Here is a 43,625-nt window from a genome sequence, read left to right as displayed (position 1 = left end):
GGCCTGCGCGGTGCGCTGTTGCTGATCGCGGCGTTGTTGCCATTGCTGGCGCTGCTGGTCGCTGCTGCGCTGTTGCCGTTGCGCCTGACGCGGTTGGTCCGAGCCGCGCTGACGGGTTTCGCTGCGCTGACGGGTTTCGCTGCGCTGCTCGCGCTGGACCTGCCGCTGTTCGCCGCGCTGGCGCTGTGGGCGGGCCTCGCCGCCGCCATTGCCGCCGCGGCGCGCTTCGGGACCGCGCGGGCCCCGGTCACCACGATCGCCGCGTTGCGCGACCTGGAACCGCTCGCCCGATGCCTGTGCTGCTGCGGGGGCGATGGGGGTCAGGATCGTCGCGGCGATCAGCAACCCTCCGAACATCTTTTTCATCTCGCCATTCTCCAACTCATGTCCCGTTTGCTGGAGACGCCAGCCGGGATGATGAGGTGATTCTTACGCTCCGCAAGATGATCGGTCGCTGACCGCGTTGTTGCCTGCGGTTCAGCTAGATGAACAAGGCCGTCAACTGCCCGGCGGCAGGCGGAGTGCGGGGACCGCGCGCGCCGCATCGTCGGGGCGGATACCGGGCGGCGGGGCGGCGGCGATCCGCTCCTCGCCGCGCAGCACGCGGCCGGCGAGGCGGATCGCGCTGCGGATGCGCGGATAGGTGCCGCAGCGGCAGATATTCGTCATCGCGGCGTCGATTTCGGCATCGCTGGGGTTGCTGTTGGTGCGCAGCAGCGCCGCCGCTGCCATGATCATCCCCGACTGGCAGAATCCGCATTGCGGCACCTGCTGCGCGACCCACGCCTGTTGCACCGCATGGCTGCGGTCGCGCGACAGGCCCTCGATCGTCGTGACGAAACGGCCTTCGCACTCGGCGATCGTGACCATGCAGCTGCGGATCGCCTCGCCGTCGATATCGACGGTGCAGGCGCCGCACTCGCCGGTGCCGCAGCCATATTTGGTTCCCGTCAGGTTCGATGCGTCGCGCAGCGCCCAGAGCAACGGCGTGTCGGGCTCCATGCGATATTCGACCGGGCGGTCGTTGACCGAGAATCGCGTCATGCCGCCCCTGTTAGCGCAGTCGCCGGATTAGTCACGCCAGCTCGTGTCGATCTTGTCGACCTTGCGCACCATTGCGTCGAATTCGGCCTTGCCCGCTTGGCCGGGGATCGAGGCCATGAACAGGTCGCGCTGGTGGACCGCGATCACTTCGTCGGGGACGGTGATCGGCTTGCCCATGCTCATCGTCGCGAGCTGGATTTCGCACGCGCGCTGGAGCGCCCAATATTTGATGAAGGCTTCGGTCAGCGATTTGCCCATCACGACGGGGCCATGGTTGCGCAGCATCAGGATGCGTTTGTCGCCGAGATTCTTTACGAGGCGCTCGCCTTCCTCCTCGCGAACCGTCACGCCCTCGAAATCATGATAGCCGAGCTGGCCCATGAAGTTGCAGGCGTAGAAATTGACCGGCTGTAACCCGCCTTCGAGCGCGCAGACCGCGGTGGTCGCGGTGGTATGGGTGTGGATGATCGCGTGCGCGTCGGGCAGGACGCGGTGGAACAGGCTGTGCTGGACGAACCCGGCCTTGTTCACGTGCCAGGGATTATCCTCGTCGACCTTGTTGCCGTCGATGTCGATCTTGATCAGGTTCGACGCGGTGACTTCGCTGAAGTGCAGGCCATAGGGGTTGATCAGGAAGGCGCCGTCCTCGTCGGGGACTTTCACGGTGATGTGGTTGAAGATCATTTCGTCCCAGCCCATCATCGCGAAGATGCGGTAGCAGGCGGCAAGCTCCTGCCGCGCCGTCCATTCGGCTTCGCTATATTTGCTGTTGCGCTTGAGCTGGGTCGCCATGGCCTGTCCCTTGTCTGTTGATTGGTTTCGTCCTGCTACCTATGCCACAAGGGGCGGGGCGGGCACAATCCCGCGAGCGGGCCAAGGAGCATGGGACGACGCTCGCGGCGTGGCCGGCGCGCTTCGCCGCCTTTGGACTTGCATTTCGGCGCGAATCCTTTTAGTTGGCCTCCACATCGGAACGTCGCGCTTTCGCGGCGCTCTTTTTATTGCCCGAATATCGGCGATTTACGGCAATCCGGCTTTCCCGGTGGCCCAGATCGTTTTGACGAACAGGAGACGACACGGCGTATGCAGATCATCGTTCGCGACAATAATGTCGACCAGGCCCTTCGCGCGCTCAAGAAGAAGCTGCAGCGTGAGGGCGTGTATCGCGAAATGAAGCTGCGCCGTCACTACGAGAAGCCCAGCGAAAAGCGCGCCCGCGAGCGTGCCGCCGCTGTCCGTCGCGCCCGCAAGATGGAGCGCAAGCGGATGGAGCGCGACGGTATCAAGTAGGACCGTCTCCCGTTCGGGATCCTGATCGTGAAAAGGGCGCCGCGGCAACGCGGCGCCCTTTTTCGTTCCTGCGCTGTGGGGAGGACGGCTTTCGACCCGAAGTGGACATTGTTTCTTCGTCATCCCGGACTTGATCCGGGATCCATCGCGGCGTCGAGGTCATGGACCCCGGATCAAGTCCGGGGTGACGAGGGTGGGGAGGAACGTCGGCTCACCACCTCAAAGCAGACGTTCGCGCATATTGCCTCTGGACCGGTCCGCGCCGCACCGCCTATAGGCCTCGCCAGCATTTTCGCCCCGGCGGGGCAGCGGAAGGATCATCCAAGATGAGCGTAACGACGGTTCCATTGCGTCCGGTGAGCAAAGGCGGCCTATGGCTGATGTGGTTTGGCGTTGCGGCGCTGATCGTTGCCGGCGCGGCGCTCGCCTGGCACATGACCCCGCGCATCGGGTTCGAAGTCGTCAAGGAAGGCACCGGCAACAGCCCGGGTAAGACCGACGTCGTGCTGGTGAAATATGAAGGCAAGCTCGACGACGGGACGGTGTTCGACGCCAACGAACAGGCGCCGATGGAAGTCGCCCGCGTCGTCCCCGGCTTTTCGGAAGCGCTGACCCGCATGAAGAAGGGCGGCGAATACAAGATCACGATCCCGCCGCAGCTTGGCTATGGCGACCGCGACAACGGACCGATCCCGGCGAACAGCACGCTGCATTTCACCGTGACGCTGATCGATTTCCGTACCGAGGCCGAAGTCCGCGCGATGCAGCAGCAGATGCAGATGATGCAGCAACAGCAACAGATGATGCAGCAGCAGGGCGCACCGGGCGGCGCTCCTGGTGGTCCGGCCGGCCCGCCGCCGGGGGCGGCGCCGCAGCCGTAACATCGGCAAGCGGATGAATTGCGAAGCGGCGGCGGGCTAGGTTGAGCTTGCCGCCGTTTTCGTTTGGGCGCCGCCGGCGTTGCGTTCGGCCTCGCGTTCGAGCGCGACCTTGATCATCGCGACGATCGGATCGGCGAGGAAGAGCCCCATCAGCCCGAGCAGCGCGCCGAACAGGATCTGCGCGCCGAGCACCAATGCCGGGGCGAGGTCGACGGTTTTTTTGGCGACCATCGGGACGATCAGATAACCGTCGACCGTCTGGACGATGAAATAGATGGCGATCGCCCAGAGGCCGGTGTCGGTCCCCGCCGAAAAACCGACGAGGACGAGCAGCACGCCCGACACGATCGCGCCGATATTGGGGATGAACGCGAGCAGGCCGGTGAGCAGGCCCATCAAGGCCGCCATCGGGATGCCGACGGCGAGGCAGGCGAGCCAGGTCCCGATTCCTTCGACCAGCATGCCGAGCAGGCGCCCCGCCATCAGGCGCCGCAGCGTGAAGCCCATGCGCGCAGTGGTGATGTAGAAATTCTCCCGCGCCTTCATCGGCAGCATCCACGCGACGCCGCGTTCGTAGAGGCGCGGTTCGATCGCGATGAAGATACCGAGGACGACGATCATGACGAGGCTGGTCAGCCCGCCGAGGACGGTGCCGACCGCCGCGGTGACGCGGCCGACGGTCCCGGCGATATTGTCGGTGATCGTCTTGGTATCGAGCTGGAAATTGCCCATGCCGTGATCGGCGGCCCACGCGGCGATGCGCTCGATCTGCGCCATGACCACGGTTTGCAACGTCGCGGCCTGATCGGCGATCTGCGAGCCCGCGAACATCACCGTCCAGACGAGGAAGGCGACGAGCGACAGGCAGACGATGAGCAGGCGCCAGCCGCGCGCGATCGGCAGCACGCGGCCAAGGAGGCGCGTGCCGCCGTCGAGCATCGACGCCATGACGATTCCGGCGAAGATCAGCAGGATCGGCTGGATCAGCACGATGCACACGCCGACGAGCAGCGCGAGGCCTATCCAGACCCCGGCCTTGAGCAGTTCGGTGCGGACGAGCTGGCTGCGGATTTCGGTCGGGCCGGGCGCTTCGCGGTGCGCCTCGGCCTTGGCGGCGGCGCTGGCGGCCGTGCGCGTCGCCGCCGGTTTTCGTGTCGCCGCCATGGTTTTTCCCCTTGTCCTACTGATCCTGACGGTCGGGTCGCAGGTCGGTTCCCGCGCGTCCCGACCGGAGCGCGCCTAACCAGCTCAATGGGTTGTACCACTGGGCGGTTCCATCGGTCGAAAAACTGACGATCTCGGCGCGGCCCGCGATCGCGTCGAACGGGACCGGGCCGCCGAGGCCCTTCTGGCTGGTATCGACGCGGCTGTCGGCGCTGCCGTCGCGGTTGTCGCCCATCAGGAACAGATGGTTCGCGGGCACGGTGATCGGGCCGTAATTGTCGGTCGTATAGCCGGGGCCCATGTCGATCGTGTCGAAGGTGGCGCCGCCGGGCAGCGTTTCGCGGACGATGGGAAGTTCGAGCACCTCCTTGCCGTCGGCGCCGCGGACGATGTAGGGGTCCAGGCTGCTGTCGGGGCCAGGCAGGTTGGGATCGACCGGGATCGAGAGCATCGGCTGGACCGCGCGCTTCACGGGCTTGCCGTTGATGCTGAGTTCGCCGTTGGTGAGCTGGATCGTGTCGCCGGGCAGGCCGATCACGCGCTTGATATAGTCGATGCGCGTGACCGGATGTTCGAGGACGACGATATCGCCGCGCTCGGGCAGTTTGCCGAACAGGCGGCCCTCGACCTTGGGCGCGAGGTGGAAGCTGACCGACGAATAGGACCAGCCATAAGGATATTTGCTGACGATCAGCCGGTCGCCGTTGCGCAGCACCGGCATCATCGAATCGGACGGGATATAGAAAGGCTTGGCGACGCAGCTGTGGATGCCGAGCACGAGGAGCAGGATGACCACGATATCGCGGATCAGCTTGCCCCAGCTGCCGTCGTCCTTCGTCTTGTCCTTCGCCATGAAAATGTCAGTCCTTGATTGCTTCGATGATGACGAAGGCCTGTGCCCACGGATGGTCGTCGGTCAGCGTCAGGTGGATATGCGCGCTATGGCCTGCGGGGATCATCTGCGCCAGCCGTTCGGCTGCGCCGCCGGTCAGCGCGAGCGTCGGCGCGCCCGACGGCGCGTTGACGACGCCGATGTCCTTCATGAACACCCCGCGTTTAAAGCCGGTGCCGACAGCTTTCGAGAAGGCCTCTTTGGCGGCGAAGCGTTTGGCATAGGTGCCGGCGCGGGTGAAGGGCCGCCGCGCAGCCTTCGCCTTTTCGACTTCGGTGAACACGCGATTTTCGAACCGCTCGCCGAAGCGGTCGAGCGAGTTCTGGATCCGCTCGATATTGCAAAGGTCGGAGCCGAGGCCGATGATCACAATGCGCCTCGCGCCTCGTCCATCAGCGCACGCATCCGGCGCACCGCATCTTCGAGCCCGGTAAAGATCGCCTCGCCGATCAGATAGTGGCCAATGTTGAGTTCGGCGAGCTGCGGGATCGCCGCGACGGGGACGACATTTTCGTAGGTCAGGCCATGGCCCGCATGCGGCTCGATGCCATTTTTCCACGCGAGCGCGGCGGCATCAGCGAGGCGGCGGAGTTCGGCGGCGCGCTCTTCCCCCTCGACATGCGCATAGCGGCCGGTGTGGAATTCGACCACCGGCGCGCGGAGGCGCATCGCGGCCTCGATCTGGCGCGGGTCGGGTTCGATGAACAGGCTGACGCGGATGCCCGCGTCGCTGAGGCGCGACACGATCGGGGCGAGATGATTGTGCTGGCCCGCCGCATCGAGCCCGCCCTCGGTCGTGCGCTCCTCGCGCTTTTCAGGAACGATACAGGCGGCGTGCGGTTTGTGGCGCAGCGCGATTTCGAGCATCTCGTCGGTCGCCGCCATTTCGAGATTGAGCGGCAGGTCGGTCGCGGCCTGGATGCGCGCGAGGTCGTCGTCGCGAATATGGCGGCGGTCTTCGCGCAGGTGCGCAGTGATGCCGTCGCCGCCGACCGCCGCGACGATCTCGGCCGCGCGCACCGGGTCGGGATGCTCGCCCCCGCGCGCGTTGCGGATCGTCGCGACATGGTCGATGTTGACCCCGAGCCGCAGGCGCGAGGAGGAGGGGCCGGTCAAGCCGCCTTGCTCCGGCTGCCGGGCTTTACCGCTTCGGTCTCCGCGAGTTCGGGGGGAAGCTCGCCCTCGGCATAGGTCGGGAAATTGATCGCGACGAGCGGATAGAAGGGGACCCCGAGATCGACGCTGCCCGCCGAGCGATCGACGAGCGCGGCCTCGGCGATCACTTCGCCGCCGGCGGCGCGCACCGCCTCCATGGCTTCGCGCGAGGAGAGGCCGGTGGTGACGACATCTTCGACCATCAGCACCTTCGCGCCCGCATCGATCGCGAAGCCGCGGCGCAGTTCGAAGGTACCGGTCGGGCGTTCGACGAAGATCGCGGGTTTGCCGAGCGCGCGGCCCATTTCATGACCGATGATGACGCCGCCCATCGCGGGCGAGACGACGATGTCGATCGCTTGCCGGAGGTCGCGCGGCAGCTTTGCCGCGAGCGCGGCGGCGAGCCGCCCGGCGCGCGTCGTGTCCATCAGCACGCGCGCGCATTGCAGATAATATTCGCTGTGGCGACCGGAAGAGAGCAGGAAGTGGCCCTGGAGCAGGGCCTCGGCGGCGCGGAATTCGGCTAGGATTTCATCATCGGTCATGGGAGATTTATTCTTTTGTCCAGTGCGTCGCCCCCGACGGGCGACCGGGTTTTGGCGGCGCAGATAATCCAGCCGCAAAATAGTGTTAGAGATGCTTGAGGCAAGCGGCAAGCGGGTCTATAGCGCCCGCGAGATTCAGCCTGTCCGATGGCTGCGCGGGCGCATGTCCGGCAGAGGGGAAAGTCAGGCTGGGGTATCGATAAGAACAACAGGCAACGGGCGGCACTATCCTTATGAAGAGCTTGAAAACCCTTGTAATTGCGGCGGCTTTGTCGCTTGGCGCGGTGGGCGCCGGCCATGCGCAGGCACCGGCTGCGGCGCCCGCCGAAGCCCCCGCCGCAACGGCTCCGGCGAATCCGGCTCCGGCCGCTGCCGATGCGGCGGCTCCGGCAGCGACCACCGCTGCGGCGCCGGCTGGCGATGCGACCTATGTGCCGATGAAGCCGACCCCTGGGGTCGGTCAGCCGGTCGACGCGGGCATCGACTTCCAGCCGCAGGTCAGCCCGGTCGGCGAACAGGCCTATTGGTTCAACCATGTGATCCTGTTGCCCGTCATCACGGTGATCACGCTGATCGTTCTCGGCCTCCTGCTCTGGGTGATGTTCCGTTTCCGCGCCAAGGCGAACCCGGTGCCGTCGAAAACGACGCACAACACCTTCATCGAAATCATCTGGACCGCGATCCCGGTGCTGATCCTCGCGGTGATCGCGGTGCCGTCGATCCGGCTTCTGGCCCAGCAATATGAGCCGCCGAAGAAGGACGCGCTGACGATCAAGGTCACGGGTTACCAATGGTATTGGGGCTATGCTTATCCTGACCAGGGCATCGGCGAATATGTCTCGAAGATCCTGCCGAAGGACAAGGCCGAAGCGGCGGGCGAACCCTATCACCTTGCGGTCGACAACCGCATGGTCGTTCCCGTCGGTCGCCAGGTGAAGCTGATCATCACCGGTGCCGACGTGATCCACAGCTTCGCGGTTCCCGCCTTCTGGACCAAGATGGACGCGGTCCCCGGCCGCGCCAACGAAACGACCTTCACCGCGAACAAGGTTGGCGTCTATTACGGCCAATGTTCGGAACTGTGCGGCGTCGATCATGGCTATATGCCGATCGCCGTCGAAGTCCTCCCTGTCGACAAGTGGGAAGCCTGGGTCCGCTCGAAGGGCGGCAACCCGGCTGGTCCGGCGGCTGAACCCGCCGAGGCCGCGCCGGCACCCGCTGCCGCGACGCCCGCCGCCACGACCGAAGCTGTGCCCGCAGCGGCTCCCGCCGCCGCGCCGGCCGCCAAGAATTAACAAGGGGTCCGACAGATGACCGATATCGCAGCAACTGCACCCGCGCACGGCCAAGGCCATGCGCACGATCATGACCATGATCACGATACGCCAAGCTTTTTCGTCCGCTGGTTCATGTCCACGAACCACAAGGACATCGGCACGCTCTACCTGATCTTCGCGATCATCGCCGGCATCGTCGGCGGGGCGCTTTCGGGCATGATGCGCCTTGAACTCGCCGAACCGGGCGTTCAGTATCTTTCGGGCTGGGCGCATATGCTGGGCGGCGCGGGCGACGAGGTTGCCGGCAAGCATTTCTGGAACGTGATGATCACCGCGCACGGCCTGATCATGGTGTTCTTCATGGTCATGCCCGCGATGATTGGCGGCTTCGGCAACTGGTTCGTGCCGCTGATGATCGGCGCGCCCGATATGGCCTTCCCGCGCATGAACAATGTCTCCTTCTGGCTGACCGCGGTCGCGTTCGTCATGCTCGTCGGGTCGATGTTCGTCCCGGGCGGCAGCGGCCATGGTGCCGGCACCGGCTGGACGGTCTATGCTCCGCTGTCGACCAGCGGTTCGGTCGGCCCTGCGGTCGATATGGCGATCTTCTCGCTCCACCTTGCGGGCGCGGCGTCGATCCTCGGCGCGATCAACTTCATCACGACCATCTTCAATATGCGCGCGCCGGGCATGACCCTGCACAAGATGCCGCTGTTCGTGTGGTCGGTGCTCGTCACCGCCTTCCTGCTGCTGCTCGCGCTGCCGGTCCTCGCCGCGGCAATCACGATGCTGCTGACCGACCGCAACTTTGGTACCACCTTCTATGATGCGGCCGGCGGCGGCGATCCCGTCCTCTACCAACATCTCTTCTGGTTCTTCGGCCACCCCGAAGTCTATATCATGATCCTGCCGGGCTTCGGCATCGTCAGCCAGATCATCTCGACCTTCAGCCGCAAGCCGGTGTTCGGTTATCTCGGCATGGCTTACGCCATGGTCGCGATCGGCGTCGTCGGCTTCATCGTGTGGGCGCACCACATGTTCACGGTCGGCATGAGCGTGAACCTCAAGATGTACTTCACCGCCGCGACGATGGTGATCGCGGTGCCGACGGGCATCAAGATCTTCAGCTGGATTGCGACCATGTGGGGCGGTTCGATGAGCTTCAAGACCCCGATGGTCTGGTCCTTGGGCTTCATCTTCATGTTCACCGTCGGCGGTGTGACCGGCGTCGTGCTCGCCAATGGCGGTGTCGACACCAACCTGCACGACACCTATTATGTCGTCGCGCACTTCCACTATGTGCTGTCGCTGGGCGCGGTCTTCTCGCTCTTTGCCGGCTTCTATTACTGGTTCCCGAAAATGTCGGGCCGGATGTACAGCGAGGTCTTGGGCCAGCTGCATTTCTGGGTCTTCTTCATCGGCGTGAACGTGATGTTCTTCCCCCAGCACTTCCTGGGCCAGCAGGGCATGCCGCGCCGTTATCCTGACTATGCGGAAGCCTATGCCTATTGGCATTATGTCTCGTCGTTCGGCTATGTGATCATGGCCGCCGGCATGGCGTTCTTCTTCGTGAACATCCTCTACTCGCTGTTCGCGGGCAAGAAGGCGGCCGACAATCCGTGGGGCGAAGGCGCGACGACGCTCGAATGGACGTTGTCGAGCCCGCCGCCGTTCCACCAGTTCAACGAACTGCCGCGTATCGCCTGACACGGTTCGCCCTCTGCTGACAATCGGCAGGGGGCGTTTCCCTGACGGCCGGAGTAAAGATGGCGCAGAGCCTGACCCATGGCGAAACGGCGCTTCCCGCCGACTGGCGCGACCTGTTTGCGCTGACCAAGCCGCGCGTCATGTCGCTGGTGGTGTTCACCGCGCTGTGCGGGCTGCTCGCGGCGCCGGGCGCGGTGCATCCGGTGCTCGCTTTCTCATCGATCCTCGCGATTGCGCTGGGGGCGGGCGCTTCGGGCGCGCTCAACCAATGGTATGAGGCTGGCCTCGACGCCAAGATGAAGCGGACCGCGGGGCGGCCGCTGCCCGCCGGACGGCTCGACCGGCAGACCGCATTGCAATTCGGCGTCGGGCTTGCAGCCTTTTCGCTGTTCCTGATGCTGTTCGCGTCGAACTGGCAGGCGACCTTGCTGCTCGCCGCCTCGATCCTTTTCTATGTATTCGTCTACACGATGTGGCTGAAGCCGCGCACGCCGCAGAACATCGTCATCGGCGGGGCGGCAGGCGCCTTTCCGCCGCTGATCGGCTGGGTCGCCGCGACGGGCAGCATCGCGCCGCTGCCGGTGCTGCTGTTCCTGCTCATTTTCCTGTGGACACCGCCGCATTTCTGGGCGCTCGCGCTGTTCGTCCGCTCGGACTATGCCGCTGCGGGCATTCCGATGATGCCCGTCGTCGCGGGCGAAAAGTCGACGCGGCGGCAGATCCTCGTTTACGCTGTCGTCATGGCGATCGGCGCAATCGCGCCCTGGGCGCTCGGGCTGACCGGCCCGCTTTACGGCTGGACCGCGGTGATCCTGTCGGCGCTGTTCGTGCTGCTGTCGATCCAGGTCGGCACGCGCACGACGGGCGAAGGCGATTTGATGCAGCCCGAAAAGCGGCTGTTCGCTTATTCGATCGCCTATCTTTTCATTCTCTTCGGCGCTGTCGTCGCCGACCATTGGTGGCCGCTATGACCGAAGAACCCCAGCCTGAGCCTTTCGACGAAGCCGAATATCGGCGCCGCCAGCGCAGCCGCGCCAATCTGATGGCGTGGATGCTGGGTGGTTTGGCGATCCTCTTTTTCTTCATCACCATCGCCAAGATGCAGATTTTCGCATGATTGCCCGCATGTCCCCCAACGCGAAGACCGCCAGCCTTGCCGCGCTGCTCGCGCTCGCGATGGTGGGCCTCGGCTTCGCGGCGGTGCCGCTCTATAATCTTTTCTGCCGCGTGACCGGCTTCGGCGGCACGACGCAGCGGTACGATCCCGTCGCTGCGGCGGAGGAACCGAAGATCCTGTCGGACACGATCTCGGTGCGCTTCGACGCCAATGTCTCGCCGAACCTGCCGTGGAAATTCTATCCCGAACATCCGACCGACACCGTCAGCATCGGCGCACGCGACATGGCGATCTTCATCGCCGAAAATAATTCGTCGCGCCCTGTCGTCGGGACCGCGAGCTTCAACGTGACGCCCGACCAGGCGGGCAAATATTTCACCAAGATTCAGTGCTTCTGCTTCACCCAGCAACGACTGGAGCCGGGGCAACAGATGCGTATGCCCGTGCTGTTCTTCGTCGATCCCAAAATCAAGGACGACCCCGACGCGCGCGATGTGCAGGAAATCACCTTGAGCTACACCTTCCACCCTTCAGATGCGGTAGACGAGGGTAAAAAGGCGAGCTAAGGCCGCGAACAAGAGTCTAACAAGGGCCGGCAGATGATGGGGAATCGTCGTGTCGGGGCTGCAAAAAACGGGAAACACGCCATGTCCGGTGCCAAACATCATGACTATCACCTCGTAAATCCCAGCGTCTGGCCGCTCATCGGCTCGGTCGCTGCGCTCGTGATGTTCTTCGGGCTGGTGATGGCGATGCACGCCGATCATTTCGGCGGCGTCGGCAAATGGGTCCTCGGCCTCGGTTTCATGGGTGTGATCGCCACCTTCTTCAGCTGGTGGTCCGACGTGATCAACGAAGCGCATGCCGGCGACCATACCCCGGTTGTCCAGCTGCACCTGCGTTACGGCATGATCCTGTTCATTGCGTCGGAAGTGATGTTCTTCGTCGGCTGGTTCTGGGCCTGGTTCGACTTTTCGCTCTTCCCGGTGCCGATCGAATATGCCGATGGCGCGGTCACCTCGCTGTTCGGTCAAGATGGCGCCGCCGCGATTACGATGTGGCCGCCGAAGGGCATTGAAGTCATCGATCCCTTTTCGCTGCCGTTGCTCAACACGCTGATCCTGCTGTGCTCGGGCACGACGATCACCTGGGCGCACCACGCGCTGATTCACGGCGACCGCGAGGGGCTGAAGAAGGGCTTGTGGCTGACGATCATCCTCGGTGTCGTCTTCTCGACGATCCAGGCCTATGAATATGCCCATGCGCCGTGGGGTTTCGGCCAGAGCAACTATAGCTCGGCTTTCTACATGGCGACCGGCTTCCACGGTTTCCACGTTCTCGTCGGGACGATCTTCCTGATCGTCTGCCTCGTGCGTACCTATAAGGGCCATTTCACCCCGCAGCAGCATTTCGGTTTCGAAGCCGCTGCCTGGTACTGGCACTTCGTCGACGTCGTGTGGCTGTTCCTCTTCATCATTGTCTATGTCTGGGGCGGCTGGGGCGCGCCGATCGCCGCGCACTAAATTGCCGACCGGCGATAATATTCAAAAGGGGCAGCCGCCGGTCTGGCGTGCTGCCCTTTTTGGCCTTTGCCCCGAATGCGGCGCGCCGACCCTGTTCGACGGGCCGGTGAAGTTCCGCGAAAAATGCGGCAGCTGCGGGCTCGACTATGGCCGCTACAATGTCGGCGACGGACCCGCAGCCTTCCTGACGCTGATCATCGGCGCGCTGCTCATCGCGATCGCGCTGACGCTCGATGCCCTCGTGCGCCCGCCTTTGTGGGTGCATGTCGTCCTGTGGGTGCCGCTGACCGCCGCCGCCGTCGTCTATGGCCTGCGCGTCGGCAAAGGCGCGCTGCTGGCGAGCGAGCACCAGCGTCAGGCGGCCGAAGGCCGGCAGGTGGATGGCGAAGATGACTGAACCGACCGAACCCCGGCGGCGCTGGCCGCTGATCCCGACGCTGCTGGTGCTCGCCGCGATCGCAGTGATGATCGGGCTGGGGGTCTGGCAGCTCCAGCGCAAAAGCGAGAAGGAGGCGCTGATCGTTTTGTACCAGCGCAACATGGCCATGTCGTCGCTGGTAACCTATCCCGTGCTGCCGCCGGTCGAGGACCGATTCCTTTACCGCAAGAGCAGCGTCGTCTGCCTGGAGCCCGTGCGCTGGGATCAGCGCAGCGGTACCGACCGCCAGGGCAAGTCGGGCATCCGCATGATCGCCGACTGCCGCACCGGGGCCGAGGGGCCGGGGGTGCTGGTTGATGTCGGTATCGGCGACGATTTCGATCCGCCCGAATGGACCGGCGGGACGGTGCAGGGAACGATCGTTCCCGGACCCGAGCAGCCGACGGTGATGGAGCGCGCGATGGGTAAGGCGGTGCCCGCGCGGGCTATGCTGATCGCCGATCGGCCGATCGAGGGGCTTCGTGCCAGCGCAGTGCCCTCCGCCGACGATACGCCGAACAATCACCTGGCTTATGCGGTGCAATGGTTCCTCTTCGCCGCCGCGGCGCTCGTCATCTATATTTTGGCCGTCCGCCGCCGCGCGCGGCCTTGAGCCGCCCGCAAAGTTTTTCGGCGATTTCCGAGCCGCGAAATGTTCCATTTCGCGCGAAATCGCTCTAGGCGCATCTCCGTCATGGACTATATCAGCACCCGCGGCTCTGCGCCGACCCTCGATTTTCGTGCCGCGACGCTCGCGGGGCTTGCCAGCGACGGCGGCCTCTATGTGCCCACGAAATGGCCGCGGCTGAGCCCTGACGAGATCCGCGGCCTCGCTGGGCTCGATTATGTCGAAACGGCGGTGCGCGTGATGGCGCCGTTCGTCGCGGGGGCGCTGAGCGAGGATGAACTCCGCGAGCTGTGCAAGGCGGCCTACGGCCGCTTCAGCCACGATGCAGTGACCCCGCTGGTCCAGCTCGACCATCGTCACTGGCTGCTCGAACTCTTTCACGGCCCGACGCTGGCGTTCAAGGACGTCGCGCTGCAATTGCTCGGCCAGCTGTTCGAAAAATTCCTGAGCGGAGGCAACACCGACATCACGATCGTCGGCGCGACCTCGGGCGATACCGGCTCAGCGGCGATCGAAGCGGTCGCGGGGCGCGAACATATCCGCATCTTCATGCTCCACCCCGAAGGCCGCGTCAGCGACGTCCAGCGCCGCCAGATGACGACGGTGCTGGCGCCCAACGTTCACAATATCGCGATCGACGGCAGCTTCGACGATGCGCAGGCGATGGTGAAGCGGCTATTCGGCGACGAAGAGGCGCGGGGCCAGGTCACGCTGTCGGCGGTGAACAGCATCAACTGGGCGCGACTGATGGCGCAGATCGTCTATTATTTCTACGCTGCGGTCCGGCTCGGCGGTCCCGACCGCGCGGTTGCCTTCTCAGTGCCGACGGGCAATTTCGGCGATGTGTTCGCGGGCTATGTCGCGGCGCAAATGGGGCTGCCCGTCGCGAAGCTTGTCGTCGCGACGAACGTCAACGACATCCTCCACCGCGCGCTGACCAGCGGCGATTACAGCGCGGGCACGGTGACGCCGACCGCGACGCCGAGCATGGACATCCAGGTCAGCAGCAATTTCGAACGGCTGCTCTTCGACCTCGCAGGCCGCGACGGCGCCGCGATCACCGCGATGATGGCCGAGTTCGATACGAACCGCGCAATGTCGATCCCCGCCGACATGCTGGCCGGCGCGCGCGACCTGTTTTCGAGCGCGAGCATCGATGGCGACAGGATGGCGCTGGCGCTGCGCTGGGCGCAGGAGCGTGGCGGGCAGATCATCGACCCGCACAGCGCGGTCGGCCTTGCCGCGGCCCGCGCGCTCGATATCGATGTCGACATTCCGGTCGTTACGCTTGCGACCGCGCATCCCGCCAAGTTCCGCGAGGCGGTCGAACGTGCGACCGGCGTGCGGCCGTCGCTGCCCGCGCGGCTCGGCAATCTGTTCGATCGCGAGGAGCGCTATACCAAGCTTCCCGGCGATTATGACGCCGTAAAGGCGTTCATCCTGGCGGAAGCTGCGCGTGGCTGATCTGTTGCCCCTCGTCACGCTCGTCGGCGAGGCGTGGGACGATTATGGGCTGGTCGACAGCGGGAACGGGCGCAAGCTCGAACGCTATGGCCGCTACCGCTTCATCCGACCCGAGCCGCAGGCGATGTGGGCGCCCGCGCTCCCGGCGAGCGAATGGGAGGCCGCCGACGGCGAGTTCGTCCCGGCATCGGACGACGACGGCGGCGGCCGTTGGTATTACAGCAAGCCCGTGCCGCAGGAGGGCTGGCCGCTCGGCTGGCGCGAGACGCGCTTCACCGCGAGTTGCACGCCTTTCCGTCACCTGGGTTTCTTTCCCGATATGGCCCCGGTGTGGGACTGGCTGCGCGGACAGGTTGCGGGCAAGCCCGACCCCGCCTTCCTCAACCTCTTCGGCTACACCGGCGTCGGCAGCCAGGCGCTCGCCGCCGCGGGGGCGTCGGTGACGCATGTCGACGCGTCGAAGAAATCGGTGTCGCAGGCGCGCGAAAATGCCGCGCTCGCGGGTATGGCCGACAAGCCGATCCGCTGGATCGTCGACGACGCGGGCAAGTTCACCGCGCGCGAGGTGCGGCGCGGGAAGCGCTACGACGCGATCCTGCTCGACCCGCCCAAATTCGGCCGTGGTCCGAACCAGGAGCGCTGGCAGCTCGAGGAAGGCCTTGCCCCGCTGCTCGCCGACTGCCGCCAGCTGCTCGACGCCGACAGTCGCGCACTGTTCCTGACCGTCTATGCCGTGCGCATGTCGGCGCTGGCGATCGGCGAACTTCTGAGCCAGCTGTTCGCCGACCTGCCCGGAAAGGTCGAGTGCGGCGAACTGGCGGTGCGCGAGGAGGCGAGGGGGCTGCTGCTGCCGACCGCCATCTTCGCACGCTGGAGCCGCTGACCGCGCGCTGCGCGCGAGCGGGCTCTGCTTTGCGATGAATCGAGCAACTCCGGCGTGCGGGCCTCGTTGCTTGAACAGGGGGGCTTTAACGGGGCGCGGCACGGCCGGATCCTCCGATCGATGTTTCGCCCCCCGCGCCAAAGGAGAATTTCCCATGGCCGACACACTCGAACGCACCGAGACTCATCGCCTGATTTCGTCCGACAAGGTCGAAGGGACCAAGGTCTATAATCCGCAAAATGAAAAGCTCGGCACGATCGCCAATGTGATGATCGACAAGAAGTCCGGCAAGAGCGAATATGCCGTCATGGAATTCGGCGGCCTGTTCGGTCTCGGCAGCGACCATTATCCGATTCCCTGGGACATGCTGACCTATGACACCGACAAGGGCGGCTATGTGGTCGATATCCCCAAGGACAAGCTGACGGGTGCCCCGCGTTATGCGCGCGACGCAACGCCGGATTACACCGACGAATATGGCCGCAGCGTCTTTGGATATTACGGTCTGCGCTATCCGATGCTGTAACCTCGACGTCCGAAAACGAAAGGAGCGGCCGGGCGAACGCGTCCGGCCCGCCCTCCCTGGATCCGGCCGAGGCGGCGTCGGGAAGGCTTTTGCTGCATACGTTTGCTGCGCGAAATTCCGCAACATTGTGACCCAAATGCCACGCCCGACGCGTTGACAATGAGAACGTTCCCATTTAGATAACGTTCACATAACGGGAATGCCGCCACCAAAAGAGAGCGGCTGTTTTGGGAGGAATGGGATGCGGGCGTCTCAAAAGCATTGGCTTGCAAAATTTCTGGTCGGCACGTCGGCGCTGTCGCTGATGGGGGTCGCACAGGCGGCGCATGCGCAGGAAGCGCCCGTCGACAGCGATGTAAGTGGCGACGAGATTGTCGTCACCGGCATCCGCGCCAGCCTCGCCGCCTCGGCCGACATCAAGCGCGAAGCGCAGGGCGTGGTCGATGCGATTTCCGCCGAGGATATTGGCAAATTCCCTGACACCAACCTCGCCGAATCGCTCCAGCGCATCACGGGCGTCTCGATCGACCGCTCGAACGGCGAAGGCTCGCTGGTCACCGTTCGCGGCTTTGGTCCCGAATTCAATCTTGTGACGCTCAATGGCCGGCAGATGCCGACCGCGCTGATCGGCGACGGCGGCAGCGCTCCCTCGTCGCGGTCGTTCGACTTCGCCAACCTCGCGTCCGAAGGCATCGCATCGGTGGAGGTGTACAAGAGCGGCCGCGCGACCATCGAGTCGGGCGGCATCGGGTCGTCGATCAACATCCGTACCCCGCGCCCGCTCGACAACCCGGGGATGCGCGGCAGCCTGGCGGTCAAGGGCGTCTATGATTCGTCGCGCAACAATAGCGACCCGATCACGCCCGAAGTGTCGGGCATCTTCAGCACCACTTTTGCCGACGACCGGATCGGTATCATGGTCGCGGGGTCGTACCAGAAGCGCAAATCGAGCACCAATACGGCGAATGTCGGCTGGCGCGACGGCTATCTGGGCAGCGAAAACAACTGGGGTTCGCTTGCGCAGCCGGGAACGCCGCGCGCCGATAACATCACCAACCGGCCGGGTCCGGACGACGTATATCAGGTACCGCAGAACGCGTCCTACGACCTTAACGATATCAACCGTGAGCGCATCAACGGGCAGGCGGTGTTGCAATTCCGGCCGACCGACGGACTGACCGCGACGGTCGATTATGTCTATTCGCGCAACACGGTCGAAACGCGCAACAGCAATGTCGGGGTCTGGTTCAACCACGAAAATACATCGAGTGCGTGGACCGATGGCCCGGTCGCGGGCCCGATCTTTTACAGCGAGATATTCGCGCCGCCGACGGGCACGCCCGGACCCGATGCGCTCTATGGCGGCAAGGATCTGTCGTACAGCGGTGCGTTGACCGAAAACCGGGCCGAGAATAAGTCGCTCGGCTTCAACCTCGAATGGAAGGGCGCGGACGGGGTATCGTTCGAACTCGACGCGCATCATTCGACCGCCGAAGTCAATCCGGTCAACCGCTTCGGGTCGAGCATGTCGCTGGGCAACGCCGTGTTCGGCGTCCAGAACCAGGCGATCAATTTCGAAAATGACCTGCCGGTCATATCCTACGGCATGTATCCCGGCATCGACCCGCTCGATGCCTCGCTGATCACGCCGACGGGCAATGCTTTCCGCAACGCCTTTTTCCGCAACCGGATCAACCAGGTGCAATTGCGCGGTCAATATGACCATGACGGCGGCTTCCTCGACAGCATCGATTTCGGCGTGTCCTATATCGACAGCAAGGTGCGGTCGGCATTCGGTACGGTCCAGAACGACGACACCTGGGGCGGTGCCGGCCCGGCGGCGGATATTCCCGACGACATCTTCACGCTGGTCACGCTGCCCGACAAGTTCCCGGGGCTTGCCCAGCAGGGGATGATCCAGAGTTTCTATACCTTCGATTTCGAACGGCTCGCCGATCTGAACGAGCAGAATTACCAGGTTTGCAGCAATCCCGCGACGGGCGCCGCCCAGCCGGGTACTTGCCTGGCCGTGTTCAACACCGACCGGCGTATCTCCGAAAAGACGCTGGCGCCTTATCTGCAGGTGGCGACGGTGTTCGACCTGTTCCAGAATCCCGCGCACTTCACGGCGGGCATCCGGTACGAGACGACCGATATCTCGTCGGCGGCGCTGGTGCCGGTGCCCGTCACGACGACGTGGATCGGCGACAATGAATTCAACGTCGTCTTTTCGGGCGAAAGCGACTTCACGCGGTTCAAGGGGTCGTACGATAACTGGCTGCCGGCGGTTGATTTCGACGTCTCGCCGATGGAGGATGTCAAGCTGCGTGCGTCGTACAGCCACACGATTACGCGCCCCGACTATGCGAGCATGCAGGGCGGGCGGACGATCGACACGCTGTTCCGTGTCGGCGGCGGCACGGGCGCGCAGGGCAATCCGGGGCTGATCCCGTACAAGTCGAAGAATATCGACCTGTCGGCGGAATGGTATTACGGGCGCGATTCCTATCTTTCGGTGGGCTATTTCCACAAGGATGTGAGCAATTTCATATCCTCGTCGCGCATCGACAGCAGCGCTTTCGGCCTGACGACGCCGGTGGGCGGTCCGCGCTGGAACGCCGCGATCGCCGCGATCGGGGCCGACGCAACGGTCGCGGAAATTCGGGAATATATCATCGACAATTTCCCCGACACGGTCACGGGCAACATCATCAATGCCGCGCCCGGCGACCCGCTGGTCAATTTCGAAATCACCACGCCGGTGAACAGCGACCAGACCGCGTCGCTCAACGGCTGGGAGTTCGCGATCCAGCATAGTTTCTGGGATACGGGTTTCGGCGTCATCCTGAACTATACGATCGTCAACGGCGACGCGACGTACGACAATACGCAGCCGTCGTCGGTGCCGCAGTTCGCGCTCACCGGGCTCAGCGACAGCGCCAATGCCGTGGCATTCTATGACAAGGGCGGGCTCCAGGCGCGTGTCGCGTGGAACTGGCGCGACGAATTCCTTGCCGGAACGGGACCCAACCCCTTCTACACCGAGGAATATTGGCAGGTCGATGCCAGCGCGAGTTATGAGTTCATCCCGGGCTTTACCGCCTTCGTCGAGGCGATCAACCTGACGGGCGAGGGGCGCCGCGGGCATCTGCGGCACAAGAATAACGTCACCTTCGTCCAGCCGGGCTTCGCGCGCTACGCGGCGGGGGTCAGGTTCAGCTTCTAGAGCGGCGGGCCATTTCTGCCGGGTCGCAGGCAAGGGGGTCGTGCCTTTCCGGGCGCGGCTCTTTTGCGTGACGAGGGCGGTTTCACGGCCTAGGATCGACGATAATGAATAGCGCGATCGAGAGGGTTGTCATCGTGGGCGGCGGCACCGCCGGCTGGCTGGCGGCCTCGTTGCTCGCGACGTCGCGGCGGGCGAAGGCGGCGCCGCTGTCGGTGACGGTGGTCGAGGCGCCCGACGTCGCGATCGTCGGCGTCGGCGAAGGCACCTGGCCGACGATGCGTGCCACGCTCCACACGATTGGGCTCGACGAGGGCGCGTTTCTCGCCGCTTGCGACGGGGCGTTCAAGCAGGCCTCCCGCTTCGACGGCTGGGTCGATGGATCGGCGGGGGATAGCTATCTCCATCCCTTCACCACGCCGCCACCGATCCCGACGGGCGAATTGCTCGCGGCGTGGCAGGCCTCGGCCCCCGGCCAGTCTTTCGCTGCGGCGATGAGCGCGCAGGCGGCGGTGTGCATGGATCATCTTGCGCCGCGGCAGCGGACGATGCCGGACTATCAGGGCGCGGCCAACTACGCCTATCATTTCGCCGCGGAGAAATTCGCGGCGCTGTTGTCGGCGCACGCGACGCAGGCTTTGGGCGTCGAACATATCCGGGCCCGCGTCACCGCCACGCGGCGTGCGGCAAATGGCGACATCGCCGCCGTGATCATCGCCGACGGGGACGCGATTGCGGGTGACCTGTTCATCGACTGCACCGGCTTCAAGGGGCTGTTGATCGACGGCGAACTCGGCGTCGAGTGGATCGACCGCGGCGACCACGCCTTTAACGACCGCGCGATCGCCTCGCAGGTGCCAGTGCCGCCGGGCAGCCCGATCGCGTCGCAGACGATCGCGACCGCGCACGAGGCGGGCTGGATATGGGATATCGGGCTGCCGTCGCGGCGCGGCATCGGCTGCGTCTATTCGAGCCGTTTTATGGACACCGAGCGCGCGGAAGCGATCCTGCGCGACTATATCGCGCGCGAATTGCCCGGCGCGATCCCCGAAGAGGGGGCGTTCGGGGTGCCGCTCAAGCATATCAGCTTCCGTACCGGCCATCGCGCCCGCTTCTGGGAGAAAAACTGTCTTTCGATCGGCCTCGCGGCGGGGTTCATCGAGCCGCTCGAAGCCTCCGCGATCGTGCTGATCGAATTGTCGATGCGCGCGCTCACCGACAATTTCCCGGCCGACCGTGCCGCGATGGACATTCATGCGGCGCGCTTCAACAGGCTGTTCCGCTATCGCTGGGACCGGATCGTCGAGTTTCTGAAGCTTCATTATGTGCTCAGCCGCCGCGACGAGCCTTATTGGCGTGCGCACCGCGACCCCGATCATATCCCGCCGCATCTGGTCGAATTGCTGACCTTGTGGCGCGACCAGCCGCCATCTTCGTCGGATTTCCCCTATGTCGACGAGATTTTCTCGGCCGAAAGCCACCAATATATCCTCTATGGCATGGGCTTTCCCGCCCCCGCCGGCTGGCCCGCAAGCGACCGCGCGCTGTCGGCGCTCGCCGAGATGCGGCAGCGTGCGCGCACGCTGGCCGCGGGATTGCCGACCAACCGCGCTTATCTCGACACACTCGCCGCCGATCGCGTTGCGGCCGAATAGGAAGAATGAGACGAATGACCCAGCACGCCGTACTCGACAATCGGGCCCATCGCGAGCTGCGGGTGCGGGCGGAGGCGGGCGCGAACCTGGGCGACGGGGTGATGGCGACGCTGACCGTGCCGAACGAGTTTCGCAACGTCCAGGGGCATTTCCCGATCCTGTTCCGGCGCGAGGTCGACCGCAACGCGTTCATCGCGGTCGCCTTGCTCGGCTTTGAATCGGGCGAAAATCTCTTCCTCAACGGCGATCGCTGGGATGCGCGCTATCGGCCGCTGTCGCTCGCGATCCAGCCCTTCCTGATCGGCCGTCCGGCGACCGGCGACGGTCCGGGACAGGTGCATGTCGACCTCGCCCATCCGCGCATCGCGACGGACGGCGAGGGCATTCGCCTGTTCGATACCGACGGCGCGCCGACGCCTTATCTCGACCAGATTGCCGAGCGCCTTGGCGATCTCGACGAGGGGTATCGCGCGAGCAAGGGCTTTTTCGACGCGCTCGATGCCTATGAATTGCTCGAACCCTTCAGCCTCGAGGTCACGCTCGACGATGGCTCGATCAACTCGCTCGTCGGCTTTCATATCATCGACGAGGCGAAGCTGCGCGGGCTGGACGGCGAAGCGCTCGGCGCGCTCCACGCCGACGGTCATCTGATGCCGATCTTCATGGCGCTCGCCTCGTTGTCGCAATTGTCGGCGCTCGTCGCACGCAAGAATCTGAGGTCGGGCGGTGGCTGAGCAGGGCGGCGCCTTCACCGACCGGCTCGCGCGGGTGCCCGAGCGGTCATGGGATAAGGGGGCGGGGCCGGGCGCGTTGCTGGAAGGCGCGCGCGAACCCTTTGTCCTGCGCGGCCTCGTCGCCGACTGGCCGCTCGTCGCGGCGGGCAAACGCTCGGCGCGCGATGCACGGCGCTATCTGCTCGACCATGCGCGCGATCGCCCGTTCAAAGTGTCGATCGGCCCGCCGGGGCACGACGGGCGGCTGTTCTACGATGACGAAATGCAAATGAATTTCCGGGTCGGGACGGGCAGGCTCGCCGATATCCTGGGTGGCATCGACACCGCCGAAGCGCGGGGTGAGGCGCGCACCGTCTATCTGGCGTCGATCGATATTCCATCACATTTCGACGGGCTCGACGAGGAAAACGCCGTCGACCTTGGCGACCGCGATCCCCTCAAGAGCATTTGGATCGGCACGCGCACCAAGATCGCGGCGCACAATGATTTTCCCGACAATCTGGCCTGCTGCGCCGTCGGGCGCCGCCGCTTCACGCTTTTCCCCCCGGGCGCGTTCCGCAACCTCTATCTGGGGCCGATCGACAACACGCCAGCGGGCCGCGTCGTCAGCATGGTCGATTTCGACGCGCCCGACCTGGCCGCGCACCCACGTTTCGTCGAAGCGATGGCCGAGGCGCTGACCGTCGAGCTTGAGCCCGGCGACGCGATCTTCATCCCGTCGATGTGGTGGCACCATGTCGAGGGGCTCGCCGACTTCAACATCTTGGTGAACTATTGGTGGCGGCGGACCCCCGCATGGCTGGGCCAGCCGCAGGCGGCGCTCAACCATGCGATCCTCGCGATCCGCGACCTGCCGGCCGAGGACAAGGCGATCTGGCGCGAGCAGTTCGACCATTATGTCTTCGACAATGACGCGAGCGTCACCGACCATATTCCCGAAACCGCGCGCAGCATCCTTGCCCCGCTTACGTCCGAGACGGCGGGGCGGCTGCGCGCCTTCTTGCTGAGGGCCTTGAGTAAATGAGCGACAGGAAACCGGTGCAGCGCGTCGTCATTGCGGGCGGGGGCACCGCCGGATGGATGATGGCGGCGGCGATCGCGCGCACGATGGGGCACACGGTCGATCTGACGTTGGTCGAGTCCGAGGCGATCGGGACGATCGGCGTCGGGGAATCGACGATCCCGCCGCTGGTCAATTTCAACCGCATCCTCGGCATCCCCGAACCCGAATTCATGCGCGCGACGCAGGCGACCTTCAAGCTCGGCATCCTGTTCGACAATTGGAAGCACGACGGCGACAGCTATTTTCACAGCTTCGGTTTGTCGGGCAAGGATCACTGGTCGGCGGGCTTCCAGCATTTCTGGCTCAACGCGCGCGAGCGCGGGCACGAACAGCCTTATGAGGATTATTGCCTGGAGCTCGTTGCAGGAATGCAGGGCAAGTTCGCGCATCTGCCCGAAGACCGGATGAATTACGCCTATCACGTCGATGCGACGCTCTATGGCCGCTATCTGCGCAAGCTGGCCGAGGCCGACGGCTGCACGCGCGTCGAGGGCAAGATCACGCGCGTCGAGCTCGACAGCGAGACGGGCGATATCGCCGCGCTGCACCTCGATGGCGAGCGGCGGGTCGAGGGCGACATGTTCGTCGATTGCACGGGCTTTCGCGGCCTGCTGATCGACGGGGCGCTGCACGCGGGGTTCGAGGATTGGAGTCACTGGCTGCCCAACGACAGCGCGATCGCGGTGCAGTCGAAACATCTGGGCCCGCCGATGCCCTATACGCAGGCGATCGCGCACGACGCGGGTTGGCAATGGCGCATCCCGCTGCAGCACCGCATGGGCGCCGGGATCGTTTATACCAGCGGTTACCTGTCGCGCGACGAAGCGTATGACCGGTTGATGAGCAGCGTCGGCGAGCCGCTGATCGAACCGTTCGACATCAAGTTCAAGGGCGGCGTGCGGCGCAAGCAATGGTATCGCAATTGCGTCGCGGTCGGCCTTGCGGGCGGGTTTGTCGAGCCGCTCGAGGCGACGACGGTGCATCTGATCCAGCGGGCGGTGCTGCGTTTCATCCGCCTGATGCCGAACGGACGCGTCAGCGAGCGCGATGCGCAGGAGTTCAACGACCAGCAGCGGCTGGACATCGAGCAGATCCGCGATTTCGTCGTGCTGCACTATAAGGCGACGAACCGCCGCGACAGCCCCTTCTGGCGCCATGTCGCGACCATGCCGGTCCCCGATACGCTGCAGCAGAAGATCGAGCTGTTCCGCGAAACGGGTCGCGTGTTCCGCAAATATGAGGAGCTGTTCGCCGAGAATAGCTGGGTGCAGGTGATGATGGGGCAGGGGATCGAGCCGCAGACCTATCACCCGATCGCCGCCAAGCTGCGCGACGACGAGGTCGAGCGATTGTTCCAAACGCTGCGCGACAATATCGCGCAGACGGTCGCGACGCTGCCCGAGCATCATGCCTATGTCGCGCGCTATTGCGGCGCCGAGGAGCCAAAGGCCGCCTGATGCGCGCTGCTGCGAGCCTGATGCTGGCCGCCGCGCCGGTCGCCGCTGCGGCGGCGCACGAGCCAGCCGGCGACGGCTGGCGGCTCGTCTGGTCGGACGAGTTCGACGGGAGCGCGATCGACCGCGGTAAATGGGATTTCGACGTCGATTGCTGGGGCGGCGGCAACAATGAACGCCAATGCTATACCGACCGGCCCGCCAATGCGGCGCTGAGGGACGGCAAGCTGATCATCACCGCGCGCAAGGAGGCGATGACCGGGCCCGCCTTCCCGTTGTCGCAGCGCGGCGACCCCGAAAAGGCGGTGACAGAGGCGACGAAGCCCTTTACCTCGGCGCGGATTGTCACGCGTGGCAAGGCGGCGTGGACCTATGGCAAGATCGAGGTGCGCGCGAAACTGCCGCAGGGGCAGGGGACGTGGCCCGCGATCTGGATGCTGCCCGAGACCAGTCATTACGGCAGCTGGGCGGCGTCAGGGGAGATCGACATATTGGAGGCGGTGAACCTTGGCGTGCGGTGCGACGAATGCGCCGGTGGGGTCGAGAATCGCATCCTCGGAACATTGCATTTCGGCGGGCAATGGCCGGACAACCTGCATAAGGGCGACGAGACCACGCTTCCCGCCCCGCTCGACGGCTTTCACATCTTCGGCATCATCTGGGAAAAGGGAAAGATTGTCTGGACGGTCGAAGGCAAGCCCTATGCGACGCGCGTCGCGAGCGAATGGTCGACAAGCGGATCGGGCGATCCCGCCGCGCCGTTCGACCGTCCCTTTCACCTGATCCTGAACCTCGCGGTCGGCGGCGGGCTCGCCGAGGGGCGCGGGACGAAGGGAGTCGATGAAAGCGGCTATCCCAAAAACATGGAAATAGACTGGGTTCGCGTCTGGCAATGTGACGGCAATGCCGTTAGCGATTGCGGCAATAGGGGGGATCAAGGCGAATAATGGGGCGGCGGCGGCAGTCGGTTACGATCAAGCATGTTGCAGCCGACGCGGGCGTGTCGCTGCAGACGGTGAGCCGTGTCATCAACAACGAGCCCAACGTCCGCCCCGAAATGAAGGAGCGCGTCCAAGCGTCGATCGACAAATTGGGCTACGTCCCGTCGATCGCCGCGCAGCGGATGAGCGGATCGCGTTCCTACCTGATCCTGGCGATCAACGACCGCGAACGCACGATCGCCGACTGGCAGGGGCGGCAGGGCGTCGACTGGGTCGACCAGATGCTGCTCGGCGGGATGCTGAAATGCGCCGAATATGGCTATCGCATGATCTTCGAACTGGTCGACACGCACAACGACCATGTCGAGCGCGAATTGCGCGCGGCGATCGCGGCGCTCCAGCCCGACGGGGTGATCCTGACCCCGCCGCATTCGGACAATCCGCTGATCGTCGGCCTGCTCGACCAGCAGAAAATCCCGTTCGCGCGCATCGGTTCGCGCGGCGGCGCGGCCGGAATCGCGCTGACGATGGACGACGAGGGATCGGCGCGCCGCGCGACGCGGCACCTGATCGATCTGGGGCACCGGCGCATCGGTTTCATCCCGGGGTCGCCCGAATATAGCCTCAGCCGCTGGCGCATCGACGGGTGGGAAGCCGAAATGGCGGCGGCAGACTTGGCCACCGACGGGTTGCTGGCCGAGGGAGATTTCACCTATGCGTCGGGCGCCGCGGCGGCGCGGCACTTGCTTTGCGGTCCCAATCCGCCGACCGCGATCATCGCGAGCAGCGACCAGATGGCATTGGCGACGCTCGAGGTCGCGCGCGACCTGGGTTTCGACGTGCCGGGCCAATTGTCGATCGTCAGTTTCGACAACACCCCGATCGTGCGCTTTACCCAGCCCGCGCTGACCGCGGTCGACCAGCCGGTCGCCGAAACCGCGTCGCGCGCGGTCGAGTTGATCATCGCGGCCCAGCGCGGCGCACCGCGCCCGACCGAACCGACGCGCGTGCAGGGCGGCCTGGTCGAGCGCGGATCGACCGCCGCTCCGTCCGTCGCCGTCCATGGCTGACCCCGACGCCCCGCGCCGCCAGTCCCTTGCTTTCCTGCTGCTATATGCGCTCGCATCGGCGGGGGGAGCGATGGCCTATGTCCCCTTCCTGACGATCTGGCTGCCCGGCCGCATGACCCAGCTGGCCGGGGCAGGGGACGTTCAGATGCTGGGCTATGTCACCTTTTTCGGCGCGATTGCGGCGAGCGTCGGCGGCATCGGTTTCGGGTGGCTGAGCGACCGGACCGGTAACCGGCGCAGCTGGATATTGACCGGACTCGCCTTGACGATCGGCTTGCTGCTCGTCGTTCCGCTGGCGCAGAATATCTGGACGCTGGTCGCGACGATCATCGCTTGGCAGCTGACGCTCAACATGATGCTCGGGCCGCTCGCGGCGTGGGCCGGCGATCTCGTCCCAGACGAACAGAAAGGCTTGCTGGGCGGCCTGCTTGCGTTTTCGCCGGCGCTGGGCGGCTGGTCGGGATGGCTCGTCACCTGGCCGGGGCTGGTGTCGGCGGATCAACGGCTCGTCGTTATCGCCCTGCTTGTTGCCGGCGCCGTCTTGCCCGTACTGCTGGTCGGGCGCCCGCGGTCCTTTCCCGAACTCACCGCGCCGCCGGCGCGCGACGCTGCGGCGCGGCCGGTACGGCCGAGCGGTCCCGCGGTACGCATGTGGCTCGCGCGCCTGCTCGTCCAGATTGCCGAGGCGGCGCTCTTCGCCTATCTCTATTTCTGGTTCCGCTCGATCGATCCCGCGATGCACGACAATGAAAAGGCGCGATTGTTCGGCATGGCGCTGACGATCGCGATCCCGATCGCGCTCGCGAGCGGGCGCTGGGCCGATCGCAATGACCGGCCGTTCCTGCCGCTCGTCGTCGCGGCCGCGGGGTCGAGCATGGGGATGGTCGGTATGGCGCTGTCGACCGGGCTCGACGCGGCAAAGGCAAGCTATCTGGTGTTCGGCATCGCGACGACGGTGTTCCTCTCGCTGCATAGCAGCCAGACGCTCCGCATCCTGCCGAGGTCGGACCGGCGCGGGCGCGACCTTGGCATATTCAACCTTACCAACACCGTGCCGTCGCTGATCATGCCCTGGCTGACGATCTCGCTCGTCCCCGGCTTCGGTTTCGATGCGCTGTTCCTGTTGCTCGCCGCGCTGTCGGCAATCGCGGTCCTGCTGCTCGCGACGATGCCGCGCCTTCGTTGAACAGCTGAAACATGCCTTGCTTTCGGTGGGACACTATGCGACATAATTTTGATAACGTTCACATTAGAGGGATGGGAGAGACGATGCGCCGACAGGCAATGGGTATGGCGACCGCGCTGCTGCTGGCAGGCGCCGCGACCGCGACAGCGCAAACCGCCGGAACCGAGGCAGCCAAGGTCCATCCCGAATTATGGCCCGCGGCGAAGAGTCCCGCCGCCATCACCGACCCCGCAACCGAAGCGCGGATCGATGCGCTGATCGCGAAGATGACGGTCGCACAGAAGGTCGGCCAGCTGATTCAGGCCGACATCAGCACGATCACGCCGAAGGACCTTGAAACCTATCCGCTCGGTTCGATCCTTGCGGGCGGCAACAGCGGGCCCAATGGCAATGAACGCTCGAGCGCGGCCGACTGGGCGAAACTCGTCGGCGAATTTCGTGCCGTATCGATGAAGCCGCAGGCCAACGGCATCGCGATCCCGATCATTTTCGGCGTCGATGCCGTGCACGGGCACAATAATGTCCCTGGCGCGACGCTGTTCCCGCACAATATCGGGCTCGGCGCGGCGCGCGATCCCGAGCTGATCCAGCGCATCGGCGCGGTGACCGCAGCCGAGATTGCCGGGAGCGGCATCGAATGGACCTTCGCGCCGACGCTCGCCGTCCCGCAGGACCTGCGCTGGGGCCGCAGCTATGAAGGCTATGCGTCCGATCCGAAACTGATCGCCGATTATGCGAAGGCGATGGTGATCGGTCTGCAGGGGCCGCTCGTCGCGGGCAAGACCGTCGGTGCGCAACATGTCGCGGCAACCGCCAAGCATTTCCTCGCCGACGGCGGGACGTTCGAGGGCAAGGATCAAGGCGACGCCAAGGTCGACGAAAGGGAACTGATCGCAAAGCACGCAATGGGCTATCCCGCCGCGATCGACGCCGGCGCGCTGACCGTGATGGCGAGCTTTTCGAGCTGGCAAGGCGTCAAGCATCACGGCAACAAGGGGCTGCTGACCGATGCGCTTAAGACGAAAATGGGCTTCGACGGCTTCGTCGTCGGCGACTGGAACGGCCATGGGCAGGTCGCGGGGTGCAGCGTGACCGACTGTGCGCAGTCGATCAATGCGGGTCTCGACATGTTCATGGCGCCCGACAGCTGGAAGGGTCTTTACGAAACGACGCTGAAACAGGCGAAGGACGGCACGATCCCGGCAGCGCGCCTCGACGACGCGGTGCGGCGCATCTTGCGCGTCAAATATAAGCTCGGCCTGTTCACCGAAGGCCATGTCGACCGCAGCGTGGTCAAGGCGATCGGGACGCCCGAACATCTCGCCGTCGCGCGAGAAGCGGTCGCCAAGTCGTTGGTTTTGATAAAGAATAATGGCAACGTCCTGCCGATCAAGCCGGGCGCGCGCGTGCTCGTTACCGGCCCCGCGGCGGACAGCATGGCGATCCAGTCCGGCGGCTGGACGATCAGCTGGCAGGGCACCGACGTCGTGCGCTCCGACTTCCCGAACGGGCAGACGATCTGGGAAGCGCTCGACAAGTCGGTGCGCGATGCGGGCGGCGTTGCGACCTTGTCCGAAGGTGGGGTTTTCAAGGAAAAGCCCGACGTTGCGATCGTCGTGTTCGGCGAGGCGCCCTATGCCGAGTTCCAGGGCGATGTCGCGACGCTCGATTATCAGCCGACCGAAGCCAGCGATCTGGCGACGCTCAGGAAGCTGAAGGCCGCGGGCATCCCGGTGGTCGCGTTGTTCCTGTCGGGGCGGCCGATGTTCACCAATCCCGAAATCAACGCCGCCGACGCCTTCGTTGCGGGGTGGCTGCCGGGGTCGCAGGGTGCGGGGGTCGCCGACGTGCTCGTGGCGGGCAAGGATGGCAAGACCGCGCGCGGCTTCACCGGCACGCTCCCCTTCGCCTGGCCGTCCGATGCGCGCTCGCCCGTCGAAAAGCCGCAATTTGCCGTAGGCTACGGGCTAAAATATGGCGATACGACGACGGTGCCACAGCTGTCCGAAGAGCTGGGCGTCGATATTTCGGCGGCGCTCAATGTCGAGAATTTCTTCTCGGGCGGCCGCGCGCGGGCGCCGTGGGTGCTGTCGATCACCGACGCGGGCGGCAAACGGCCGGTCGAGTCCGCGCCGATCGCGAGCCCCGGCGGCATGATCGCGGCGCGCTCGGTCGATGTGCGCGCGCAGGAAGACGGCAAGAGCTTCACCTGGTCCGGCCCCGCCACGCTCGAGCTGACCGGCCCCTATGCCGACCTGTCGCGCCAGCTCAACAACAGCTTCGCGCTCCGCGTCGACTGGCGGATCGATGCGGCCGGCGGCGCGCCGGTCAGCCTCGCGCTCGGCGGTAAGGCGTTCGACGTTTCGGAAATCGTCAAGGCGGCGGCGCAGGGACAGGTTTCGACGATCAAGGTGCCGCTGCGCTGCTTCGCCGATGCGGGCGGCAATCTGCGGCAGGTCGACAATGCGGTGACGGTCAAGGCGGACAAGGGCTTTGCCGCGACGCTGCTGAATACGAATGTCGAGGCCGTAGGCGAAAATCTGCCTTGCCCGCCTGCGGTAAAATGACAAGACCCTGTCCAGGCTAGCCTGAGACAGGTCGGGGAGAGAGAATATGGCACTAGCGCCGGAGATGACGCCGAGCGGGGCTGCGCCCGCCGGTGACGGGCAGGGGACGCATGTCGACGCGCCCGAACTGCGCCTGTTCGTGATGGGACTTTTCTTCATTTTCGGGGGGATCACGTCGCTGAACGACGTGCTGATCCCGAAACTGAAAGAGCTGTTCACGCTCAATTACACGCAGGCGATGCTGATCCAATTCTGTTTCTTCACCGCCTATCTGGTGATCGGCATTCCGGGCGCCAAGCTGGTCAAGAAGATCGGATATATGCGCGGCGCGGTGGCCGGGCTACTGACGATGCTCGTCGGCTGCCTGCTGTTCATTCCCGCGTCGCAGCAGGCGGTTTACGGGCTGTTCCTGCTGGCGCTGTTCGTGCTGGCGAGCGGCGTCGTGATCGTGCAGGTGGTCGCCAACCCGCTGATTTCGCTGCTCGGCAAGCCCGAGACCGCGCACAGCCGCCTGACCTTTGCGCAGGCGTTCAATTCTTTCGGAACCTTTCTCTTTCCGCTCGTCGGAGCCAGCTTGATCCTCGGATCATTGAAGGATGTCACCGCGGCGGATCTGTCGGGGCCCGCGCTGGATGCCTATCGCGTCGCGGAAAGCCAAGCGATCGTAAATGGTTATCTTGGTATCGCCCTCGCGCTCGCCGTCGTTGCCGCTGCGGTTTGGTTTTTTCGCAACCGGCTTCAGGGTGAAAAGCATGAGGCCAGCAGCGGGCTTGCCGGATTCGACCTTTTGAAGCGCAAGCGTTTCAGCTTCGGCGCGCTCTGCATCTTCCTCTATGTGGGAGCCGAGGTTTCGATCGGCTCGCTGGTCATCAACTATCTGGCGCTTGAACGGGTGCTGGGCGAGCCCGAAGCTGTCATCGGCTGGATGATTGCCATTTACTGGTTCGGGGCGATGGTCGGCCGCTTCATCGGTTCGTTCGTGATGTATCTCGGCATCAGCCCGGGCAAGCTGCTCGCTTCCGTCGCAATCGGCGCGATTGCGCTTATCCTTGTCTCCACCAATACGAACGGCGGGATGGCCGCCTATTCGCTGCTTGCGATCGGTCTGATGAATTCGATCATGTTCCCGACCATTTTCAGTCTGGCGTGCGAAAAGCTTGGTGCGCGCGCGGCGGACGGATCGGGGATCATCAATATCGCCATTTTCGGCGGCGCAGTCGTACCGCTCGCGACCGGCGCGCTGGCCGATTTGACGGGAAGCCTGGGAATGGCGCTGCTGCTGCCGGCGCTCTGTTACGCGGTCATTGCCAGCTTTGGCTATTACGCACGGCGTCCTGCCGTCTGAAGAAAAACCGCGGGTGGCCGCTCTCTGGTGAGCGATCGCCCGCGGTTCCCCGCCCCCCGTGCGGGATGGGTCATCAGGCCGGGTCGGCGATCTCGACGCGGTTTCGCCCCGCCGCCTTTGCCTTGTACAGCGCATCGTCGGCGGCTTTCAGCGCGGCGCGCGTGTCGCCATAACCAAAGACGTCTGCGACCCCGCCCGAGAAGGTGATCTGGCCGAAGGGTTCGTCGGTCTTGCGGTTGATCAGCCGCCGGTCGGCGAGCGCTTCGCGCGCCTCGTCGAGCCGCAGCGCGGCCTGTCCGGGCGTTGCGCCGCGGAACAACATGACGAATTCCTCGCCGCCGTGGCGCGCGACGTGGCAATGATCGTTCGAAATCCGGGCGAGCGTGTCGGCGATCGCCTTGATCACGCGATCCCCGGCTTCGTGGCCGTGGACGTCGTTGACCTTCTTGAATTCGTCGATGTCGCAAAAGGCGACGCTGAGCGGTTCGCACGCCGCGCGCGCTTCGTGATAATGTTTGTCGAGGAGCACTTCGAAGGCACGGCGGTTGGGCAGGCCGGTCAGGAAATCGACCTCGGCGTCGCGCTTGGCGCGGGCCAGGCTGCGACGCAGCGCCTTGGCTTCGTCCTCACTCTTGCGCATGTCGTCTTCGGCCTTGCGCGTGCGGTCGAGCATCACGCGCGCGAGATCGGCGAGGCTGGAGACGATCCGGCCGGTTTTCTGGAGCTGTTCGAGATCGACGACATGCTGTTCGAGTTCCGAACCATAGTCGCTGGTGACGCTGCGCGCTTCCTTCGTATTGGCGTGGAAGGAATCGAGATTGGTTTCGAGCCGCGCGATCAGCCGGTCGAGGTCGGCGCGATCGGGTTGGCCGCTATCCTGGTCGGCAAGCTCGTCGAGCCATTGCTGGTTGATCCCCCCGGGCGATTGCGACCGGGTCGAAATCTGCCGCGCGAGATGCGGGTTGGTTCCCGAAAAGGCGGCGTGCGCGAGCAGCAGGTTGGCGGGCGAAACGTCGAGGTCGTTGTCGACGAGGAACGCCATGATCGTTCCGATGAGCTGATGCCGGGCGAGGCGTGTCAGGTCGCGGGATCCGCCTCCGTCGGGAAAGGCGAAGCCTGCCGGGGGGCTGTCGCGAGTATCGCGCAAGCCCAGCCAACCCAGGAGCCGTCCTACCGGCTCGTTCGATCGTGTTGCTTTGCTGGTCATGCGACATTTAACGTTTCGCGCCGCGCGGATTTAAGGCCGATTTGCGCCGCCAAACGCGAATTTTCGTCGGCATATGGTCCGGTTCGGATCGACCGGCACAATCGCCGCGTCAAAACAGCAGTTTACGCGACGGTCCGGCGCGGCCGTCCGCGCGCGCCGGATCTATTTTTTGGGTCCCGATCGATGCGTCGGGGCCGCGGCGGCGATCTCGTTTGCTAGACGCAGCGCATCGCAAAGGCCCAAAAGAGCGCCTTTTGCCGATATTCGCTCTTGAGGTCGGCGCTGCCCTGATGCCCGCTGTCCATGTCGGTGGCGAGCAGCGCGGGATTGCCACTCGTCGAGCGGTGCCGAACTTCGGCGACGAGCTTCGCTGGTTCCCAATAGGCGACGCGGTCGTCCTTCAGCCCCGCGGTGCAAAGCAGCGGCGGATAGGGCGCCGCGCGAACATTCTCGTAGGGCGAGATCGAGGCGATATAGTCATAGGCTTTCGGATCGGCGAGCGGATCGCCCCAGTCGGGGCGGAACAGCGGCACGAGTGGGTGGGCGCCGTCGCTCATCGTGTTGAGCATGTCGACAAAGGGCACCTGCGCGATCACACCGCCCCATAAGGTCGGGGCGATGTTCATGCTCGCGCTGACGAGCAGGCCGCCCGCCGACAGGCCATAAGCGACGACCTTGCCCCTTGCCGTATAGCCCTTCGCTGCCAGAAATTCGGCGCAGGCGATAAAATCAGTGAAGCTGTTGCGTTTGGTGAACTTGCGCCCGCCCAGGAACCAGCGCCGGCCTTTCTCCGATCCGCCGCGCACATGCGCGATCGCATAGCGCCAGCCGCGATCGACGAGGGCCAGCGCGGGAACCGAGAATTCGGGGTCGCTGGGGACACCGTAGGCGCCATAGCCATATTGGAGCAGCGGCGCCTTGCAGTCTTTCGGCGCATCGCGGCGCGACAGCAGCGTGATCGGCACCATCTCGCCATCTGGGGCCGGCGCGAACAGGCGCTCGACCACATAGTCGTCGGGATCGAATCCCGCCACCGCCTGCTGTTGGACGATGGTTTGCTTGCCGCTTGCAAGATCGATACGGATCCAGCGGCGGGGCGATTTGGGCGACTGGTGGACGATCATCACCGATGCGGCGCTATAGTCCTGATCGGGCAGAAGTTCGATCGAATAGGCGGGGTCATCGAACGCGATGGCCCGTTCCGATCCGTCTGCGTCGAGGACGACGAGGCGATGGAGTCCATCCACGCGTTCGAGACGGACGAGCGCCGCTGCGAAGGGCTGGAGCTGGAGGATCGGCGTACCCGCGCGATGCGGGACAAGTGTTGCAAGCGTGCGAAAGCTTTTCGGATCGAGGCGCAGCAGCGCCATGTCGAACGCGGCGTCGGCGTCGGTGAGGGCGACCAGGCCGCCATTCCATTCGTCGATTTCATACCGCACCCCGGCCTTGCGCGGCCAGACGACCGAGGGTTCGGCGGTTTCGTCTGCTGCGGATATCAGCCGGACTTCCGCGGTCTCGGGCCCCGCGAGGGTCAGCGCGACGAAGCCGTCGGCCGCAGTGCGCTTTACCTGCATGAAGATCGCCGGGTCTTTTTCTTCGTAGACGAGATCGGTGGTCTTTCCATCGACCGATGTCCGGTAGAGCCGCGTCGGGCGGTTGTGCGCGTCGCGCCAGATCCAGAACAGCCAGCGCGACGAAGGCGCAAAGACGAGGCCGCCATAGCCATAGGCGTCCTTGCCCACGACGGTGCGGACTTCGCCGCTTTGGTTGTCGCGGATGCAGATGCGGTGGCGATCATTGCCGATGACATCTTCCGCCCAGGCAAAATAGCGGTGGTCCGGGCTCGGTTGATGCCCGGTGCTGCGGAAATAGGAATGGCCCGCGGCCCGCTCCCCCTCGTCGACCAGTTCCTGTGCTCCGCCGCCCTTTTTGCGGCGCGTATAGACGGCGTGGGCAGCTCCCGCCGGCTTGGCCGATTCATAGCTCCAGCCGTCCTTTTCGAGCGCCGGCGCCGCCATGTCGCTCGACGATCGCGTGAGCATGGCGTCGAGAAGGCGTTGCCGCTCATCGGCCAGCGGCGCGAGGATCGCGTCGGCATAGTCGTTTTCGGCCTTCAGCATCGCGGCGACGGCTTCGGACAAATTGCCTCGCGTGCGCTCGCCTTCGGCGGGGATGAATTTCATCCAGCTATAAGAGTCGTCGCGCTGGCGGCCGAGCTGCTCGATAATGTGGGAAATGCGGGGCGATTGCGGTGGCGCGACCTTGGGCCAGCGGCGGCCGGCGCCCTTCTCGAAGGCCCGCGCCGCGCCACTGCCGCACAGAAGCGCGGCCATCGCCACGCCGCCCATAAAGGCTCGCCGACCCTTGTTCTCGATGCCTTGCATTCCGACCCTCTCTCGACCCGATGCGGATGTCGGCGTCAATCTATGTTGCCGCCCTTGGCTTACTGCGCCGATCAGGCCGCCCAATCCATCAATCGGGCAAATTGGACGAAAGCCCTCGCGAAACTGCGCTTTCTTGCGTCGATGCACTGGCCCGATCCGGCTGGATTATGGCCCGACCATCGCCGTCACGCCAGTTTCGCATGATAGCTTGAGCATCGGATTTTCCTACCAATAGGCATTATCAAATAGGGAGGCAAAAATGGGGTTTGCATCGATCCGGCGGGTCGCCGCATGCGGTATTTCGATCCTGGCGCTCGGGTCGGCATCGGGCGTGCTGGCGCAGGAAACCGATGACAGCGAGATCGTCGTCACCGCGGCAAAACGCGAACAGTCCGTGCGCGACGTCAGCGGATCGGTCAGCGCGGTCAGCGAGGCTACGCTGCAGAAACTGAACGCCCAGAGCCTGTCCGACTACATCACGCGCGTCCCCGGCGTCGTCTTCAACGATTACCAGCCCGGCGTGTCCGAAGTCGTGATCCGCGGCGTCGCATCGACCACCTATCACGAGGCGAACCAGGCGACGACGGGCTATTATCTCAACGAAGTGCCGCTGATCGAACCGGGTTTCCCGCTGGTCATCCCCGACGTCGACAGTTTCGACGTCAGCCGCGTCGAGGTGCTGCGCGGGCCGCAGGGCACGCTGTTCGGTTCGTCCTCGCTGGGCGGTGCGATCAACTATGTGGTGAACGAGGCCGATCCCAGTCGTTTCGACGCGGGCTTCGAAGGCAATGTAGCGACCACCAAGGGCGCCGGCGAAGCAAGCTATGGCGTGAAGGCTATGGTCAATCTGCCGATCGCGACCGACAAGCTCGCGGTTCGCCTCGTCGCGCTTCAACGTTACGACGCGGGCTATCTCAACAACACGCTGCTCGGCGAAGATGGCAGCAACGACCTCAGAGTCCGCGGCCTGCGCGGGTCGATCGTCTTCACCCCGACCGAGACGACGCGCATCTCGGCGCTCAGCATGTACCAGGAATATGATCTCGACGATCAGACCTATGTGATCTTCGGCCCGCCCAAGACGTTCGACCGCGCGACCAACGTCGCCGAGTTTCAGGACACGAGCTTCATGATGCACAGCCTGCGGCTGGAGCAGGATCTGGGCTTTGCGACCTTGACGGCCGTCGGCAGCTATACCGAGAAGAAGGCAAACCTGGCGTTCGACAATTCGATCTTCGGCGGCAACGACCCGCGCACCGACACGCCCGAACTCGCGAGCAGCGACGGCAAATCGAAGACCGAATATGGCGAACTGCGGCTCGCGTCGCCCGATGGCGGGCGTTTCCGCTGGTTGATCGGCGCCAATTACACCCGGCTGCGCTCGAACAATACCGATGGGACCTTCATCGAGGGCATCGCCGATTATATCGATGCGAACCCCGGCGAGTTCGACGGCCAGCCGGGCAGCGAGCTTGCTCCCGGCGACCTCGCGACGCGAACGATCAGCAGCAACCGCGTCACCGAAAAGGCGATCTTCGGCGAAGCGTCGTTCGATATCGTCGACACGCTGACTTTGACGTTAGGCGGGCGCTTGTTCGAATATCGCTCGCGCCCGCGCCTGCAATATCTGCCCAACGCCAATCTGGTCGACCCCTTCGATTTCGCGCCGGCCGCTGACAAGGATTCGGACTTCATTCCCAAGGCGTCGTTGACCTGGAAGCCGTCGGACGACTTCATGGTTTATGCCCTCTACTCGGAAGGCTTCCGCATCGGCGGCGTCAACGTCTATTCGGCCGCTGTCCCCGGCCTGCCGCTGACGTTCGAAAGCGACACGACGAAGAATTACGAAATCGGGACGCGGTTCGACTTGGTCGACCGGACGCTGAGTGTCGATGTCACCGCCTATCATATCGATTGGGGCAATGTGCAGGCGCGCCTGTTCACGCCGGTCGATTTCAACGCCTATACGGTGAATGGCGGCGGTGCCGATATCGACGGCGTCGAGATCAGCCTCAATCTGCGTCCGACGCGCAACCTCAGCTTCTCGTCGAACGTCGCTTATAATGACGCGCGCCTGTCGTCGCTGCTGCCCGACAGTTTCGCGCCGGGCGGCGGTTATGCGAAGGGAACGCGGCTGCCGGGCGCGTCCGAATGGACGTTGTCGAACTCGCTCGACCTGAGCTTCGCCGACGCGCCGCTGAAGCCGCGCTTCGGCATCGCGCATCGCTATCTGTCTAGCGCGCCCGTCGATTTCGCGGGGTCGTTGGAGAAGGGCGACTTCCACCTTGTCGACCTTAACGCGTCGGTGACGGTGAACCAGCGGATCGAGCTGGGGCTGTTCGCGAAGAACCTGTTCAACCAATATGGCATTTTGAACGCGCCCTTCGCTTTCGCCGGTTCGGTCGCCCGGCCGCGGACGCTGGGCGCGACGGTGCGGTTCAGCCTGAATTGAGGAATGGGAAGGGGCTGCTCCGCCGCGAATGGCGGGGCGGCCCTTTCGGCTTTGACTGACTTCGACCGGTTGCAGATGTCGGCCGGCCTTTCTTTCATCGTCATCCCGGCGAAGGCCGGGATCTCTATCTGACGGAATAGCGCACCGGCGAAATCCCGGCCTTCGCCGGGATGACGAAAATGGCGGGTGGCAGCTAACCTCCCTAAAATCCGCCGCTAATTGTCGAAGCCCGCAAGAAACGCCGCGACATTCTTGCCGAGGTCGCCGACGGCGTAGCCGCCTTCCATCACGATCAGCGTCGGAACGCCGAGCGCGGCGATACTGCGCGCAAGCTCGGCGTAATCGCTACGCTCAAGCGCGAAGCTCGAGATCGGATCGCTGCTGTGCGTATCGGCGCCGAACGAGAGGATCAGGAATTTTGCGCCCCAGTCGGAAATGGCGGCCAACGCCGTGTCGAGGGCGGGGGCATAGGTCATGCCGTCGGTACCGCGCGGCAGGGGGAGGTTGAGCGTCGTGCCCGTGCCGGCGCCTTCGCCGCGCTCGTCGACATGGCCCCAATAGAAGGGATAATCGGTGCACGGGTCGGCGTGGATCGAGCAAAAGAAGACGTCCGGGTCGTCGTAGAAGATATCCTGCGTGCCGTTGCCATGGTGATAGTCGATGTCGAGGATCGCAACCGGGCCGAGGCCGCGATGATGCGCCTCGCGCGCCGCGATCGCGGCGTTGTTGAGGTAGCAATAACCGCCCATATAGTCGCGCCCCGCGTGATGGCCGGGGGGGCGGCAGAGCGCGAAAGCGTGTGTTTCGCCGCTCGTCGCCAGATGGTCGAGCGCGGTCAGCGCCCCCTGCGCCGACCAATAGGCCGACTGCCATGTGCCCGCGGCAATAGGCGTTCCCGCGTCATAGCTGTAGGCGCCGAGGTCGGCGTCGATGCGCCCGAAGCTTAGCGGCCGGCGGCGGGTAATGGGAAAGGTGTAGCCGATCGCGTCGCCATTGCGCCCGGCCGCGGTCCAGTCGCGGTGCGCGCGTTCGAGGAAGGCGAGATAGTCGGCGTCATGCACCGCAAGCAGCGGCGCCATGCCGAAATCGCGCACCGGGTGCCAATCGGAAAAGGTATCGACGATGGACCGTGGGCGCTCGACATTCTCGGCGTATGGCACCCAGTCGCCATTGTGCAGTTCGCGCAGCGGCGCATGGGTCATCTGGCGATCGTCGAAGAAGAGCTTCACCGCTTTGCCTGTCCTTCCATCCATGCCGCGAGCGTCCGGTCGCTGTGGCCCGCGACGATCTCGGTAAAACCTCGCGGGCTTTCGTCCTGCCCGAGCTTGAAGCTGTGCTCGGCCGAACGGACATGCGCGCGAAAGGCGATGATCTGATCGAGCATCTTGTCATAGCGGGCGCCGAGGCGCGCGGTCGACCAGGCGCCGTCCTCCATTTTATCGACGAGCCGCTCGATCGCGTCCCGCGTTTCATCCTCGACGAACTCGATTTCGACGGTGAAGCGCAGCACTGCGTAATTCCACGTTGGCGCCCAATCGGGTTTCGACAGTAGGCTTGTCGGAACGTACCCGGCGGGACCGTTGAAGAGGACCAGCCCGCGCGGATCGGCGGTAAAATCGGCGACGAGCGGATTGCGGCGCGCGCAATGGCCCAAAAGCGCGACGATCGCGCCGCTATCGTCGGTCTCGGCAAGCAGCGGCAGCGGACTGGCATGGAAATCGCGCGAGACGAGCCACGCGAGCGGATAGTCGGCGACCAGCTGCACAATGTCTGCGGCGCTACGCGGGGCGTAGAGGTTCGTCATGTCCCGACGATATCACGGATCCACGCCGCCTGCTCGTCGAGCGCGCGGCCGGCGAGGGGCGCGATCGATACCGCTTCGAGGAAGCTGTGCGTTGCGCCCTGGTACGTCACGGCGCGGGTCGACACGCCGGCTTCTTCGAGCTTGCGCGCGAAGGCGTCGTTGCAATCGGCCAATATGTCGCAGTCGGCGATGGCGAGGAAGGCGGGCGGCATGCCCGACAGATCGGCGTGCAGCGGCGCGACGAGCGGATCGGCGAGCTGGTCGAGGCCATCGACATAATTGGCCCAGAATATATCCATCTCGTCCGCCTCAAGCGAATAGTCCCCGGCGCCGAAGCGCGTATAGCTCGGCGTATGTTCGGGCGCGAACGCGCCATAGTTGAGCAGCATGGCGATCGGCAGCAGGCGCGCCCGCTGGCGTTGCAGCAGACAGGTCGCGACCGACAGGTTGGCGCCGGCGGAATCGCCGCCGATCAGGACGCGGCCGGCGTCGAGGTTCAGCGCATCCGCCTGCGCCGCGATCCAGTCGAGCGCTGCGGCGCATTCTTCGAGTGCGACGGGGAATTTATTCTCCGGCGACAGGCTGTAATCGATACCGATCACCGCGATGCCGGCGCGCGCCGCATATTCGCGCATCAGCCGGTCATGCGTGTCGATGCTGAACAGCGTCCAGCCGCCGCCGTGAATATAGAGCAGGACGGGGAGCTTTGCGTCCGCGACCGGACGGTGGAGGCGCAGGCGCACGCCGCCCATGTCCAGTTCGCGCGTCTCCGCCATTATCGGGCCACCTTCGCGCCAGGGCTTGCGGACCCGTTCGGCGACGGCTCGGCGTGCCGCCATGCTTGCGCCGGCGGGGGCGCCATGTTCGGCATAGGCGGCGTTGACCGCATCGACAAAGCGGCGAATATCGGGGTCGGCCATATCGTTCTGCATGGTGTCCAAGCCCTTTGGCATATCTGGCAAATCCTTCCCGAAACAATCCTTGATTGCCTGATAGCTGTTACCTCCAAGCCCCTATCGCCCGATCGGGCCAATCACCGCAGCGGACAGGCCAGCGCAGCCATCGTAGCTGGTCAGCGAGGCGTCAGGCCTATATCGTGTAATTGTCCAAGATTTGCGAGGATCGGGCCATGAAGCATAGTATCGATGTCCTGACGGCCGGCCGGCCGGTGATGGCGCTGCAGGATGAATATCCCGCGGGTTTCGTCGATCCGATGCACAGCCACGATCATATCCAGATCCTCTATGCGTCGGCGGGAGTGATGTCGGTCCGCACGCCCGACACCAGCTTCGTCATCCCGCCGCAGCGCGCAGTGTGGTTGCCCGCGGGAACACGGCACGAGGTCGCGTGCCGCGGCCCGGTGTCGCTCCGCACGCTGTATATGCCGTGCGCCGGACACGAGCATGAACGCGAATGCCGCGTGTTCGAAGTGTCGAACCTGGTCAAATCGCTGATCCTTGAGGTTGTCGACTTCCCCGCGCTTTACGACGTCGACGGGCGCGAGGGGCGCATTATCGCCCTGCTGCTCGACGAGATCGCGCGGATGCCCAACGCGCCATATCAGGTATCGATGCCATCGAACCCGCGGCTGCTGCGCGTGTGCAATGCGATCCTTGCCGACCCGTCCGACCCGCGCGACATCGACGACTGGGCGGCGCTCGCGGCAATGGGACGGCGCACCTTCACGCGCAGCTTCAAGCAGGAAACGGGGATGGGGCTTGCGGTCTGGCGCCAGCAGGTGCGGTTGATGGAGGCGCTGTCGCTGCTCGCGGCGGGCGCGTCGATCACGCAGGTGACCTACGACGTCGGCTATGACAGCCCCAGCGGTTTCGCCGCGATGTTCCGCCGCGCCTTCGGCGTCCCGCCGAGCCAATATCTGAAACACTGATCCGGACGGACGCGCCGCCGGGTCGATTAGTTATTGCAAATCAATCGCAATAGGTAATAGAGGGCCGATGAGCCCCAGCCGGTTGCAATCTCTTCGCCGTGCCGTCCCCGCTGTCCGCGCGGTCGCTCGCCTGCTGCTCGCGTCGGTCGGCGGCTATGGGCTGGCGGTTGCGCTGGCCTATGCGCTGGCGCGCGGCCTTCCCGTCGCGCGATCCGAGGCGACCGTCTCCGCGTCGCTCGCGGCGATTCTCGCGATGCCGGTCGCCGCAATCTGGACCTATGGCACGCCGCGATTGGGGCGGGCTGCGGGCGGGATATTGGGACTGACTGCCGTTCTTGCGGCGGCCGCGTGGATGATCGGGCAACCGGCATGAAAACCGGATTCCGCCAGTCGATCGCGGGTTTGCACAGCTGGTCAGGGCTGATCCTCGGTTGGTTGCTGTTCGCGATCGCGCTCAGCGGCACCGCGACCGTGTTCCGGTCGGAAATCAGCGGCTGGATGCGCCCCGAAGTGGTTGCGACGACGCCCCCCGACGCGGCGATCAAAGCGGCGGTGCGCTGGCTTGAGGCGCATCATCCAAAGGCCGCGGGTTGGTACCTGACCGCGCCCGACGAGCGAATCCCGACGACGCAAGCGGTGTTCGACGATGCCGCCGCGCCGGCTGGCTATCGCGACATCGCGCTCGACCCGGTCAGCGGCAGCCCCGATGTGGCGCGCGCGACGCTGGGCGGTGAATTCCTCTATCGTTTCCATTTCGAACTGCAGCTGCCCTATCCATGGGGGCGGTACCTTGCCGTCGCCGCCGCGATGCTGATGCTGATCGCGATCGTCAGCGGGATCATCGTCCACAAGCGGATCTTCAAGGATATTTTCACCTTCCGCGCCGGCAAGGGCAAGCGCAGCTGGCTCGACGCGCATAATGTCCTGGGTGTGCTGGCCTTGCCCTTTCATCTGATGATCACGGTGACGGGGATCGTCACGTTGCTGAGCCTCGTCATGCCATGGGGCACCGCCGCCAATTATGGCGAGGATCTGAAAACCGCCTTTGCCGAGGCCGCGCCCGGCCTTGTCAGCCGCGACCCTGCGGGGCGTCCGGCGCCGCTTGCGCCCATCGGGCCGATGCTCGCCGCGGCGCAGCACCGGTTTGGCGAGGGCCGGGTGGGGCGCGTCAGCATTGCCAATCCGGGTGATGTAAATGCGATCGTCACGATCTCCAGGCATGATGGCGACCAGCTCGCCTATGCGGCGCAGACGGTGAGTTTTGACGGGCCGAGCGGACAGATACTCAAGACATATGCCGAGACGCGGCCGGCGCAGCGTACATATGACGTGCTCTATGGTCTCCACATGGGGCGGTTCGCGCCCCAGGTCAGCCGCTGGCTCTATTTCCTGTGCGGGTTGGCGCTGGCGGCCACGATCGCGACAGGGTTGATCCTCTGGATCCGCTCGCGGCCGCAGGCGCGCGGGGCGGGACCATGGATCGCGGCGCGGTTGAACGTCGGCGCAGTCGCGGGTTTTCCGGCGGCGATCCTTGGCTTTTTCTATGCCAACCGCCTGTTTCCTGTTGATATACCGGAACGCGCCGAGGCCGAAGTAAGCGCCTTTTTCTGGGTCTGGGGCGCCGCAATCCTTTTTGCGATGCTGCGAGAGCCGGCGCGGGCATGGCGCGAGGCCTTTGCCGTGCTGGCCGCGGCGGCGGCGCTGCTGCCGGTCGTGTCGTTCGTCGCGACGGGGCGGGGGCTGTGGAGTGCCGTGATCGGCGGCGACTGGCTGTTCGCCGGTTTCGACCTGACGCTGTTCGCTTTTGCGGTGCTGGCGGCGGCGATCGCCCGGCGCGCCGGCGTGGCGTCCGCCGATTCAGCGCGGCGTCGCGGTCCGCGGGCGGTGCCGGCATGAGCGCCGCAGTCGTGCTGCCGCTCGCCTTTGGCGGGCTGTCGCTGCTCAGCCTGTCGATGCAGCGCCATGCGCGCGATGCGGGGGTCACCGTGGATCCGCGCTGGCTACGGCGGCTCGGCTGGGCCGGGATAATGCTGTCGCTGGCGGTTGCGGTCGCCGCGCCGAACTGGCGGTTCGCGCTGGTCGAATGGATCGGGCTGATAGCGGTCGCCGCGGCGCTCGTCGTCCTTGCGCTCTACGGG

Annotated in this window: 41 protein-coding genes; 29 read left to right on the top strand and 12 right to left on the bottom strand. The window is 64.9% G+C overall.

What is annotated here, in order from left to right:
- The coding region (locus ATE71_RS22590; RefSeq protein WP_058804800.1) for a hypothetical protein at nt 1–426 on the top strand (426 nt) is incomplete at its 5' end.
- 72 nt (nt 427–498) lie between these two features.
- Here the strand turns inward: ATE71_RS22590 and ATE71_RS18410 are convergent.
- Both ATE71_RS18410 and ATE71_RS18405 read right to left on the bottom strand, forming a co-directional pair.
- Nucleotides 499–1,044, bottom strand: coding sequence for a (2Fe-2S)-binding protein (locus ATE71_RS18410; RefSeq protein ID WP_058804799.1), 546 nt, complete (start codon nt 1,042–1,044; stop codon nt 499–501).
- 27 nt (nt 1,045–1,071) lie between these two features.
- Nucleotides 1,072–1,836 carry a class II aldolase/adducin family protein gene (locus ATE71_RS18405; protein WP_058804798.1) on the bottom strand — a complete coding sequence of 255 codons (765 nt, stop codon included), beginning with the start codon at nt 1,834–1,836 and terminating at the stop codon, nt 1,072–1,074.
- Nucleotides 1,837–2,127: 291 nt separating this feature from the next.
- Here ATE71_RS18405 and rpsU point away from each other — a divergent pair, with 291 nt between their 5' ends.
- A complete protein-coding gene (rpsU, locus tag ATE71_RS21870; RefSeq protein WP_003047635.1) occupies nt 2,128–2,334 on the top strand; it encodes a 30S ribosomal protein S21 in 207 nt (68 codons plus the stop codon).
- Between the two features lie 326 nt (nt 2,335–2,660).
- Nucleotides 2,661–3,215, top strand: coding sequence for an FKBP-type peptidyl-prolyl cis-trans isomerase (locus ATE71_RS18395; protein ID WP_058804796.1), 555 nt, complete (start codon nt 2,661–2,663; stop codon nt 3,213–3,215).
- A 36-nt stretch (nt 3,216–3,251) separates the two neighbouring features.
- Here ATE71_RS18395 and ATE71_RS18390 read toward each other — a convergent pair whose 3' ends face one another.
- Genes ATE71_RS18390 through pyrE form a run of 5 tightly spaced genes read right to left on the bottom strand, consistent with a single transcriptional unit; the run spans nt 3,252 to nt 6,971 of the window.
- Nucleotides 3,252–4,379, bottom strand: coding sequence for an AI-2E family transporter (locus tag ATE71_RS18390; RefSeq protein ID WP_058804795.1), 1,128 nt, complete (start codon nt 4,377–4,379; stop codon nt 3,252–3,254).
- Between the two features lie 16 nt (nt 4,380–4,395).
- Nucleotides 4,396–5,232, bottom strand: coding sequence for a signal peptidase I (lepB, locus tag ATE71_RS18385; RefSeq protein ID WP_058804794.1), 837 nt, complete (start codon nt 5,230–5,232; stop codon nt 4,396–4,398).
- A 7-nt stretch (nt 5,233–5,239) separates the two neighbouring features.
- Nucleotides 5,240–5,641, bottom strand: coding sequence for a holo-ACP synthase (gene acpS / locus ATE71_RS18380; RefSeq protein WP_058804793.1), 402 nt, complete (start codon nt 5,639–5,641; stop codon nt 5,240–5,242).
- Nucleotides 5,638–6,387 (bottom strand): pyridoxine 5'-phosphate synthase, encoded by a 750-nt coding sequence (locus ATE71_RS18375; protein ID WP_058804792.1) that lies wholly within the window; start codon nt 6,385–6,387, stop codon nt 5,638–5,640. The genes acpS and ATE71_RS18375 overlap by 4 nt, the downstream gene beginning before the upstream one ends.
- Nucleotides 6,384–6,971, bottom strand: a complete 588-nt coding sequence (gene pyrE / locus ATE71_RS18370; RefSeq protein WP_058804791.1) for an orotate phosphoribosyltransferase — start codon at nt 6,969–6,971, stop codon at nt 6,384–6,386. Before pyrE ends, ATE71_RS18375 begins: the two co-directional genes overlap by 4 nt.
- Nucleotides 6,972–7,204: 233 nt before the next feature.
- Between pyrE and coxB the strand changes: the two genes are divergently transcribed.
- The 21 genes from coxB to ATE71_RS18270 all read left to right on the top strand — a co-directional run bounded on the left by coxB (nt 7,205) and on the right by ATE71_RS18270 (nt 31,752).
- On the top strand, nt 7,205–8,266 hold the full coding sequence (gene coxB, locus ATE71_RS18365; protein WP_058804790.1) for a cytochrome c oxidase subunit II: 1,062 nt from the start codon (nt 7,205–7,207) through the stop codon (nt 8,264–8,266).
- Between the two features lie 15 nt (nt 8,267–8,281).
- Nucleotides 8,282–9,955 carry a cytochrome c oxidase subunit I gene (ctaD, locus tag ATE71_RS18360; protein ID WP_058804789.1) on the top strand — a complete coding sequence of 558 codons (1,674 nt, stop codon included), beginning with the start codon at nt 8,282–8,284 and terminating at the stop codon, nt 9,953–9,955.
- A gap of 59 nt (nt 9,956–10,014) precedes the next feature.
- A complete protein-coding gene (locus ATE71_RS18355) occupies nt 10,015–10,926 on the top strand; it encodes a heme o synthase (protein WP_058804788.1) in 912 nt (303 codons plus the stop codon).
- Nucleotides 10,923–11,072 carry a hypothetical protein gene (locus ATE71_RS22760; RefSeq protein ID WP_201022984.1) on the top strand — a complete coding sequence of 50 codons (150 nt, stop codon included), beginning with the start codon at nt 10,923–10,925 and terminating at the stop codon, nt 11,070–11,072. The genes ATE71_RS18355 and ATE71_RS22760 overlap by 4 nt, the downstream gene beginning before the upstream one ends.
- An 8-nt stretch (nt 11,073–11,080) precedes the next feature.
- Nucleotides 11,081–11,638 carry a cytochrome c oxidase assembly protein gene (locus tag ATE71_RS18350; protein ID WP_235588070.1) on the top strand — a complete coding sequence of 186 codons (558 nt, stop codon included), beginning with the start codon at nt 11,081–11,083 and terminating at the stop codon, nt 11,636–11,638.
- Nucleotides 11,639–11,719: 81 nt separating this feature from the next.
- Complete coding sequence (locus tag ATE71_RS18345) at nt 11,720–12,595, top strand: cytochrome c oxidase subunit 3 (protein ID WP_058804786.1); 876 nt, start codon at nt 11,720–11,722, stop codon at nt 12,593–12,595.
- A gap of 1 nt (nt 12,596) precedes the next feature.
- The gene (locus tag ATE71_RS18340) at nt 12,597–12,992 is read left to right on the top strand and encodes a DUF983 domain-containing protein (protein WP_235588069.1); all 396 of its coding nucleotides are present in this window, start codon (nt 12,597–12,599) and stop codon (nt 12,990–12,992) included.
- A complete protein-coding gene (locus tag ATE71_RS18335; protein WP_058804805.1) occupies nt 12,985–13,626 on the top strand; it encodes an SURF1 family protein in 642 nt (213 codons plus the stop codon). The genes ATE71_RS18340 and ATE71_RS18335 overlap by 8 nt, the downstream gene beginning before the upstream one ends.
- 81 nt (nt 13,627–13,707) lie before the next feature.
- Nucleotides 13,708–15,105: a threonine synthase gene (thrC, locus tag ATE71_RS18330; protein ID WP_058804785.1), complete on the top strand. Its 1,398-nt coding sequence runs from the start codon at nt 13,708–13,710 to the stop codon at nt 15,103–15,105.
- 4 nt (nt 15,106–15,109) lie between these two features.
- Nucleotides 15,110–15,988, top strand: a complete 879-nt coding sequence (locus tag ATE71_RS18325) for a class I SAM-dependent methyltransferase (RefSeq protein WP_058804804.1) — start codon at nt 15,110–15,112, stop codon at nt 15,986–15,988.
- A gap of 154 nt (nt 15,989–16,142) precedes the next feature.
- Nucleotides 16,143–16,514, top strand: coding sequence for a PRC-barrel domain-containing protein (locus ATE71_RS18320; RefSeq protein ID WP_058804784.1), 372 nt, complete (start codon nt 16,143–16,145; stop codon nt 16,512–16,514).
- A 241-nt stretch (nt 16,515–16,755) separates the two neighbouring features.
- Nucleotides 16,756–19,740: a TonB-dependent receptor gene (locus ATE71_RS18315; protein WP_058804783.1), complete on the top strand. Its 2,985-nt coding sequence runs from the start codon at nt 16,756–16,758 to the stop codon at nt 19,738–19,740.
- Nucleotides 19,741–19,844: 104 nt separating this feature from the next.
- Entirely contained in the window at nt 19,845–21,392 is a 1,548-nt protein-coding gene (locus ATE71_RS18310) for a tryptophan halogenase family protein (RefSeq protein WP_058804782.1), read from the top strand.
- 14 nt (nt 21,393–21,406) lie between these two features.
- The gene (locus tag ATE71_RS18305) at nt 21,407–22,126 is read left to right on the top strand and encodes a SapC family protein (RefSeq protein ID WP_058804781.1); all 720 of its coding nucleotides are present in this window, start codon (nt 21,407–21,409) and stop codon (nt 22,124–22,126) included.
- Entirely contained in the window at nt 22,119–23,150 is a 1,032-nt protein-coding gene (locus ATE71_RS18300) for a cupin-like domain-containing protein (RefSeq protein ID WP_058804780.1), read from the top strand. Before ATE71_RS18305 ends, ATE71_RS18300 begins: the two co-directional genes overlap by 8 nt.
- Nucleotides 23,147–24,646: a tryptophan halogenase family protein gene (locus ATE71_RS18295; RefSeq protein WP_058804779.1), complete on the top strand. Its 1,500-nt coding sequence runs from the start codon at nt 23,147–23,149 to the stop codon at nt 24,644–24,646. The genes ATE71_RS18300 and ATE71_RS18295 overlap by 4 nt, the downstream gene beginning before the upstream one ends.
- Nucleotides 24,646–25,590, top strand: a complete 945-nt coding sequence (locus ATE71_RS18290; protein WP_058804778.1) for a family 16 glycosylhydrolase — start codon at nt 24,646–24,648, stop codon at nt 25,588–25,590. Before ATE71_RS18295 ends, ATE71_RS18290 begins: the two co-directional genes overlap by 1 nt.
- On the top strand, nt 25,590–26,654 hold the full coding sequence (locus ATE71_RS18285) for a LacI family DNA-binding transcriptional regulator (RefSeq protein ID WP_058804777.1): 1,065 nt from the start codon (nt 25,590–25,592) through the stop codon (nt 26,652–26,654). The genes ATE71_RS18290 and ATE71_RS18285 overlap by 1 nt, the downstream gene beginning before the upstream one ends.
- Nucleotides 26,647–27,840, top strand: coding sequence for an MFS transporter (locus ATE71_RS23195; protein ID WP_058804776.1), 1,194 nt, complete (start codon nt 26,647–26,649; stop codon nt 27,838–27,840). The genes ATE71_RS18285 and ATE71_RS23195 overlap by 8 nt, the downstream gene beginning before the upstream one ends.
- An 83-nt stretch (nt 27,841–27,923) precedes the next feature.
- Nucleotides 27,924–30,407 carry a glycoside hydrolase family 3 protein gene (locus ATE71_RS18275; RefSeq protein WP_058804775.1) on the top strand — a complete coding sequence of 828 codons (2,484 nt, stop codon included), beginning with the start codon at nt 27,924–27,926 and terminating at the stop codon, nt 30,405–30,407.
- A gap of 46 nt (nt 30,408–30,453) precedes the next feature.
- Nucleotides 30,454–31,752 (top strand): sugar MFS transporter, encoded by a 1,299-nt coding sequence (locus tag ATE71_RS18270; protein ID WP_082665300.1) that lies wholly within the window; start codon nt 30,454–30,456, stop codon nt 31,750–31,752.
- A 73-nt stretch (nt 31,753–31,825) separates the two neighbouring features.
- On the opposite strand, the gene ATE71_RS18265 is transcribed toward ATE71_RS18270, so the two are convergent.
- A complete protein-coding gene (locus ATE71_RS18265) occupies nt 31,826–32,959 on the bottom strand; it encodes a GGDEF domain-containing protein (protein ID WP_082665299.1) in 1,134 nt (377 codons plus the stop codon).
- Nucleotides 32,960–33,174: 215 nt separating this feature from the next.
- Nucleotides 33,175–35,292 (bottom strand): S9 family peptidase, encoded by a 2,118-nt coding sequence (locus ATE71_RS18260; RefSeq protein ID WP_152998841.1) that lies wholly within the window; start codon nt 35,290–35,292, stop codon nt 33,175–33,177.
- Between the two features lie 310 nt (nt 35,293–35,602).
- On the opposite strand from ATE71_RS18260, the gene ATE71_RS18255 reads away from it, so the two are divergent.
- Entirely contained in the window at nt 35,603–37,795 is a 2,193-nt protein-coding gene (locus ATE71_RS18255) for a TonB-dependent receptor (protein ID WP_058804773.1), read from the top strand.
- Between the two features lie 215 nt (nt 37,796–38,010).
- Here the strand turns inward: ATE71_RS18255 and ATE71_RS18250 are convergent, their stop codons facing one another.
- Genes ATE71_RS18250 through ATE71_RS18240 form a run of 3 tightly spaced genes read right to left on the bottom strand, consistent with a single transcriptional unit; the run spans nt 38,011 to nt 40,552 of the window.
- Entirely contained in the window at nt 38,011–39,024 is a 1,014-nt protein-coding gene (locus ATE71_RS18250) for a histone deacetylase family protein (RefSeq protein ID WP_058804772.1), read from the bottom strand.
- Nucleotides 39,021–39,599: an FMN-binding negative transcriptional regulator gene (locus ATE71_RS18245; protein WP_058804771.1), complete on the bottom strand. Its 579-nt coding sequence runs from the start codon at nt 39,597–39,599 to the stop codon at nt 39,021–39,023. Before ATE71_RS18245 ends, ATE71_RS18250 begins: the two co-directional genes overlap by 4 nt.
- Nucleotides 39,596–40,552 (bottom strand): alpha/beta hydrolase, encoded by a 957-nt coding sequence (locus ATE71_RS18240; RefSeq protein WP_235588068.1) that lies wholly within the window; start codon nt 40,550–40,552, stop codon nt 39,596–39,598. Before ATE71_RS18240 ends, ATE71_RS18245 begins: the two co-directional genes overlap by 4 nt.
- A gap of 176 nt (nt 40,553–40,728) precedes the next feature.
- Here ATE71_RS18240 and ATE71_RS18235 point away from each other — a divergent pair, with 176 nt between their 5' ends.
- The 4 genes from ATE71_RS18235 to ATE71_RS18220 all read left to right on the top strand — a co-directional run.
- Nucleotides 40,729–41,487 carry an AraC family transcriptional regulator gene (locus ATE71_RS18235; protein WP_058804770.1) on the top strand — a complete coding sequence of 253 codons (759 nt, stop codon included), beginning with the start codon at nt 40,729–40,731 and terminating at the stop codon, nt 41,485–41,487.
- Between the two features lie 67 nt (nt 41,488–41,554).
- On the top strand, nt 41,555–41,860 hold the full coding sequence (locus ATE71_RS18230) for a hypothetical protein (RefSeq protein WP_058804769.1): 306 nt from the start codon (nt 41,555–41,557) through the stop codon (nt 41,858–41,860).
- A complete protein-coding gene (locus ATE71_RS18225; RefSeq protein ID WP_082665302.1) occupies nt 41,857–43,383 on the top strand; it encodes a PepSY-associated TM helix domain-containing protein in 1,527 nt (508 codons plus the stop codon). The genes ATE71_RS18230 and ATE71_RS18225 overlap by 4 nt, the downstream gene beginning before the upstream one ends.
- Nucleotides 43,380–43,625 (top strand): DUF3325 family protein (locus ATE71_RS18220; protein WP_058804767.1); only part of this gene is annotated, 246 nt, incomplete at its 3' end. The genes ATE71_RS18225 and ATE71_RS18220, both read left to right, overlap by 4 nt.

Source organism: Sphingopyxis sp. H115 (assembly GCF_001468465.1).
In the GTDB taxonomy this organism is placed as follows: domain Bacteria; phylum Pseudomonadota; class Alphaproteobacteria; order Sphingomonadales; family Sphingomonadaceae; genus Sphingopyxis.
The sequence above is the reverse complement of the archived record's forward strand: the minus strand, read 5'-3'. Positions and strand labels throughout refer to the sequence as shown.

Excerpts from the sequence above, each read along its gene's own strand:
- ATE71_RS18410 (WP_058804799.1), bottom strand. The coding sequence starts at position 1,044 with ATGACGCGATTCTCGGTCAACGACCGCCCGGTCGAATATCGCATGGAG.
- ATE71_RS18405 (WP_058804798.1), bottom strand. The coding sequence starts at position 1,836 with ATGGCGACCCAGCTCAAGCGCAACAGCAAATATAGCGAAGCCGAATGG.
- rpsU (WP_003047635.1), top strand. The coding sequence starts at position 2,128 with ATGCAGATCATCGTTCGCGACAATAATGTCGACCAGGCCCTTCGCGCG.
- ATE71_RS18395 (WP_058804796.1), top strand. The coding sequence starts at position 2,661 with ATGAGCGTAACGACGGTTCCATTGCGTCCGGTGAGCAAAGGCGGCCTA.
- ATE71_RS18390 (WP_058804795.1), bottom strand. The coding sequence starts at position 4,379 with ATGGCGGCGACACGAAAACCGGCGGCGACGCGCACGGCCGCCAGCGCC.
- lepB (WP_058804794.1), bottom strand. The coding sequence starts at position 5,232 with ATGGCGAAGGACAAGACGAAGGACGACGGCAGCTGGGGCAAGCTGATC.
- pyrE (WP_058804791.1), bottom strand. The coding sequence starts at position 6,971 with ATGACCGATGATGAAATCCTAGCCGAATTCCGCGCCGCCGAGGCCCTG.
- coxB (WP_058804790.1), top strand. The coding sequence starts at position 7,205 with ATGAAGAGCTTGAAAACCCTTGTAATTGCGGCGGCTTTGTCGCTTGGC.
- ctaD (WP_058804789.1), top strand. The coding sequence starts at position 8,282 with ATGACCGATATCGCAGCAACTGCACCCGCGCACGGCCAAGGCCATGCG.
- ATE71_RS18355 (WP_058804788.1), top strand. The coding sequence starts at position 10,015 with ATGGCGCAGAGCCTGACCCATGGCGAAACGGCGCTTCCCGCCGACTGG.
- ATE71_RS22760 (WP_201022984.1), top strand. The coding sequence starts at position 10,923 with ATGACCGAAGAACCCCAGCCTGAGCCTTTCGACGAAGCCGAATATCGG.
- ATE71_RS18350 (WP_235588070.1), top strand. The coding sequence starts at position 11,081 with ATGTCCCCCAACGCGAAGACCGCCAGCCTTGCCGCGCTGCTCGCGCTC.
- ATE71_RS18345 (WP_058804786.1), top strand. The coding sequence starts at position 11,720 with ATGTCCGGTGCCAAACATCATGACTATCACCTCGTAAATCCCAGCGTC.
- ATE71_RS18335 (WP_058804805.1), top strand. The coding sequence starts at position 12,985 with ATGACTGAACCGACCGAACCCCGGCGGCGCTGGCCGCTGATCCCGACG.
- thrC (WP_058804785.1), top strand. The coding sequence starts at position 13,708 with ATGGACTATATCAGCACCCGCGGCTCTGCGCCGACCCTCGATTTTCGT.
- ATE71_RS18320 (WP_058804784.1), top strand. The coding sequence starts at position 16,143 with ATGGCCGACACACTCGAACGCACCGAGACTCATCGCCTGATTTCGTCC.
- ATE71_RS18315 (WP_058804783.1), top strand. The coding sequence starts at position 16,756 with ATGCGGGCGTCTCAAAAGCATTGGCTTGCAAAATTTCTGGTCGGCACG.
- ATE71_RS18310 (WP_058804782.1), top strand. The coding sequence starts at position 19,845 with ATGAATAGCGCGATCGAGAGGGTTGTCATCGTGGGCGGCGGCACCGCC.
- ATE71_RS18305 (WP_058804781.1), top strand. The coding sequence starts at position 21,407 with ATGACCCAGCACGCCGTACTCGACAATCGGGCCCATCGCGAGCTGCGG.
- ATE71_RS18295 (WP_058804779.1), top strand. The coding sequence starts at position 23,147 with ATGAGCGACAGGAAACCGGTGCAGCGCGTCGTCATTGCGGGCGGGGGC.
- ATE71_RS18290 (WP_058804778.1), top strand. The coding sequence starts at position 24,646 with ATGCGCGCTGCTGCGAGCCTGATGCTGGCCGCCGCGCCGGTCGCCGCT.
- ATE71_RS18285 (WP_058804777.1), top strand. The coding sequence starts at position 25,590 with ATGGGGCGGCGGCGGCAGTCGGTTACGATCAAGCATGTTGCAGCCGAC.
- ATE71_RS23195 (WP_058804776.1), top strand. The coding sequence starts at position 26,647 with ATGGCTGACCCCGACGCCCCGCGCCGCCAGTCCCTTGCTTTCCTGCTG.
- ATE71_RS18275 (WP_058804775.1), top strand. The coding sequence starts at position 27,924 with ATGCGCCGACAGGCAATGGGTATGGCGACCGCGCTGCTGCTGGCAGGC.
- ATE71_RS18270 (WP_082665300.1), top strand. The coding sequence starts at position 30,454 with ATGGCACTAGCGCCGGAGATGACGCCGAGCGGGGCTGCGCCCGCCGGT.
- ATE71_RS18265 (WP_082665299.1), bottom strand. The coding sequence starts at position 32,959 with ATGACCAGCAAAGCAACACGATCGAACGAGCCGGTAGGACGGCTCCTG.
- ATE71_RS18260 (WP_152998841.1), bottom strand. The coding sequence starts at position 35,292 with ATGGCCGCGCTTCTGTGCGGCAGTGGCGCGGCGCGGGCCTTCGAGAAG.
- ATE71_RS18255 (WP_058804773.1), top strand. The coding sequence starts at position 35,603 with ATGGGGTTTGCATCGATCCGGCGGGTCGCCGCATGCGGTATTTCGATC.
- ATE71_RS18245 (WP_058804771.1), bottom strand. The coding sequence starts at position 39,599 with ATGACGAACCTCTACGCCCCGCGTAGCGCCGCAGACATTGTGCAGCTG.
- ATE71_RS18240 (WP_235588068.1), bottom strand. The coding sequence starts at position 40,552 with ATGCCAAAGGGCTTGGACACCATGCAGAACGATATGGCCGACCCCGAT.
- ATE71_RS18235 (WP_058804770.1), top strand. The coding sequence starts at position 40,729 with ATGAAGCATAGTATCGATGTCCTGACGGCCGGCCGGCCGGTGATGGCG.
- ATE71_RS18230 (WP_058804769.1), top strand. The coding sequence starts at position 41,555 with ATGAGCCCCAGCCGGTTGCAATCTCTTCGCCGTGCCGTCCCCGCTGTC.
- ATE71_RS18225 (WP_082665302.1), top strand. The coding sequence starts at position 41,857 with ATGAAAACCGGATTCCGCCAGTCGATCGCGGGTTTGCACAGCTGGTCA.